This is a genomic window from Mycoplasma sp. 4463, assembly GCF_048381515.1.
GTDB lineage: Bacteria > Bacillota_I > Bacilli_A > Mycoplasmatales > Metamycoplasmataceae > Mycoplasmopsis.
The window spans coordinates 1-57,671 of the sequence record NZ_JBLWID010000001.1 but is presented as its reverse complement, the minus strand read 5'-3'; the positions used below and the strand labels follow the sequence as shown (position 1 = coordinate 57,671).

The following is a 57,671-nucleotide window of genomic DNA, read 5'->3' as shown; positions in this document are numbered from 1 at the left end:
ATGTAGTCTTTTATTTCGTTTTTTGTAGCAGGTATTTTCATATTTTTAAATTATATAGTTTATATAAAGTTTTAAATAAAATAAGCAAATTAGTAAGTTATTTGCTAAATTTTCAGACACATTATTTTTATATTTGTATATAATTAAAATATTAATAGATCGAGGAGAAATTATGAAGTTCGAAATTAGAGAGTTCACAGTTGATAAAAAAGAATGATTAACTGTACAAAATAATGTTTTAAGTTACTTAGAATCAAATAAAAGAGAAGGTCAGAAAATTGATCAAAAACTTATTTTAACATCAGCATCAAATGCTTATATGGATTCAGTTAAACAAAAATTAATGGAAGAAATGAATCTTAAAGATGCAGATAAAATTGCATTTTTACCAGTTCCACAAGATGTTAAATTCACAATTGAAGATTTTTCATTTAAATTAAAAGTTTTCTATGAAGATAACCTTGAAAAATATAATTTAGATATTAAACCTGAACCATTTAAGTTATTATCAAATGACTATAATGCAAAAATTGATGAGTTTTATAACTTATTTATTTCAGGTTACAAATTTAAACTTAATGTTGATAGAGACGTAGTTGAAGCTAATGATAATGTAATCATTGAAACTAAACCTGCAGATATGCAAGAGGCTAAATTTGAAAAATATCAAATTATTGCAAATCCTGAAAGTGAACATCAATTTGAAAAACAATTAATTGGTGCAAAACTAGGAGAAGTTGTTACTGTAAATTATGCAGGAAGAGACTTTTTAGTCAAACCTATTCAAATTGTTGAAATTAAAGAAATGCCAATTACTGCAGAAAATGTTCATTTATTAAATATTGACCAAATTAAAAAAATGGATGATGTTAGAAAATATGTTGAAAAAACAATTTTAGAACAAATTGTTAATGATTCTGTTTTTGCTTATGGTGAAAACATTTTAGGTCAATTATTAAAAGAATTTAATCAATTACTTGAAATAGATAATGAATTAATTGAAAACGATATGAAAGAATTTAGATTTAAAGAAGACTTCGCAGGAGATAAAAGAGAAGTTGTTAAATCTACAATTATGAACTACTTCTGAACTATGCTATTCAACAAGAAGTTAGGAATTAAAATTGAATACAGTGAAATGGAAGAAGAAAGACAAAAATTATTCACTATTTTTGGAGAAAAAGCTAACCAATTCGGTGTTCAAGCAATTTCAAATATTGTTTTACTTAAAAAACTAGGGACATACTACTTATCAAAAAATGAACCTGCAGTTTTTGAGGAAAATAAAGAATACCTACAAAAGTATTTAAGTAAATAAATGTATTAAATCAAAAACACCGGTGTCATTATTGAGGTGTTTTTGATTTTTTTATAAACTGATTGCAAAATATTCTAGCTTGAACTGATTATATGTGTTTTAGTTTCACTTAAAAATTACAGTTTTTATGGCTATTTTGTAATTCTAATTATCATAATAATATTACTTATATGACTAGGAATTTTTTAATTATTTAATTGATAATAATATAAAATATGTTTCATGAAGAATAAAGATAATTTTGCAAATGAAAATTGCAATAAAACTACTACACCAAAATCATCTTGAATTACTAATTATTTCAAATTTAAGTCAAAGAAAATTGACCTTATTAATAAAGCTTCAATGAATCTGGATGCTAATAATTCAGCAGTGATAATCAACCCTGCTGAGATTCAAAAAGAAGAAGAAAAATTAAAATACAAGATGGCGAAGTATTTAAATAATTCAAAACAAAGTAAGCTTACATTTAAGACTTTTTGGGTTAAATATTGATTAAAACTAGTGCTTACTTTTGTATCAGCATTAATTTTTAACTTTGGAATTCACATCTTTTTATCAAAAGCAGACACAATTCCTTCTGGAATTACAGGAATTCCTACTATCTTGCAATATTTGTTTCCTGTTTTAAGAAACTATTTTGCTTTAATTTATTTTGCATGTAATTTACCTTTATTCATTATATTTTGAAGAAAAGTCAAGTTTAGTTTTATAGGATTAACTTTATTCTTTATGCTTTGTTTACAATTAACAAACTTTATTTTCACAGAAGAGCATGTTCATTCATTCTTATTTGAGAAAATCAATTTAGTTCCTATTGACTATGATAATTACAATGTATCAATTAAAGATACTAAAGCAATTGTTGAAGTCGCTTCAACACCTGGGCAAGCTAATTTAAAAGAATTAATTGATTTTAAATTAAATCCAAGTGCATTTAGTGCTGAGAAAGCTGCAGAATTTGAAAAATACGCTCAATATTCAATTGAACAATTAACACAATTAGCTTGATATTCAGATGGAATCAGCTGAGGTGTTTTACTTTATGGATGTCTTGGAGCAGTATTTATTGGTACAGGGATAGCTATTTCGTGAAAAGTTGGTGGTTCAACTGGTGGAACAGATATTATTGCTTACTACTTCTCAACAAAACATAAGAAAAGTGTTAGTTCAATTCTTGTTATTGTTGGTTTTGTAACAGCAGTTACATTTGTACTTATTTATGGATTTGTTCGTCCAAATCAAAATGGTGAGTTATTCGGAATGAGAGAACTTTCAACATTCTTATACTTAATAGTTACTAACTTAGTTGTTGGTATGTTATATCCTAAATATAAGAAAGTAAACTTAACAATTATTTCATCAAATCCTGAAAGAATTATTGCTTACTTCAAACTTATTAATTACTGACACAGTTACAGAATTGAACGTTTCAAATCAGGTTACACAGGTAAAACTGCAATTAAAATTGAAACTACAATTCTTCTTCTAGAAGAGAAAAACTTAATTGCTGATTTAAAAATAATCGATCCTACTGTTTGAGTTTCTTGCTCAAAAGTAGCTAAAGTTTCTGGTAATTTCAATACAAACTATGTAGAACAGTAAAAAAACTGTTCTTTTTTGATCAATTTTTACTATATAAATGAAAGGAGGCTAACTATGAAACTTAATGATCTAAAACCACTAGAAAAAGAAAAGTATTCGCAAATTCAACCTGGTTTTTCGTTTGCCGCTTTAGTTCCGTTAATTCCATCGATAGTTCAAAGCGCAATATCTATTCTTGGTTTATTTAAGTCATTTACATCAAATTCAGGTTCACTTAAAGGTAAAGATCAAGAATTCAAGTGAGATAATACTGTTAAGAAAACTTCTAATGTAATTGAAAATTACTTATTATTTTAAAAAAATCACTATTCATAATTTTTCAATTCAAAGTCAAGATTTCATTGAAAAAATTTGTATAACTTCTATATTTTAGACTAAAAAACTTACTAATTTTACTTTATTACTATATAATAAGCATGTTACATTTGTAACCGTACTAAAGAGGTTCATCAAGTGCATAAGCCACCTCAAAGACGAGCCACATTTTGGAGGTATTGCATGTTTGCAATTATCGAATCAGGTGGAAAACAACTTTTAGTTAAAGAAGGTCAAACAATCTTCGTTGAAAAACTTGAAGGTCAAGAAAACTCAGAAGTTAAATTTGACAAAGTTTTATTAGTTAACGATAAAGTAGGGAGACCTTACTTATCTAATGCTGTAGTTTACGGAACAATCGAAAAACAAGGGAAAGCAAAGAAAATTGTTGTATATCGTCACAATGCAAAGTCTACTCACAAAAGAAAATTAGGACACCGTCAACCTTACACACGTGTTAAAATTACAAAAATCGAAGGGTAATTAGAATATGGCACACACGAAAGCCGGTGGTTCTACCCGTAACGGTCGTGATTCTCATAGTAAGCGTTTAGGTGCTAAATTAGGTGATGGACAATTTGCAACAGCAGGATCAATCATTTACCGTCAAAGAGGAACAAAAATTTTCCCAGGACAAAATGTTGGTCGTGGTGGAGACGATACATTATTCTCAAAAATCGATGGATACGTAAAATACGAAAGCAGAAGAAACAGAAAGTATGTTTCTGTATATCCTGAAAGACAAAACTAATTTTAATTTATATAGTAAAACGTGCCACAGCAAGTATGTGACACGTTTTTTTATTTCTAAATTTCAGTAACAGAAGTAATTAAAGTAGCTCCAGACTTAATAAGCTGATTATTCAAATCACCAAAATCATCACTAGGGAAACATTTTATATCCTTACCAATATCAGCAAAGTAATTTACTAACTGTATTGCTTTTGAGTTTCCTTTCAAAGAAAACGAAATAAATTGTTTGCTTAATAAAGAACTTAATAAATTTGCTTGTTTAAAATATTCTCTTCTAGGATGACAATTTAATGGATACTGAGATATATACAGTTCATTTGGTTTTAAGGTTTGTTTTAAAATCTCATCATTAAAACCTTCTTTTAGAATGTGAATAATAGAACCATTGTGATTTCTATAAAAATCAACAATAGATTTTTCACTTTCTTTATAGTCATTGGTAATTAACACATGAGAATTAACCATATTTTCAAGCTGTTTTTCAGAATTAAAACTATCTAGCAGATTTCTTTCGTCAACTAGATAAACTTTATTTTTGTTTTTAAGTAGCGAAGTGTTTCCATACATATAAAGCACATAAGGTGGATATTTAATAATGTTTAAATTCAAAGGATATTCTTCATCTAAAATGGTGATGAACTTTATTTTCTTTTTCACATACTCTTTTACTCATTGTGTTAATAGATTCATATCGATTTTAGGAATGCTTTTAAGGTTTTTATAAATTATGTAGTTATTTCCCTTGTGTAAGTTAGATAAATAAAATAATATTAAGTTCATTTTTCTCCTCCTATTTACAATAGTAAATTTAGCTGAAAATGAACTATTTTTATACCTAGCACACTATTAGTTTAGTTTAAATAAAAAACCTTTGTTTTAGTATAAATTTAATATAATTACTTTAAAAATTATTAGGTTTATTTTTATTCATTTTTATCTAGGAGAAAATATGAGAATTGCATTTTTCGATTCTAAAGATTACGATATTAAATACTTTGAAAAATATAATGATGGAAGACACGAAATTACTTTTTTTAAAGAAAACTTAAACTTAGATACAGTTAAGTTAGCTAAAGGTTACGATGCTGTATGTGGGTTTGTTAACACTTATGGTGACAAAGTAATTTTAGAAGTCTTAGTAAAAATGGGTGTAAAAGTTTGATTGCAAAGATCAATGGGATACAACAAAATTGATGTTGCTAAAGCTAACGAGTTAGGGATTCACGTCTACAGAATTTTTAACTACTCAGCTGAAAGTATTGGTGAATTTGCTTTTGCAGGATTATTAGCGCTTAACAGAAATCTTTTAATTGCTAATAAAAGAGTTAAAGATTACAACTTCTCATTAAATGAACTTGATGGACTTTGTGTTGGAAACTCAACAATTGGGGTTGTTGGTTCAGGGAAAATTGGACAAACATTTATTAAAATTGCTAAAGCAACAGGTGCTAGAGTTTTAGTATTTGATGCATTTGCTCAAGATAACTTCCCTCAATTAGCTGAACAATTCGGATTTGAATGAGCTTCATTTTCAGAAATCTTACAAAACTCAGACTTTATTTCAATCCACTGTCCGTTATTGGCTTCAACAAGATACTTATTTGATAAGGCTGCTATTGATATGCTTAAACCAGGAGCAATTATTATCAACACAGCCAGAGGAGAAATTGTTGAATTACAAGCAATGATTGATGGACTTAAATCAGGTAAGGTTCGTGGATTTGCAACTGACGTTTTAGAAAGAGAAGAAGGAAGATTTTACGAAGACGTTTCATCAAGAATTAAAGAACTTAAAGAACAAGATCCACAATGAGCAGAATTAATTGAAATGGACAACGTTTTAGTAACATCACACCAAGCATTCTTAACAGATTTAGCTTTAACTCAAATAGCTAAAACAACATTAGAAAATGCAGATGCTGCGCAAGCAGGAGATTACTCAAAAGCATTAGTTTTATTAGAGAATGGAAAAATACAAAATGGTTAATACACAGGAATTATTAATTAAGAAAAATAGCTTTTTCAAAGATTTATTTAGCTTCTTTAAATTAAAAGCATCAGAAAGACAAAATGCTGAGAAACCAGCTGATTTAAAAACTTGAATCATCCACGGTTTATCAGAATTTATTGGAACAATCTTTTTATCACTTGCATTAGCAGGTTTATCAATTTACACATCTTCAGGTAAAGTTGCTGAAGAATATATGTTACATAAAATCATTGTTGGATTTTATGCAGGATTTATTGCTGTTGGGGTAGTGTTATTCATCTTCTTACGTTGAAGTTGTGACCTCAACCCAGCTGTCACTATTTATCGTTATATAAACGGTAGAAATAATGGTTACTATGCTTTATATAAAATTGCAATTCAATTCTTAGGAGCTTTTGCTGCTGCAGGATTCATCTATTTATTCGGATATTTATCAGTACCAGAAGGACACTTACCTAACGCTCCAATTACAGCAATCGGTGCTTACTCAAGTTCATTCGTTGCTGAATTAGAAAAAGGTTCAAACGTATCAGCTAATCAAATTTTAGCAAGTGGTACAGCTTGAATCTTCTTCATTGAGTTAGTTATGACAGCTATTTTATTATTCCCAATTTTCTCACCAAACATTAACAACAAATACCGTGATTTAATGATTATGTTTGTGATTTCATTATCAGTATGAATGGGAATTTTAGGGGCTACAGCAGCTATTAACCCAGCTAGAGGATTGGCTCAACAATTGCCTGCATTTTTCGTATCACAAGGTGAAGTTCACAACCACTTCAGTGATAAAGTTGCAAAATTAGCTACTGACTATGGTTTTGATACTACATTAACAACAGCAGAATTAAAAAATGCATTTGCATTTGATTCATTAGTTTATGCAACATTTGCTATGTTATTAGGTGACTTATTAGCTCCAGTATTCTATGCATTTGTTCAAGGATTTACACAAAGAGTTGTAAACCCATTTGTTGTTAAAGTTATTGCATTTAAAAACTTTAGAACAGACTCAATAACAACACCAGAAAAAGAAGCAAATAAATTAAACAACAATAAACAATAATAATCTTAAGAATCACTTCTTAAAGTGATTCTTTTGTTTCTAATAGGAAAGGATAATATGAAAAATAACGAATTAGCCTTGGAGTTAGCTTCAAAAGAATTAAACATTCCTACAAATCAAGTTCAAACAGTTTTAGAAATGTTATCTAATGGAGATACAGTTCCTTTCATTTCACGTTATAGAAAACAACAAACTGGTGGGCTTAATGAAGAACAAATCTATCAAATTGAATCTATTTACAAATACAAAGAAGAGCTTTTAGATAGACAACAAGCAATTATTAAAATTCTAAGTGAAAAGAATTTACTTACAGACAAACTTAAAGAGCAAATCTTAAATACAACTGTCAAAAGTGAATTAGAATCAATTTATGAACCATTCAAAGTTGGTAAAATCACAAAAGCAACAAAAGCCATTGAACTCGGCTTAGAGCCACTTGCAAAGAGGATTTTTGAGAACAAAAGTCCTCAATTTGATATTGTAAGAGAAGCTAAAAAATACTTAACAGAACAAGTACCTACAGTTGAATTTGCTATTGAGCAAGCTAATTTCATTATTGCACAGTGAATTTCACAGAATGTAGAAATCAAAAATCAAATTAAAGAATCAATCTACAATTTTGGAAGAATTAAAACAACAAAGTCTAAAAAAGTTAATGATGAAAATGATGATTTAGTATTCTTAAATTACTATGATTTTTCGACACCTATCAAATACATTAAAAACCACAATGTATTAGCAATTAATAGAGGTGTTAAATTAGATAAACTTAAACTTGAATTTGAGTACAAACACGAGCCATTAGTTATTATCATTTTAAAAGCTATCGATAAAACGAGAAATAATAAAGACAATGTTATTGATGTGATTAATGATTCACTCAAAAGACTTATTTTACCTAGTGTAGAAAGAGAAATCTTTAGCGACTTATTTGAAATAGCTGAAAAAGCAAGTATTAATATATTTGCAAATTCAGTTGAAAAATTATTAACTGCTCCAGCAATTACAGGGCACAATATTTTAGCCATTGACCCTGCATATGTTAATGGATGTAAAATAGCTGCATTATCTGAAAATGGAGATGTTTTAGGTATTGCTAAAATTTACCCTAATAAACCACAAGAAAAAGTAGCAGAGGCAACTAAAGTAGTTTTAGATTTTATTAACAAATATAAAATTACTATTGTTGTTATTGGAAACGGAACAGCTTCAAGAGAAACTGAATTATTTATTTCTAATATTATTAAACAAAACAATTTAAAGGTTAAATATGCTATTGTTTCTGAAGTTGGAGCTAGCGTGTACTCAGCTTCACAAATAGCAATCGAAGAATTCCCTAACTTAAGTGTTGAAGAAAGAAGTGCGATTAATATTGGTAGAAAATTCTTGGATCCATTAAATGAGTTAGTAAAAATTGATCCTAAATCAATTGGTGTCGGACAATATCAACACGACTTAAATCAAAAAGAATTAGAGCAATATTTAAACTTCAAAGTGCAAAAGGTGGTTAATGAGTTCGGTGTTGACTTAAACACTGCTACAAAGCATATTTTGATGTATATAGCAGGTTTAAGTAAGAAGATAGCTCAAAATATTATTGAATACAGAAATAGTAAAGAAAGTAAAAATTTCGAAAACAGAAATGAACTTCTTAAAGTTCCGGGGTTAGGTCCAAAAAGTTTTGAACAGTCAGTAGGTTTTTTAAGAATATTCACTTCATCAAACTTTTTTGATAAAACAATAATTCACCCTGAATCATATAAATTAGCATCAAAAATTGTTGAAAAATTTAACTTAAAACCAAGTGAACAAGGTATAGATGTTTCTAACTTAAATGCACAATCTATTGCTGACGAGTTAAATTCAGACATTTATACAGTTGAATTGATACTTCAATCATTAGCAAGTCCTACTAAGAAAATTGTTGATAATAAATCAGGATTTATCTTAAAAGACAGTGTGTTAGATGTAAATGACTTAAAAGTTGGAGATACAATTCAAGGAACTGTTGAAAATATTACTGATTTTGGTATATTTGTTTATATCGGAATCAAGAAAAACTTATTTATTCACATAAGTAATTTAAACTTAAATCGAAATGAATCAATCTTCGATAAGTATTATCCAGGTTTAGTGATTAACTCTCAAATCACTGAAATTGACTTACAAAGAAATCGTTTAAGTGGAAAAGTTTTAGAGAACTAAAAAAATGAATAGACCAGTGTATAAGGTCTATTCATTTTATTTAATCTTAAAGTTAAGTTTTAAAACAGAGTTTAATGAGCTTTCACCATAAGTCTGTGTGAACTCGTGGATTTGAGCGACAACATGCTTGCTAGCACCAAGTAAGAAATTGAAATTTCAATTCTTACTTTGTTCTTCCATATATTGCAATAAATGGTATCTTCCAATAATTGAAGCACATGCAACTGATAAGTGAATGTCTTCAGCTTTATTAACTAGCAATGTTGGTAATTGTAACTCATTTAATTTAGCTCAGTTATTTTCAATAAAGAATTTTTGATGATATTTTAATATTGAATTAGTTGTTGAATATTTATCAATAATAATTGCAGTTGCTTGAATTTTGTATTTTTTAGCCAATGTACTCAATGCACTTGCGTGAGTGAAAAATTTGAGTTCATTAGCATTATAAGACTTGCTTAATTTGTTATATCCAGCTTGTGTAAGTGTGTAAACGGAATATTCAAGAAATTCCATTAATCTAGGAGCTAAAGATAAAATTTGTTTATCAGATAGTTTTTTAGAATCCTTTACACCTAATGAAGCAACAAATTGTTTAAGCTTATTTGGTAAATAAACTGCACAAGAAACAAGTGGTGTTCAGTAATCACCGACCCCTGTTTCATCAACCCCAATTACTTGCTCTAAATCAACATTAAGTTGTTTGATATCATCAATATATTTCATTATTCTTCCTCGATAGCTTGAATTTTTCTTTTACGTGCGTTTGATTTTTCTATCTCGGCTTGTGGATTGTCTAAGAATTTGTGAATGTATTCTCCGACTCCACCTTCTTTGTTTGTTTTAGAAATTCTAATTGATGCATATTTTTTAACATCTTTTGAAGCATTAGCCATAGCTACTGAAATGTTTGCGATTTTAAACATAGGAACGTCGTTAAACCCATCTCCTAATGCAATTGTGTTTTCAACTTTAACGTCGTAGTATCTAATTAACATACTTAAAGCTTTACCTTTGTTAGCTGTGATGTTAGTCATATCGAAAACAGGTGTTAAACCTTCTCCTTTTGATCAGTATGAGAATTCAGCTAAGTCACCATATCTTGATTTAAGGTATTTTCTAAGTTCTTCAATGTTTGTTGTCTCTTTAACGTCAAAGATAATTCCTGTAGGCATTAAAGGAATTTTGTATAAGTCTAAACCGATACGTAATTTTGAACTTGTTTTAAATCCAAAAACTTTTTCAAGTTCTTCATCACGGTGATCTAATTGAACTCAGTCTGGTCCTTCAATAGCGATGTTTGAAACTTCTTTTTTAACTTTAGGATCACCTAAAATGTATAATGCTTCGTTTAAGTTTAAGTATTTAATGTAAGGGATGAATTCTTGATCATATGGATGGTGAATATGCGCTCCATTGTAGTTAGCAACGATTGTGTTAAGACCTAATGATTCATAAATGAATTTAGTACTTCTTCAAGGTCTTCCTGTAAGGATACATACAACGTGTCCTTCTTCTGTTGCTCTTTTAATTGCGCTAAGTGTTCTGTCGTGAATAACACCTGTTGCACTAGATTGAAGTGTTGTACCATCTAAGTCAATAGCAAATAAAAATTTTTCTTTTTCTGCTGCCATAATCTACCTCTTTCTTTAAATTATTTTTGGAAAATTTTATTCCTATGGCATAGGAATATTGATTGAAAATACAACATATTTGTAAAATATGTTTATAAATTATAAAGTATTTTAAAAAAAACGGTAATTTGTGAGAAAAATTGTGAAAAATTCTATAAAAAAGTGAAAAATTGCAATTTTTATCCTTAAATTTAGGGATTATGGAAAAAGATAAAAAAAATAGACTGAAAAATCTTTTTTCTATATAATTAGTTTAAACATTATTATTTATATTAAATAATAAAAACTTAACTTGTTAAATAGAGGTAGTGATGATTAAGTATCAAAGAATTCTTTTAAAACTTTCTGGAGAAGGTTTTGCAAACAAAGAAAAACATTTAGCAATTGACTATGATTTAGTTCACAAAATTGCATTACAGCTTAAAGAAATTGTGGCTAAAGGTATACAAGTATCAGTAGTTATAGGTGGAGGAAACTTCTGAAGAGGTGCTTCTGCTGAAAAAAATGGAATTAACAGAAATAAAGCTGACTATATTGGAATGCTTGCTACAATTATGAATGCTATTGCCTTAGGTAGTGGTTTCGAGCGTGTTGGACTTAAAGCTAGAGTTCAAAGTTCGTTAAACATTGATCAAAGAGTAGCTGAATATTACGTTAATGAAAAAACAATCAAATACTTAGAAGATGGTGAAGTTGTTATCTTTGCTGGAGGGACAGGTCGTCCATTCTTTACAACAGATACAGCAGCAACATTATATGCATCAGAAGTTGGTGCTCAAGTTATTTTAATGGGTAAAAATGGAACTGATGGAATTTATGATTCAGATCCTAAGAAAAATCCTGATGCAAAACATTATGATCACATCACTTATGATGAAATCTTAGAAAAGAAATTACAAGTTATGGACTTAACAGCCACAAGTATGGCTAGAGACAATAATATTAATTTAATTGTGTTTAATTTATTAGAAGAAAATTCAATTTTAAATGCACTTGAAGGAAAAATCAAACATACAGAGGTTACTAAATAATGGAATTAGATATTTATTTATTAGATTTTGCTGAAAAAGCAGAAAAAGCACTTTCACATTACCGTTTTGAATTATCGAAAATTTCAACAGGTAGAGCTAACCCTCAATTGATCAAAGGTATTCGTGTCAATTACTATGACACACTTACACCACTTGAAGAATTATCAAACATTTCAGTTCCTGAGCCACAACAATTATTAATCAAACCTTACGATATCACATCAGTTAAGGAAATTAATAAAGCTCTTGAAAAAGCAAACTTAGGTGTTATGCCAATTGATGAAGGGAGTCAAATTAGATTAAACTTCCCTCCTCTTACAACTGAAAAACGTAAGGAAATGGTTAAATCATTATCTAAGTTAACTGAAAATGCTAAAGTAGGTGTTCGTAATGCTCGTCAAGAAGTTAATAAAGCTATCAAAGCTGATGAAGAGTTATCAGAAGACGAACAAAAAAGATACTTAGATGTTATTCAAAAAGAAGTTGATAAAGAAATTAGTAAAATCGACAAAATTACAAGTGAAAAACAAGAAGAATTAATGAATAAATAAATGTCAAACTAGCTTTTTAGCTAGTTTTATTGTATTTATAAGAAAGGAGACAATATGACTAATGATACAATTGCAGCAATCAGCTCAGGTTCTCATATAAATCAACCAATTTCAATTGTTCGTGTATGTGGCCCTGATGCAGTAAATGTTGTTTCTAAAGTTTTTAAAGGAAAAGTTGGTGCAGATCACACAATTTCATATGGTTTCATTCATGATAATGGACAACTTATTGATGAAGTTTTAGTCATGTCATTTGTCGGTAAAAAAGATGCAAATGGTAATGATGTATTCAATAACTATGTTGGCGAACCTTTAATCGAAATTAACTGTCACGGTGGAATTGTTGTGACAAACAAAGTTTTAAGTTTATTACTTGAAAATGGTGCCAGATTAGCCGAACGTGGTGAATTCACTAGAAGAGCTTTTTTAAATGGAAAAATGGACTTAATTAAAGCTGAAGCTATTCACGATTTAATTATGGCTCAAACTTCATCTCAAGCACTTGCGTCGGTTAATAAATTCAAGGGTAAAACTTCAGGTTTAATTGATGAGTTCTTAAATAAGATTGCTGTTTTAATCGGTCTTGCTGAAGTTAATATTGACTACCCTGAATACGATGATGTTGAACGTTTAGATTCGATTAATATGTCAGAAAAAATTTCTGTTTTAATCAGTGAGCTAGAAAAAATAGTGAAAATTTCAGAGGATTCTAGATATGTTTTTGAAGGTGTTAAAGTTGCATTTTTAGGAAAACCTAATGTTGGAAAAAGTAGTATTTTAAATGCACTTTTATCAGAAGATAAAGCAATTGTTACAGATATCGCAGGAACTACAAGAGATTTAGTTGAAGCCACCTACAAAATCAATGATATGTTATTTAAACTTGTTGATACTGCTGGTTTAAGAAACACTCAAGAAATTATTGAAAAAATTGGTATTCAAAAATCATTAGATCAAATTGAAAAAAGTGATCTTGTAGTTCACGTCGTATCTGCGAATGAATCTGAAGATGATTTTGATAAATTAATTGAGCAAAAATCAAAAGAGTTAGGTAAGTTCTATTTAAAAGTTATGAACAAAAAAGACTTGCTAAAGCCAGATAAGTCATTAGATGATAACGTTATTTATATTTCTGCTTTAAATAACGATATTGAAGCATTAGAACAAGGTTTAGTTTCAAACTTCCAGAATATCAACATATTAGATGAACGTATTTTTTCAAATACACGTCAACTTTCACTTATTAAGCAAGCTTTAAATTCGCTTAAGGATGCTAAAAATGCACTTGACAACTATGCAACTTTTGACATGATTATCATCGATTTGTATGCAGCGTGAGATCAATTACAAAATATTAAAGGAAATGTAAACAGAGAAGACTTATTAGATGTTATGTTTAGCACTTTCTGTTTAGGTAAATAATATGAGTTCAAAGAAAAATAAATTTGTTGATGCACATAATCATTTATCAATGACTACTTACAAACACGAAGACATTATTGATATGATTTGTGAGCAAGCTTATGCTAATAGACTTGAATTTATGATTGTTAATGGTGGTCATGCTGAAGAAAATAAAGAAGTTATCAAGTTAGCTAAAAAGTATCCTGATTTAATTAAACCTGTTATAGGAATTCATCCTGAAGATGGAATTGATGAGAATGATTATTTAAGATATAAAGGTTTAATTGATGAGACTATTGTTGGAATTGGAGAAATTGGATTAGATTACTTCTATGAAGAAGGTGTTCCATCAAGAGAAAATCAAATTAAATCATTTAGAAATCAAATCAAATTAGCACAAGAATTAAACCTGCCAATTGTTGTTCACATTAGAGATAAAATCGACCAATACCAAGCCTATCAAGATGTTTATGATATTTTAAAAGAGTTTCCTAACATCAAAGTTATGCTCCATACATTTGCTGGAAATATGGAGTGAGCTAAGAAATTTTTAGAATTTAAAAATCTTTATTTCTCATTCAGCGGCGCTGTTACATATGGAACAACAAACCAAACTAGAGATATTATTGAATTTTTACCACTTGAAAGAATTCTTACGGAAACTGATGCTCCATTCTTAAGAGTTCATCCATATACAGAACAAAAAAATGAACCAAATACAGTTTTATTTGTCGCTTACTACATAGCAGGAATTAAAAAAGTAGGCATGGATAAATTCACAGACAGAATTAATAAAAACTTAAGGACTTTATTTAATTTATAATGCAAAATAAAAAAGAAGTTTATGCAAAAAAGAAGTTTGGACAAAACTTCTTAAAAGATCAAAACATTTTACGCAAGATAATCAATGTATTTGATGTAAAAGAACAAAAAGTGTTGGAAATAGGACCGGGTAGAGGTGCTTTAACTAATTATCTTTTAAATGCAGGCGCTTATGTAACTGCTTTTGAAATTGATACTGATATGGTTGATGTTCTAAATAAAGAAATAAACAATCCTAATTTTAAACTTATTCATCAAGACTTCCTGGAAGCTGATATAACTAATTTTAAGGATACTTACATTATTGCTAATATTCCTTATTACATAACAACTGATATCCTATTTAAAATATTTGAAAACAAGGATAATTTTGAAGGTGTATTAGTAATGGTTCAAAAAGAAGTAGCGCAAAGAGTTTGTGCTAAACCTAATACAAAAGATTATTCAAAATTGTCAGTTTCATCACAATTTTTAGCTGATTGTAAATTAGAATTTATTGTTCCTGCAAATGCTTTTTCACCTGCTCCAAAGGTTGAATCAGCTATTTTATCTTTGAGATTTAAAAATAATGTTTCATTAAATGAATGAAATTCAATTAAGGATTTCTTCAAATTATGCTTTGAAAACAGAAGAAAGAAACTTTCTTATTCATTACAAAATAAATATTCAAAAGATCATATTCTTAATATATTTGAACAATTGGGGTATGATGACAATTTAAGAATTCAACAATTATCAGTAGAGAAAATTGTTGAACTATTTAATATGTTAGAAAAGTAAGTGTAACCACTTGCTTTTTTCTAAATTATAAAAAGTAGAATATTATAAAAAATACTAATAGTATTGAAAATAAGGTATATAAAAATTAGGGGGTGAATGTAAAAAAAAAAAAAAAGTATAATAAAAATATAGGACAAAAAACAAATCAGAAAGGACGTTTGTATGAAAAAGATTGAATTTAGATTTAGCGAACAAAATCCAATGAAATTGGTTTTGGTTGAAAATGCTTGTGCTGGCGATATTATTGATTTGTCAAGTTTAAGTAATACGGAATTATTCATTTTAAGTAACAGCATAAACAATGAAAGAAATGATGATATTAGAAATCAAGTAAAAACAGAAATACTTGAAAATCTTACAAATTTACCTGAATATAAGGTTAATGTTCAAGGTGTGATTGATGAGTATAATAAAAAGATTACTGATCTAAAAACAGAACTTGAAGTCTCAAAAAAAGCAAGACAAGACGAAATTGCAAAATTAGAATCATCATTTAAATTAGCTCAAGAAATAGAAAAACAAAAACAAGCTGATACTTATAATGATTTGAAAAATCAGTTAAGTGAATTAAAGGGTTCCATGAATTCGACAATTGAAGCTGAGAAAAGCAAGCTTGAAGTAAATAATATTAAAGCAATAGAGAAGGTTAAAGAAGAATACAAAATAGAAAAACAAAAACAAGCTGATGCTTATAATGATTTAAAAAATCAATTAAGCGAATTAAAGGCTTCAATGAATTCAACAATTGAAGCTGAGAAAAGCAAGTTTGAAGTAAATAATATTAAGGCAATAGAGAAGGCTAAAGAAGAATACAAAAAAGAATTAGAAAAAGAAAATCAAGTTAAGAATAATCAAATTATCGAAGAATTAAAAAACAATTTTAAAGAGCAAATTGAAGAACTTAAAAAAGAAAGAAATGAAGTTCAAAATAGATTAGAAGCTGCTAATGACACAATTGATGCTCTTAAAACAAGTAAATCATTATTATCTTCAAAGAGAGTTGGAGAAAACTTTGAAGAACAAATTGCTCACTTATTAGATCAGTACACGAACTTGGATGATTTAGTTGATTATGAAAAAACAACAACTAATATTGATGGTACAAAACCAGACTTCTTAGTTACTTTCTACAAGAACGAAAATAATAATAGAGTGAAAATTGGTTCTGTTGTTATTGAAGCGAAATCAGAAACAGAAAATGGTTCACAAAAGAACTCGCAATTCATAAATAAATTAATCAAAGATCAAAAGGCTCGTCACGCAGAAACCGCATTCCTAGTTACTGAATTGGAAAAAGAAGATGACTTTCTTGTAAAAATTGAAAGAGATAAAGATAACAAGAACCAAGTTTGAGTAATAAGATTACCATTTATGATTCAAATGTTGCAACTACAACGTTATATGTTTTTAAAGGCTTCTGAATTCAATTTTGTCGAACTTAGAGATAAAATGAAAATTCTTGAAGAATTTGAACAATTCAAAAAGAAACTTTTAGAAACAAGATTAGATGCACTTAATAAAGTTGCGACTGATATGAAGAAACAAGTTGAAAAAATTCAAGATTCAGCTAATGCACTTGAAAACTTACTTACAAATGATCTTGAAAGAAAATTCAGATACTTAGTTGATGAAGTAGAAAAATTCAAATTAACTAAGAAAATGAACAAAGTTAATTGAGATAGTGCACCACAATCTGTTGAAGCTAAAGCTCCACATTTAATCGAGGGAGCACAAGAAGCTCACATAGTTGAAGTAGAAGAAGAATAGAAAAAGAAAATCAGCAAATAAACTGCTGATTTTTCTAATCCTTTTTATATTTATTCACTTTTTCTCTTTTGATTTTAGGTAAATTCAGAACCATTGTAAACTCACCTCTAATAGAGTCTAAATTTGTAAAATGCTGAAGAATTTCGCTAGCAGACCCATAAAAAAGATTTTCATGTAGTTTTGTAAGTTCTTTAGCTAAACAAATTTTTTCTTGTCCATTAAATACAGAATTAATGTCTTCTAAAGTTGAGATTAATTTATGAGGCGACACATAATAAATGTGTGTACCGATATTCAATTCTTTAAGTTGATTAATTCTTTGTTGACTTTTGTCTTTAATAAAACCGTGAAATGTAAAGTCATTAGTAAAGTTAGAAGCAACAAATGCTGTTATAGCTGCATTTACACCCGGGATAATTTCGATATCTATGTTGTTTTTTCTTGCTTCAGCAATAACTTCAAATCCAGGATCTGATACAACAGGCATACCTGCGTCAGATACTAAAGCGACGTCTTCTCCATTAGATATTAAGTTAATAATCCCTTGAGCACTATGTTTTTCGGTGAAATTATTGTATGTTAATAATTTTTTATTTGGTATTTCATATCTTTGAAGAAGTTTAGAAGTTACTCTTGTATCTTCGCAAGCAATTATGTTTACCTCTTGTAAAGTTCTTAATGCTCTTAAAGTTATATCTTCAAGATTACCGATTGGTGTTCCTACAATATACAATTTAGCCATAGTACTCCATTAATTTGTTTAATAAAAGTTGTTTATGTAATTCGAAATTACCTTGAAAGTTTTTTGAGTTATTAAAGTCATCTAAGTCAACTATAAATGTTAATAAGTTAGGGCGCTTTTCCAATAATTCTTGTCTTAGTTTATTTAGTTCTTTGTGCAATGGTAATGTTTTAAATTCTAAAAACTTACCTAATATGAATGCTTTTAATAGTGATAAAACAAAGTGTGCATCTTTATCGTTATCCTTATTTACTATTGTTCTATCTAAATATTCAAACATATAAATTTTATTTAATAAAGATTGTCTTGTAGCAATTATGAAACCTGCAATAAGATGTTGATATTTATCTAAGTGTTCAGAAGCTTCAGTTAAAAAAGTTAAATCGTTAGAAAGCATTTTGACAACTGAAAAAGTTGGATCATTTTTCAATGAAGCAAATTTTTCTTCTATTATCTCAGGAGAGAGAATATCAACTTTTAAGACTTGTGCACGGGATAATATGGTTGGAAGAACATTATTCACATTATTTGTTGTCATTATAATAACAACTTTATCTGATGGTTCTTCAATTGATTTTAAAAGTGAATTAAGTGCAATTAATGAAGAGTTTTCAATGTTTTTAATGATAACTATTTTGTACTTATCAAAGTTACTTGAATAAGAAACTTCATTAAAAACATTTTCAAATTCTTCTTTTTTAATAGGTTCTTCTGAACCGTCCAAATAGTAAATGTTAGATGGTAGATTTAATTTGTCTAATTCACCTATTGCAGTCGGATTAATGTTGTTGATAAAATCTAACAAATCGTTGTCAAAATTGTAGTTACTATTAGCAGTTAATAAAAATAAATGATTTAGCTTATTTAATTTTGCTGAATCATTTATTGACTTTAATATAGATTGATTAATCATTACTCGAATGATTTAAGGTAAGATAAAAATTTTGGACTTTGTTGTAACTGCTTGATAATATCTTCTAAAACTTCATCTTCTGTTTGAGTAGCGTCAATAATAATGAAACGTTGAGGGTCTGATTTAATCATTTCTAAGTACCCTTTGTAAACATCGTGGTGGAATTGTAATTTTTCTTGTTCCATTCTGTCTTCAACTAATCTTGTTTCTTCACGACGCTTTTTAGCTTGCTCTGGAGTTAAATTTAAGAAAATTGTAATATCTGGCATTGTTCCATTAATAACTATGTTAGTAATAGCTTTTGTAAATTCAATACCTAAATTTCTTGCATATCCTTGATACGCATAAAAGCTGTCTACATATCTATCACAAATAAGAATTTTATTTTCTTTAAGTGCTGGTCAAATTACTTTTTCTAAGTGAATTCTTCTACTTGTTGTGTATAAAAGAGCTTCAGCAACAGGTGAAAGATCTGATTCTTTGCTTAAAATAATTTCTCTAATTTTTTCAGCTTCTTTAATCCCTCTTCCACCAGGTTCTCTTGTTCAAAGAGCAGGAATGTGTGGGTAAAGTTCCTGTAATTTTACATAAAGTTTCTGTGTTAAAGTAGTTTTACCACTACCGTCTAAACCTTCAAATGATATAAACATAGTTTCCTCCAGATGATTGTATTTAATTTATTTTTGTCTATTTATAAGTGAGAATTTTAAAGTGATAGCATCAATGTAGTCAACTGATGAACCTACTGGTAAACCGATGGCTAATCTTGTTACTTTTAAATTCTGTTTAGTAAGTTTCTCCTTAAGAAATTCATTAGTTACCTCACCTTTTATGCTTGGAGAAATCCCTAAAATAATTTCATCAAATTTTTGAGCATAATCTAAAAGTTTTTGAATTTCTTTTTGATACTTTTGCTCCTCATATTCATTGATAATTAGATGTGAAAACACATAATACTTACCATTGTAAATATTAGCATCTTCAATTTTTTGCATAACTTGTCTGTTTTCCACAATTAACAAGGTGCTATCTCTTGAGCTATTGTCACAAATACTGCAATAATTGTTTTCAATAACTTGTGAACAAATAGGACAAAATGTTGTTTTTTCTTTTACATCGATAAAAGCTTGCGCAACTTGTTGCACTTGCTCTTTTTCAGCTTCTAATATTCAATAAACAATTTTTTCAGCTTGTTTTTTAGAAATACCAGGAATTTGCCTGATAACTTCTAAAAATTTGTTAATTTGTTCTGTATTAAACATTCTTATTAAAATGGCATTCCAGGCATTGATGGAGCTAATTTATCTTGCTCTTCTTTGATTAAATCAATACCTTCATTGATTGCTATTGTAATTAAGTCTTGAAGAATGTCTTTATCTTCAGGGTCAATTAATAATTCATCAATTTCAATTGAAACGATTGACATATCTCCTTTAAGAACTACTTCAATACCTTGTTTAGAAACTGTGAATGTTTTTTCATCTAATTCTTTTTGTTTTGTTTCTAATTCTTTTTGCATATTTTTAATTCTTCTTAAAAAATCATTATTCATAATAACCTCTATTCATATTCGATTTCTAATTCTTCATCATCACCTAATAATAATTTACCAATTTGAGTTAAGTCAGTTAAAGTGTTTTGTGCAAACTCATCTTCTCATTTTTTAGGTTTATAATCTGCAATTTGGATGTCTTTATTTTGTCCAATTGTTTCTCTAATTTTAGCAAGAGCTGCTGAATCAACTGGATAAATATATTTGTTTTTGTTATCAAAAACATATTTAACAAATTCTTGCATTTTAGGTGTGTTAGCAAGCTCTTTTAGCTTATTAACTTTAGCAGTATCTTTATTGTAAATGTTAATGAAATATTCTGAAGCAGCCATAATTGATGAATCTTCAAACAATTCAGCAATCTCAGAAAACTCAGGTTTGTTTTGAGTGATTATTGCTAAATCTTGATTAATTGATCTTTGGAATTGAACTGCTTTATCACGTGATGGATCTTGTTTAGATCAAATAGTGTTGTAGATATATTCGAAAACATTAACTTCTTGTGGTTCACTAATTTGTATAGGTTCATCATTTGTTGAAATTTCTTCAGATTCTAGGATTTTTTCTTCTTCTTTTATTTCTTCCTGAATTTCTTTTTGAACTTCCTCTACAAATTCCATTGTTTCTTCAAACTTAGAAACTTCTACTTCACGAGTGTTAATTAATATTTTATTTGTTGATGTATCTGACTGCAATTGGATAATATCATCATTAACATCATCAAAATCACTTGACAATTCGTGTTTTTGGATAATAAATTCATTTGTTTTATTAACTTGATCAGAAATTTCCTTTGTAAGTGCTTTATTAATTTCTAAAGATTCAAGTAAGATGTTTTTTTCTTCTTGAGCTTCAGTAGGTACGTTGTCTTGTTGGTAAGGTGTAAATTCATCAGCTAATCCATTCCCAACAGGTTCAATTTCAGGGATTATTAATGCATCAGCTAAATGATTATCTGATTGTTTTGTTTCTTGTTTAACTTCTTCTTCAGTTTCTTTTTTAATTTCCTCTGTTTGTGTTTGTGAGGACTCCTGATTTACCTGATTTATTTCAATATCAAAGTTACCGGATATAACTGAAAAAATGTTTTCAGTTGTTAAAACAAATTTATCTTCCTCAACTTCTTCTTCTTCTATTTTTTCACTTAAAAATGAGTTATCTATGAAACCATCATCTTCAATTTTTTCAACTTTTATGTCTTGGAGAATAGTGTTTTCATTTTTATCAACTTCCATTGAAATATTAGTTTGAGGTTCATTAGAAGTTAATTCTTCTTCAATAATTTCTTTAGTTTCTCTGAAAACATTATTAGTTGAAGTTTTGTGATTTTCTTTGTTAAACACAGGTTTGATAAATACAGGTGCAACATAAGTTTCATCTGAATCTTCTTGTAAATTAGGATTGATAGCATTTAAAGCTTTTAAAACACCTAATTGAATAATTTCAAATGGATATTCGCTTTTGTTAACTTTAATTAACATATCATAGAATATGTCAGTTAATTCAAAACAAATTTTATTATCTAAGTGAACTGATGATAACTCTTCAGGTTCAAATCAACTTAATAAACTTGCATTATTTGTTTTAGATAATATTATCTTTTCTTTTAAGAAGTTAACTAAACTTAAAACGAATTGCTGAGGTTCAACTCCATTGTTTTGAAAATCATTTAATAATGAAATTAATTTAGTTCCATTGTTAATAGAAATTAATTGGAAGATTTTAACAATTTGCTCTGATGATAAAACACCGAAGTTTTGATAAATTGATTCAGCACTTATGATGCCTGAATGCAACATACTAACTTGGTCAGCAATTGTAAGTGCATCCCTCATACCACCACTAGATAATCTTGCGATGAGTTTAAGAGCTTGAGTATCATATTTTATATGTTCTTGGTTAAAAACTTTTGAAAGTTGTTTGATGATATTCTCATCATTCATTCTATGGAACACAAAGTTTTGAACTCTTGATCTAATTGTTAAAGGAATTTTATGTAAGTCTGTTGTTGCTAAAATGAAAATAGCGTGTTTAGGTGGTTCTTCAAGTGTTTTTAATAATGCATTAAAAGCACTTTTTGTAAGCATATGAACCTCATCTATGATGTAAATTTTGTATTTACCATTCATAGGCGTTTGCTCAATTTTTTCCTTAAGATCTCTAATTTCATCAACACCATTATTTGATGCAGCATCCATTTCGATTATGTCAATATTGTTGTTTAAATTACTTAAGCAAATTTCGCATGGATTAAGAACATCAGCAGGATCTTTATGAACACAATTTAACATCATTGCAAATATTTTTGCAATCGATGTTTTACCAGTTCCTTTTGGACCTGAAAATAAATAAGCATGTGATATTTTGTTAGTCTTTAAAATATTTTTTAAAGATAAAATTATGTGCTCTTGGCCTATAACATCATCAAATGTTTTTGGACGATATTTTCTATACAATGCTTTATATTCCATGTTTAATTACCCTTCTTAAAATTTGAAATTGACATAAAAAATAAAATCTTTATTTTAATTATTATACTAATAAAAAACATATAGTTTTTTAAAAGTTTTAAAAAACTTGTCAGATTACACAAAGAGAGAATAAAAAACTTTTATGCCTATGTGCTAGGAATAAAAGTTGAAAAAGCTTAATTTAGTAAATAAGCATAAAAAAAGACCGAAAGGCCTTGATTATTCAGCGCTTCTAGCAGCTCTTCTAGCGTCTCTTGCACGTTCTTTTGCAAGTTTTTTAGCACGAGCTTCAGCACGTAATTTGTTTTTTAATCTAACTACTTTACGCATTTTTATCCTTTATTTAAACTATTTTTATAATGATAATTTTTATGAATTGTGCATATATATTTTTGCAAAAATACATGCTATTTTTCTTATGTTATTTTACTATAAAAAGTCTTAAATCATTCATATTTTTTAAACTTACAAATTTTTATTTCAATACTTACGAATATACTTTAAAAATTGCAATTAGCATCTATATAATAAATTATAATTTTAATTAACAAGCATTTAAGTAGGAGTAAGTATGAAAAAAAACTTAGAACAGAAAATTGCAGACAAAATTATCAGACAGTCATTAGATAAGATTATGGATGACCGTTTTGGTAGATATTCAAAATACGTTATTCAAAACAGAGCTATTCCAGAAGCACGTGATGGTCTGAAACCAGTTCAACGTAGAATTTTATATTCTATGTTGGGACTTGGTTTAACTCACGATAAACCATATAAAAAGTCAGCTCGTGTTGTAGGAGATGTAATTGGTAAATATCACCCACACGGTGATTCGTCAGTTTATGAAGCTATGGTTAATATGTCTCAATGATGAAAAATTAATCACCCATTACTTGATATGCACGGTAATGTTGGTTCTATTGATAACGACCCTGCTGCCGCTATGCGTTATACAGAGGTTAGAATGTCACCTATTGCTGAATATGTTTTAGGTGAAATTAAGAAAAATCCAGTTAAGTTTGCTCCTAACTTTGATGATTCAGAAATTGAACCAATAGTTTTACCATCATTATTCCCTAACTTACTTGTTAATGGTGCTTCAGGTATTGCTGTAGGTATGGCAACTGAAATGCCCCCACACAACTTAAATGAAATTATTGATGGAGCTATCTACAGAATTACAAATCCATTTTCACATTTTGATGAAATTTCAAAAATTGTTAAGGGTCCTGATTTTCCAACAGGTGGTGTAATCAAAGGAAACAAAGGTATCTTAGAAGCACTTGAATTTGGAAACAATACAAAAAACAAAATCAGATTGTTTTCTAAATACACAACTTCTGAAGATGAAAAACATAAATATATTGAAATCACAGAAATTCCTTATGGTGTAGTGAAGTCGAAATTAGTTTATGAGATTGACAAAATTATTAAAGATAAGTTAATTGATGGAATTACAGAAATTAAGGATCAATCAGATAGAGATGGAATTAGCATTTTAATTACTTTAAATAAAAATGCTAATGAACGTAGTATTTTAAATTACTTACTTCAAAAAACAAATATGCAGGTTATTTACACATACAACAATACTTGCATCCTTAAAAATGAGCCTGTTACACTTGGTGTAATTGGGCTTCTAGATGCTTACGTAGCTCACGTTAAAGATATTAAAGTTAAGACTTTAACATACGATTTAGAAAAACTTAAATTGCGTTTAGAGCTTGTAGAAGGATTTATTAAGGTTTCAGAAATTTCAGATGAAGTTATTGCGGTTATTAGAAGATCAGAAGGTTCTAAAGCTGGTGTTATTCAAAACTTAATTAAAGAGTTTGGATTTATACAAAATCAAGCAACAGCTATTGCTGAAATGAGACTTTACCGTTTATCTAAAACAGATAAGCAGGCCTACTTAAATGAAAAATTACAATTAGAAAAAGACATTAAGAAAATTTCTAAATTGCTTATTGATCCAAAAGCGTTTGATCAGTACATTATTGAACAATTAATGGAAATTAAAGTTAAATTTGGAACTCCAAGAAAAACTCAAATCGAAGATCAAGAATATGACTTTAGCTATGACCAAACTGATTTAGTAAAAGAAGAAATTCTTAACATAGGAGTTTCAAGAGCAGGATACATCAAGAGATTTTCACAAAAAGTTCTTGATAGTAACAAGATTGAAAATTATGGACTTAAAGATGATGACTATTTAGTTTTTTTCGGAAAAGTAAATTCATTACACAACTTAATTTTCATTACAGCTCAAGGTAATTACATCGTGTTCCCTGCTTACAAAATTCCAGAAGATAAATGAAAAGACAATGGGACTCACTTATCTGCTTATGTAGATATCCGTGTGATGGATGAAATTGTGGGAGTGTTTGAGATTTCAGATTGAAATATTTTATCTTACATTGCTCTAGCAACAAAAGATGGATATGTTAAGAAAACAGTGCTTAAAGATTTTGAAGTTTCAAGGGTTAATAAAATTTACAAGGCTATTAACATTGAAAAAACAGATGCAGTTGTTAATGCTGTTATGACAGATGGAACAACTAATGCAATCATAATTACTGAAAAAGGTAATGTAACTAAGTATTCTGAAACTGAATTGCCACAATTTGGAACTAAAGCTAAAGGAAATAAAGGAGTTTACTTATCACTTGATGATAAGATTGCTACATTTACTTGTGTTAAATCAGATCAAATGGTTGGTATCTTATCAACAAATGGTCAAATTATTAAAATTAATTCATCTAAATTACCATCTGTACCTAAAAATATTAAAGGTAAACCTTTATTAAAAGATAATAAGAAGTTTATTCCATACGTTTGTGAACCAATCAATGATGAATCAGTTATCTACATTAAAGATGATTTTGAGCACACAATTATTGAATCTCTTAAATCATATGGTGTTTCAAACGATAGTGCAAGAGTTTACAATATAGATGTTCCAAGTATTTACAAAATGTCATTTAATGTTAAATATTTTGATAAGGATTATGCAATTGCGCAAAACTTATTCAGTCAAGAGCAAGTGAAAAAAGAAAAAGATCTATTAGAAAAAACAGATGCTGTTGTTTCTAATGTTTCGAAAAGTTTAGATGACATTTTAAAACGTATTGATGAATTAACTAAGAGTACAAAGAAATAATATCTCAGCAATGGGATATTTTTTTATTTGCAAAATTTGATTAAAAAAAGAATAGCTATTTTTTAGCTATTCAATTACTAATTCATCTAAACAATTTTATTCTTTAAAGCAATTATTGCACCAATCATTGAGAATAATGGTCCTAAGAAAATAGAAATTATGTAAAGTACCATTACAGCTGTATTTTGTGATGAAACTCTTATAGCTCCTATGATTACAAGAATAAATCCTGTAAGTCCTGTTGCAAAAGATATAAATCCAAGAATACCAAAAACTATAAAGTATAATACCATGAATGCTGCAACATCAGAATAGTCTTTTTCATAAGTTCCATCACCTGAATCTGTTATTGTTGCAGACACACCAGCAACTGCTACAGAGAATAAGAAAATAACAACTGCAAAAACTATGCATAATAAAAGGTTTACAATTGATAAAGCTAAAATAGGTTTAGATAAATTGCTTTGTTGTTTGTTCATAATAACTGATGTTTCCTTTTTATCCTCGTTATATTTTAACAATATATCATATTAATTATATATTATTTGAGTGCGTTTAACTAATTTGATGGAATAACAGTTATTTTGTAGGTTGTTTGTGATTTGTTAATATCGATTCTTGTTGATTCAGCAGTCATTTTGTAACCTTCTGGAACTAATTTAGCCACGTCATAGTAGTAATAGTAATCAGGCAAGTTAGTTGTATTTGTGAAAATAACTTCATCATTATCATTCACAAATTCAAATGTGTATGGGATCATAGTAACAGGAGCACGTTTTTTGGTGATAGTTATATTTATAGTTTCTGTATCATCTAGAGCATAAGTGCTTTTGTTATATTCATATTCACCTGTCTTATATTCTTCAGGTAAATTCTCATCATCTACTTCAAAAAATTGAATATATTCATCAGCATCTATTGAATGCATATAGGAGTAAACAATTTCATTTTTGTATAAAAAATTAATTTTGACTTCTCTTTTAGGTATTTCGTAGTGTCTATTTGAATTTTGCACAGTAATAACGATTCTTGCTATAGTCACACCTAACCCACAGATCATTAAAAATGATGCTCAAATTATTCATATTAAGGTTTTCTTATTAATTTTCTTTTTCACATCTCTCCTGTTAGTTAATAAATTTAATTATAAAGATTTATCAGATTTTAAGTCTAAAAAATAGACTTTTTAGTCATTTTTAAAAGAATATTATGCTAAAAATTAACATATATAATATATTAATCATGAGTATATTCGATTTAAAAGCAGACTATAAACCACAAGGCGACCAACCTAAAGCAATTAAAGAATTAGCAGAGGGTGTTAAAAAAGGAATTAATGACCAAGTTCTTTTAGGAGTAACAGGCTCAGGAAAAACTTTTACAATTGCAAATGTTATTAAAGAGGTTAATAGACCTACTATTATTTTGTCTCATAATAAGACTTTAGCCAGTCAGTTATATAGTGAGCTAAAGTCGTTTTTTCCTAATAATGCAGTTGAATATTACATTAGTTACTTTGACTATTTCAGACCTGAAGCTTATGAACCAAGTACTGATGTTTATATCGAAAAGGATTCTAAAACTAATGAGCAAATTGAAATCTTAAGAATGAGTGCAATTAATTCATTAATTACACGAAAAGATGTAATTGTTGTGGCCAGTGTTTCAGCTATTTATGGAGCACTTTCTCCTGAAGTTTATAAAGATTCATTCTTTAGATTTTACAAAGGTCAAGAAATTGGGTTGAATAACTTTATCACACAACTTATCAAAATTAAATATGACAGAAATGATATAGACCAGTCTCCTGGAGATTTCACAGTTAAAGGTGACACGGTGATTGTTAGACCTGCTGATTCTGAAAATCATGCAATTAGGATTTCATTCTTTGGAGATGGAATTGAAGATATTGCAACAATAGATCCACTTACAAAAGAAGTCTCTAAAAAACATAATATCTATGTACTTTCACCTGGTGATGAATATGCTACAGATAAAACTGTTTTTGATAGGATAATTCCAAAAATTGAAGAAGAATTAGCGCAATCAATTGCGAAGTTTGTTAAAGAACAGAAAATACTTGAGTCTGCAAGATTATCTCAAAGAGTCAAAAATGATATTGATGATATGAAAGAATTTGGCACTTGCAAAGGTATAGAAAATTACTCAATGTACCTTGATGGTAGAACTTTTGGTCAAAGACCATACACAATTTTAGATTACTTCCCTGAAGATTCATTAATGCTAATTGATGAGTCACATATGTTTATTCCACAATTAGGAGCAATGTATAAAGGGGATAGATCAAGAAAAGAAAAACTTGTTGATTATGGTTTTAGATTACCATCTGCTTTTGATAACAGACCTTTAATGTTTAATGAATGAGAAACTGAATTTAAGTTTCCTAGAATTTACATTTCAGCAACACCAGGTGATTACGAACTTGAAAAAACTGAACCAAGTAATATTTCAAAACTTTATGTTCGTCCAACTGGATTAGTTGATCCTGAAATTATTATCAAACCAAAGCAAAATCAAATTGAAGACATCTATGACACCATAATAAAACAAAGAGAAACTGGTGAAAAAACAATCATTTTAACAGTGACAAAAAGAAGTGCTGAAGAATTGTCAACTTACTTAATTGAGCACGGAATTAAAGCTGCTTACATTCACTCAGAACATAACACTTTTGTAAGAAATGAAATTATTAGAAAGCTTAGAAAAGGTATTTACGAAGTTATTGTCGGAATTAATCTTTTACGTGAAGGTATCGATATACCTGAAGTTTCTAGAGTGCTAGTTTTAGATGCTGATGTAGCTGGTTTTATGCGTAATTCAAGAAGTTTAATTCAGATCACAGGCCGTGCAGCTCGTAATGCAAATGGTAAAGCAGTTTTCTATGCTGATAGAATCACCGAAGCTATGAAAATTTGTATGGATGATAACGAAGAAAAAAGACGTATTCAGCTTGCTTACAATGAAAAACATGGAATTGTACCTAGAACAATTATAAAACCTATAAGTGAACCAATTCACGGTCACGATATTACAAATGCTGTTGAAGCTATTTTAGCTAAACAAAACAAAACTAAATCGGGCGACAAAATCGATAAGAAAGCTAAGCAAGAAATTATTGATGATATTAGAAATCAAATGAATCAAGCTGCAAAAGAGCTTGATTATGAAAGAGCTATTGAGCTTAGAAATATATTATTAGAATTACAAGAAACAAAATAGAAAGGAGTATTGAATGAGTAAAGAAAATTTATTAATTATTCAAGGAGCTAGAGAAAATAACCTTAAGAATATTGATTTAACTTTACCTAAAAATAAGTTAATTGTATTTACAGGTCTTAGTGGTAGTGGTAAAAGTTCACTTGCATTCAACACAATTTATGAAGAAGGAAGAAGAAGATATGTCGATTCTCTTTCATCTTATGCAAGAATGTTTTTAGGAGGAACTAAAAAACCAGATGTTGACAAAATTGAAGGGCTAAGTCCATCAATTTCGATTGAACAAAAAACTGTTCATAATAACCCTAGATCTACTGTTGGGACAGTTACTGAAATTTATGATTATTTTAGATTACTTTTCGCAAGAATTGGTAAACCATATTGTCCTACACATAACATTGAAATTTCAACTCAGACAACTAAAGACATTTTAAATTCAATTTATGAACAAGAACCTAATTCAAGGCTTGTTATTTTAGCCCCATTAGTTGATGGAGAAAAAGGAACACACCAAAATCTCTTTGAAAAGCTTAAAAAAGAAGGTTTCTTAAGAGTTAAAGTTAACGGTATGTATATGATGCTTGATGAACCTATTGATTTGAACAAAAACAACAAGCACACTATAGAATTAGTAATTGATCGTGTTAGATTAACTGAAGAAAATTACAATAGAATTTCACAAGCTTTAGAAATAGCAACTGAATATGCAGATGGATTAATTAAGGTTGAAAATGTTGACTTAGATAAAACATTTATCTTCTCAAAAACATATTCTTGCATCTACAAAGATTTCAATATGCCTAAAATTGAAACAAGATTATTCTCGTTCAATGCTCCATATGGAATGTGTGATAACTGTAAAGGTTTAGGTCTTGAGTTTAAAGCTGACTTTGATTCAATTGTTCCTGAACCTTGAAGATCAATTAACGAAGGTGGTATTGAATATTTCCAAAATACAGTCAACACTCAAAACCTTGAATGACAAGAGTTTGATCAACTTTTAAATTACTACAATATAAATAAAAACACACCTATTGAAGATTTATGAGAAAAGGAGCTTGAAATAATTAAATATGGTTCACACGAACCTATTGCTTACACATTAGTTTCTTCATCAAATAACATCATCAGAAGAGAAAAAGAAATTGATGGTATCTTAACTAAGATTGAAAAAATGTATTATGAAACTACTTCAGATAGACGAAGAGATTACCTTAAAAAATATATGGGTTCATTCACTTGTTCAGTATGTAAGGGTTCAAGATTAAATGAATATGCATTAGCAGTTAAATTAGATAATAAAAATATTTATGATTTTATTGTTTTATCAATCGAAGATTCACTTGTAGCGGTTAATAGATTAATTGATACATTAAATGATAATGACAAGCAAATTTCATCATTAATTACAAAGGAATTAATCGACAGATTAAGCTTCCTTAAAAATGTGGGTCTTGACTATTTAACCCTTAACCGTAGCGCTGAAAGTTTAAGCGGTGGAGAAGCTCAACGTATTAGATTAGCTACTCAAATTGGTTCAAATTTAACAGGTGTTTTATATGTTTTAGATGAACCATCAATTGGATTACATCAAAAGGATAACTTAAAACTTATTGATGCACTTAGAAAAATGGTTGATATTGGGAACACATTAATTGTTGTTGAACACGATGAAGACACAATGTTTGCATCTGACTATATTGTTGATATAGGACCAGAAGCTGGATTAAATGGTGGAACAGTAGTTGCTCAAGGTACTTTAGATGAAATAGTAAAATCAAAAAATTCAATTACAGCTAAATATTTATCTGGTGAATGAAAAATCGAAGTTCCAGCAACACGTAGAGGTGGTAATGGTAAACAAGTTACTATTTATGGAGCTAGAGAAAATAACCTTAAAAATATTGATGTAACTATTCCTCTAGGTAAATTAGTTGCAGTGACTGGAGTTTCAGGATCGGGAAAAAGTACATTAGTTAATGAAATTTTAGTTAGAGGAATTCAACATTCACTTGGACTTAGTGAAGGTTTAAATCACAAGAAAGCTAAATTTAAAACTATTTCAGGCTTAAATAACATTGATAAAGTTATTGCAGTTTCTCAGTCGCCAATTGGAAAAACTCCAAGATCAAACCCTGCTACTTACACAGGTGTATTTGATGATATTAGAGAAATTTACGAAAACATTGAAGAATCAAGAATCAGAGGATATACAAAAAGCAGATTCAGTTTCAATGTGCCTGGCGGTAGATGTGAAAAATGTTCAGGAGATGGTTTCATAAAAATTGAAATGCACTTTTTACCTGATGTTTTTGTGCCTTGTGATCAATGTGATGGTCAAAGATACAATAAAGAAACACTTGAAATAAAGTACCATAACAAAAATATTTCTCAAGTTTTAGATATGAGTGTTGATGAAGCGATTGTATTTTTTGAGCACAGAAATAAGATTATTGAAAAACTTCAAATCCTACAGGACGTAGGTTTAGGTTATATTAAGCTTGGACAAATGTCGACAACTTTAAGTGGTGGAGAAGCTCAACGTGTTAAGTTGGCAACTTACTTGCAAAAGAAACCAACGGGTAAAACAGTTTATGTCCTTGATGAACCAACAACAGGATTACATACTCACGATGTTAAGAAATTAATTCATATTCTTAATAGAATTGTTGAAAATGGCGACTCAGTTATTGTCATCGAACACAACTTAGACGTAATCAAATCTTGCGATCACATTATCGATTTAGGACCTGATGGAGGAGTTCACGGAGGACAAATTGTTTCTCAAGGGACACCTGAACAAGTTGCTGTAAATCCAAGAAGTTACACAGGTCAATTTCTTAAGAAAATTTTGTAATCAAAAACTTAATTAATTTAATAAAATTAAATTACAAAATTTAAATTTCAAGGAAAATACTCAATGAATAAAGAACGTAAAAAAATTAATGTCAAGAAAATCATTGATTTCTATGATTTAAAAATCATAAATGGTGAAAATCAGGAATTGGTTTATAACGACATTTATCAACCTGCAATCAAACGTGTAGGGTTAGAATTAGCAGCTAATTATTTAAATGACAGAATTAACAAAAACGTTATTGCTTGAGGAACTGCTGAATCATCTTGATTTTTTGAAATAGGTAAAACTAAAGCTTACCAAGCTATAGAGTGTGTTATTTCACAGCAACCTCCACTTGTTATTTTGTCTAAAGGGTTTAATAAACCTGCGATTAACTGAGTTGTAGATATAGCGAACAAATATAAAGTTCCAGTTGCACTTGTTAATATGAGTACATCTTACATATCAACAAACATCGGTTCATATTTAAATAACTACTTTGGAGAAGTTACACAAGTTCACGGAACATTAGTTCTTATTGGAGGAACAGGTGTGCTTATTACTGGAGCTAGTGGAGTTGGTAAATCTGAAGCTGCTTTACAATTAATTCAGCAAGGTGCAGTTTTAATTAGCGATGATGCTGTGTTGATTAAAGATAACGGAAACATTTTTATCGGATCATCACCAGAAATTACACGTAATTTTCTTGAAATCAGAGGTATTGGTTTAGTTGATATTAAAAAACTTTATGGAGTATCAACTGTGGCCAAATCATCAATCATCGATCTTGTTATCGAACTTGTTAAACAAGATGGTAACAGTGAATTCGATAGATTAGGTGTTGATTATTTAGAATATCCAATTTTTGGACGTTCAATTAAGAAAATGCAAATACCAATCAAAGAAGGGGGTTCAGCTGCTTCATTAATTAGAGCTGCTGTTAATACTTACTTAGCTAGAAATGATGGTATGAATGTATTAGATGAAATTTATGAAAGGACACTATTAGAAAATGAATAATTCAGCATATCCTGCTTGAGTACCTGATTCTCCAATAGCAGAGGGTACTTCAACAATCTTATTTAGTATTGGTTCCTTTCAAATGCACCTTTACTCATTTATGATTATGTTAGGTTTTATCCTATCAATTCTTACTGTTTTCTTCTTCTGATATAAAGAAGGCTGAAATATAGATATCTTATTTGTGATAATTTTAATCACAGTTCCTGCTGGTATTATCGGAGCTCGTTTAGGGTTCGTTATTGAAAGACTTATTTATCAACCTGATAATCCATTCCCTAACTCGCATTGATATGCAATTTGACAAGGGGGATTAAGTATTCAAGGGGGAGTTGTTCTAGCCGCTTTCCTTGATATAGTTTACTTATACACAAAGAGAAAAGATGTTGATCTGAAAAAAGCATTTGGATACATTCTTCCAGCAGTTTTAGTAGGGCAATTTGTTGGACGTTTTGGAAACTATGCTAACCACGAGGTTTATGGAAAAATAGACTGAACAGGTGCATCAGTATTAGTATTCGGAAAATCTTTTGCTTCAAATATGTACATTTCTGACTCATTAACTGCAAGTATGGGTCTTGAAGGTGCTTACAGATATCCATTATTCTTATACGAAGGATTAGCAAACTTAATTGGGTACATTTTAATTTGTTGAGTTGTTAACTACTTTGGATTATTAAGACCAGGGTCAGGTGGAGCTTTATACTTAATTTGATACGGTATAACTCGTGCTGCAATGGAACCTTTACGTGAAGAATCATATAACCTTTATTCAGTAGTTGCGATCTTATTCATCATCGGTGGTGGATTAGCACTTATCTACTTTGAATTCTTAAGAGGAAATTTATATGTAAGAAAATTACAAAAATACAAATTTGTATTTGAACACAAAAATAAAGAAGCTTACTTAAATCACGTAAACATCACAAGTTTTAGCTACTTATTTAGTAAATTATGAACTAAAAGACCTGTAGCTTAATTTAGATATATCCAAGCAATTGGATATATTTTTATTTCCCAAATTTTGATGCTTAATCAAACTAAAATTTATTTAGCACAATTAGCAAAAACTTACTTTTTCACTTATATAACTAGCAAATTTGTATTTTTTGATAAAATCTACTCACATTTAACAATGATTTAAAAAGTTATAAAATTTAAAACTAAATAATTAGTTTTTAAGGAGAGAAGCTATGAACGAAATTTATGATCTTGTGATTATTGGTGGAGGACCTGCTGGATTAAATGCAGCTTTATATGCATCAAGAGCAAACTTGAATGTTGCATTTATCGAAAAGGGTGCTCCTGGTGGTAAATTATCATCAACTGCAAAAGTTGAAAACTGATTAGGTACATCTGAAATTGAAGGCTGAAAATTAGCTCAAGAATTCTTTGACCATGCTAAAGAATATGGAGCTAAATATCTTTATGGTACAGTTACAAAAATTAATAACTTAGATAAATATGATAAAGAAATTGTTTTATCAGATGGTTCAGTTGTTAAAGCTAAATCAGTTTTAATTGCAACTGGAATGATAAATAGAAGACCAACTTTCATACCTGAATATGATAGATTTGAACACTTTGGAATTAGTTACTGTGTCGTTTGTGATGCTCCATTATTTGGTAAAAATCCATCGGTAGTCTTAGGTGATGGAAACTCAGCTGTTGAAGAATCAATTTACTTATCTAGAATTGCTAGTGAAGTTAATTTAGTTATCAGAGATGAAACCTTTAAAGCTGATAAAGTTTTAGTTGAAGAATTATTGAAGCAACCAAATATTAAAGTGTTTAAAAATTCACAAATAGTTAAGTTACTGGGTGATAGACAACTTGAAGGAGTTGTTATTGAAAATAAAGATGGTGAGCAAACAGAACTTAAAGTTTCATCATTTTTCCCTTACATAGGATTTGAATCGTCTGCGTGATTTGCTCAGGATTTAGGAATACTAGATGAAAAAGGTTTTATTGTTACTAACGATAAAATGGAAACAAATGTTCCAGGAATTTATGCAGCAGGTGATATTAGACAAACAAAAGTTCGTCAAATAGTTACAGCAGCATCAGATGGTGCAGTAGCTGCTAGAAGCATAATTGATTATTTAAGTTAATTTGCAATTTAAAAGAAAGGAGTGATAATGCAGAGGGCACAAACTAAAAATTATGTTCCTACACATTTTAGTTTCTTTGAACTAACGAAAAACTATAGAACTGCTTCATTGCTTTCTATATTATTTGCTATTTTAGAAGTTGTAGCACAAGTGCTTATTCCATTAGCTGTTAAGAAATTAATGGATAATGGGATTCAAAAGTTAGCATTTGCAGCATTACAAAACGAAGCGTGAAATGGTATTTTAAAATATTCACTTGTTATTATTGCGCTTGCTTTGGCATCACTTGCTTTTGGTGCACTTAGTGGAATTTTCGCATCCAAAGCAGCTGCAGGACTAGGTTATAATGCTAGAGCATATGCTTATAAAAATTTAATGAGATTATCATTTAAGAACTTAGATAACTACTCAAATGGTACACTTATAACAAGACTAACAACCGATATTATTTCCATTCAGAATGCTTATTTAAACATCATTAGAATGATGCTTAGGGCACCAATTATGATTTTGGTTGCTATTTCTATTGCATTTACAATAGCACCTATATTAGCATCAATTTTGCTTGCTATTATGGTTGTGTTAGCTATATTTATCGGTTTTGTAATGTTTATGGTTTATAGAAGATATCATTTAATGCTTAAAGCTTATGATGGCTTAAACACAAAAATTGGTGAAAACTTAAATGCAATTAGAACAATTAAATCATTCGTTAAAGAACACGATGAATTGATTGATATTAAGAACTCATCAGCATTAGTTAGAAAAATTTCTATAATGACTGAAAAATGAATTAACTCAAACAGAGCTTTATTTGGGTTACTTATTTATGTTTGTTTAGTTTCATTTATTGCAGTTGCTACAAAAGATATTGTTGTGAATAAGCAAAATGCAACAATGGATTTTGGTACATTAACCTCTTTCATTGGTTATATGTTTCAAGTCTTAGTTAACTTCATTTTATTCTCTGTAGGTGTTATTAATGTAACTTCTGCTAAGGCGTCTGCTAAAAGAATTAGGGAACTTATTGAAGAAAAACCAATTTTAGTTCAAAAAGAAGATGGGTTAACAGAAGTTGCTAGTGGAAAAATTGAATTTAGAAATGTGTCTTTAAAATATAAAGAACACGCTGAATTAAATAACTTAAATAATATTAATTTAACAATTGAACCAGGTGAAACTGTTGGTATTTTAGGAAAAACAGGAGCTGGTAAATCTTCACTTATTTCACTTATACCAAGGTTATATGATGTAACTAATGGAGAAGTTTTAGTTGGTGGAGTTAATGTTAAAGATTACAATATTGAAGCGCTCAGAAATCAAGTTTCTATAGTGCTTCAAAAGAATGTTTTATTCACAGGAACAGTTGGCGAAAATATGCGTTGAGGAAATGAAGAAGCAACTGATGAAGAAATAATTGAAGCACTTAAAAAAGCATCGGCTTATGACTTTGTTTTTGATAAAGATGGCTTGAGCACTTGAGTAGAAGAATCAGGAAACAACTTTTCAGGTGGGCAAAAACAACGTCTTTCAATAGCGAGATCTATACTTAAAAAGTCAAAAATTCTTATCTTAGATGACTCAACTAGTGCAGTCGATAATAATACCGATAAGAAAATCCAGCAATCACTTAAATATGAATTAGGAGATGTAACTAAAATCATTATTGCGCAAAGAATTTCATCAATTCAGCACGCAAATAAGATTGTAATTATTAATGATGGTGAAATTTCAGGAATTGGTAAGCACGAAGAACTTTTAAAATCAAACGAATACTACAGACATTTATATGAAACACAAAATAGAGGTAGTGATGAATAAAAGAAAAACTATAAAAAGCTCAGAAGCTAAAGGTGCTCTTAAAAGAGTTATTGCACTTATCTGAGCTACAAATAAATGATATTTTATGCTCATTATTTTCGGTTTCGTTATTTCATCAGTAGTAAATGTTTTGGGTCAATCTTATTTAGGGTTAGTGCTATTCAACAAATTCTTAGTTCCATTTTTTCAATCAGGTTTCACTGAATTTGATTGAAATGGATTCAACCTTTCAATCATTATCTTAGTTAGTTTATTTTTATCAGGTGTGCTTTTTGAATTTATAGCAACAAGATTAGCAGTATTTTTAACACATACAACTATTAAAAACTTACGTGATAGCTTATATGCAAAAATGCAAACATTACCAATAAGCTACTTTGACAAGAAACTTAAAGGTGACTTAATGTCATTGTTTGTTAATGATGTTGATGTGCTTAAGCAATTCATAATGCAAACTGTACCAACAATATTTTCAAGTTTAGCAACACTTATTGTGACAACAGTGTTTATGCTTTACTACAGCTGATTTTTATCATTAATAGTATTCGCACTTGTAGGAACAACTATGTTCTTATCATCTGTTTATGCAAGGAAATCAAGTAAATTCTTTACATTAAGACAAAAACGTCTAGGTATTATTAATGGATTTATAAATGAGATGATTAATGGTGTTAAGGTTATTAAGGTCTTTAATCATCAAGAAGCTTCATTTGAAGATATGCAAAAGAGAAATAAAGAGTTCTATGAAGCTGACTACAAATCAAAAGCTTATGTAACTGTTTTATTCCCTGTATTTATGAATATTGGAAATATTAATTATGCAATTATTGCTATTATTTCTGGATTTATTTACCTTAACGGTGGTAAAGTTGGTTCATTAGATGTCGCAATCAGTGCAGGAGTTATTGTTGCTTTCTTACAATATGCAAGAAACTTTTCATTACCAATTTCTCAAATTGTTCAAGAGTTCAATACACTTGCAATGGCTGCAGCAGGTGCAAGACGTGTGTTTAATGCAATGGACAATTTATCGGAAGTTGATAAAGGTTCAATCGAAATTATCAATCATTCAGATTTACCTAAATCAAACATTATTTGATTTAATTCTTATGATAAAGAAAAATTCTTAAGCGAACCATCAAGATACTATTTCAAAATACCAATGGGTTCAATGGGATGCTTAATTAAAAGAATTAATGGTAAGTTTGATTTCAATCACGTTTATGCAGGTTATGTTGAAGGACAACCTATTATCAAAGATTTCGATTTACATATTAAACCAGGTGAAAGAGTAGCGTTTGTGGGTGCGACTGGTGCTGGAAAAACTACAATTACAAACTTAATTAATAGATTTTATGATGTATTTGGAGGTTCAATTAAACTTGATGGAATTGATATTAGACTAATTAAAAAATCTTCATTACGTAAATCACTTGGATATGTTCTTCAAGAAATTTCATTATTTACTAAATCAATAGCTGACAACATTGCTTATGGTGTTCCTGATGCAACACTTAAAGATATTAAAGAAGCTGCAAAAATTGCTAATGCAACTAGATTCATTAAACAAACTGAAGATGGGTTTAATACTATCTTAGAAAATGCAGGAGAATCACTTTCACAAGGGCAAAAACAACTTCTTTCAATTGCTAGAACAAGTATGTTAGATCCAATGATATTAGTTCTTGATGAAGCTACTTCAACAATTGATACAGAAACTGAAAGAGAAATCCAAGAGGCTATGTATGAACTTATGAAAAATAAAACTTCATTTGTTATAGCACACCGCTTAAGCACAATTAGAGATGTAGATAAAATCGTTGTTATGGATCAAGGACAAATTAAAGAAGTTGGTTCTCACGATGAGCTTATCAAATTACACGGTATCTATCACCAACTTTACACAGGTAAAATTGAACTTGATTAACACAAATCAGAATAGCTTAAATAGCTATTCTTTTTTATATAAAAAAACACCTTAGTAATTACTAAAGTGTCTATGTGCAAGTGAAATAAGTATTATTTAGCTTCTTTGATTTTGGTTCATTTAGCTACAAAATCAGGTATTGATTTGAATTCTGATAATTCAAAGAATGTTTTAGATGGAATGAAGTATTTGTAAACTTGATCAAGTTCTTTAATATTTGTATCATAGAAACCATTTTTTGGTTTAACTTGATCTCTTTTAATAATGTGGAATGTAGTAGGAATTGCAAAATCTTCAGGATCAACAAATGCTTTAGCTTGTTCTAATGATAAGTTGTAAGCTGATCTAACAAATGCAAGTGTTGATAATAGAACGGTTGATGAAGCTTGAATTCCGAAGATATGTGTTTTAGAATCGTTGTTAAATGTCTGGTTGAAGAATACTGACTTACCATAATCAGCTTTAGAGTGATCAACTGCGATAATGTTTTCTCAAGAAACTGAAGAGTCAAGAATAATTGCTTTATTGTTATCTCCAAATAATGTTCTAATGTACTCGATTGATTCATCTTTTGAATAAACTGGGTGCATTTTATACATATAGTTGTATTCAGATTCAGGATATTTAATTTTTATAGCATTAATGAAACTTATAATTTCTTCTCTATTTTCAGTAAGTTCTTTAATTCTTCATTTTCCATATAATGGATCAGTTTCAACTTTTGTTTCGTATTTTCTAAATAATGATGAACCCATAAATACTAAGTTCTTCTTAGATGAATCATAATGTTCTTTTCCATGAATTACAAAGTCGAGAGCATTACGAACCTCTAATCTATTTAGTTTTTCATATTCAGTAATTGCTTTTTCCATTTCTAATTTATCATTTTTGAAAACTTGTGAATAATCAGTTGGATAATCTTTGATTGATAATGATAAATTAGCCTTGTCTAAAGTTCTAAGTTCCTTGTTGAAATATTCAATGTATGAACCATCAAAGTTGTAAAGTTTAACTTTGTCTGTTAATTGGAAGTAGTATCTATAGTCAATTGTTTGTTTTTGAGTTCTTTGCATTTCTTCAAATGAAGCTGCGATTTCATCTTTTGAAAGATTGCTTGAAGTTCTGTTAGCTCAACTTTGATATGAAGTCTCAACAAATTTATAAGGTTGTGCATTTCCATCTGATAAAAGTACTATTTTATTAGCGTGTTCTAGAACATAATTTCTAACTTCTGCTGGTAATGATGGGAATGAAATGTCCGGAATGTAGAAGTCGAATTTATTTACACCTGCATCTTTATATGGTTTTAGGTAAGTTAATAATTCTTTTAATGTTCTCGGAAATACATTGTATTTTTCGTTAGCATCATCATTTAATGATGGATTCATATCTTTTAATTGTGATGCAACCATTAATTTACCATTACCAATGTTGTATTGACCTGGTGTTTGTAAAACGTCTCCATATTTTTGCAATAAATAGTCAAAATTAAATCTTTGAGTCCCTGTGTTTGCCTTATCATAAACTGAATTGTCTATTAAAAATAGTACATCATTAAGTGAATCTTGATTTCTATTTTTGTAGTTTAATTCACCTAACATTAACATAAATGCAGAGTTGAAATATTGAGCTGCATTTCTAGACATAAACACAGTTGGAACTGAGTTTTCAGCTGAATCAATAATCTCGTTAAAGAATTGTTGATATCTTGGATTAAGTGGCTGAGCTTTAATATTTTTAAGAAAACCTTTAATTAAAATTTCTTTTGAATATGTAAGTTTACTATCTTCTTTTGATTCAAGTAAAACAGTGATTTTTAATGTTCCTTTATCATCGTCAGTTTGTGAAACTGAAATAGTTTTATAAATTACAAGCTCATCTGTTGATGGATTAATAGTTACATATTGACTAAGATTTTCTGTGTTTATAACAGATGGTTTTACATAACTATTAACAACATTATATGTAACATTAGTCTTTGCTAATGGATTTTTTGTATAGCTTGGTGCTGCTGCACAACCTGCGCTGGTTGCAACAAGAGCAGTTAAAGGTGCGCTTGATAATATAAATAAATTTTTTAAATTTTTTATTAATCTTTTTTGTTTCATAATTAAATAATACAACTTTTAAAGTAATATGTCAAATTTCGCGTTTCGCTGAAACCATAGTCAGCAAGTCCTAAAAAAAAAAAAAAAAAATAAGGTTCATAAAAGTGCAAAATTTCGTTATTTTGCTTATTTTTTACAAATTTAGATAAACAAAAAACTACCACAATTTCTTGTGATAGTCAACTATCAAATTGAATTAGTTAGCTTCTTCAGTAATGTATTTTTCAACATCTTTTAAGTGAATACTGAAGAAACTTGTAATTCCACGTGTTTGCATTGTTGCAGCAAATAATGAGTCAACTCTTTGCATTGTTCCTGTTCTGTGTGTGATAACAATGAATTGAGTTTGTTTCTTAAGTTCTTGTAAGTATTCTGCATATCTAACAACGTTAGCTTCATCAAGCGCAGCTTCAACCTCATCAAGAATACATAATGGAAGAGGTCTAGCTCTTAAGATGGCAAATAATAATGAGATAGCAATAAGTGCTTTTTCTCCCCCTGAGAATAATTTAAGGTTTTTAACACTTTTTCCAGGAGGTTGAGCAAAGATGCTAATTCCTGATTCTAAAATATTATTAGGTTCAACGAATCTAACTTCAGCAGCTCCTCCACCGAACATAGATTTGAATACGTTGTTGAATTCTTGGTTAACATCGTGAACAACATTTGTAAGTCTTGTAACAATGATTTTGTCAAGTTCAGCAATAGCTTGGTATAAAGTGTCTCTTGTTTGAACTAATTCATCTCTGTTAGCTACTAATGTGTCATATCTGTTTTCAACTTCTTCAAGTTGTTCGATAGATTCTAAGTTAACATTACCAAGTTCAGCAATTTGTTGTCTTAATTCTTCAACAAATTCTTTTGCTTTTTCATAAGAAATTTCTAAAACAAAGTTTTGATCAGCGTATTCAACTGTCATATGGTAAACGTTAGCTAATCTGTTTGTATATTCAGTGAAAATCTTGAATGATTCAGATTTGTTAATCATTTTGCTGCTGTAACCTTTATTTAAGGCATTTTGAGAATCTTGAGCATCTGATAATTTAGTGTTGTAAAGTGATAATGCTTCATCTCAAGATTGATATAAGTTTTTAGCAACTGCAAGCTCATTTTTAACAACGATAAGTTTTGCTTGTAATTTGTTTCTTTCAATAACTGTTTCAGAGTTTTCAAAATCATCAAGTGATAATGAAGAAGCATCAACTTTTCCTTTTAAGTTTGTAACTTCTTCACGTTTTTGTTTGATTGAATTTTCTAAGTTGTGAATTTCTAATTCAGTACTTCTGCTCTTTTGGATTAATTGGTTACGTCTAAATGATAATTGTTCAATTTGTTGTTCATTTTTCTTAATCATTGGTTCAATACCAGCGATTTTGTTTTCAAGGTTAGCAATTTTTTCATCAATACCTAAGACGTTATCACTTTCTTGAGCAGTTCCCCCAACGATAACCCCTCCAACACGGATGATGTCACCATCAAGAGTTACAATCATATATTTTTTCTCAAGAAGGTTTGAAATTGCGTTAGCTGATTTAATATCATCAACTACTACAACGTTCCCTAATAAGAATTTAACTAAAACTGAATATTGTGGATCTGCATCAACTAAATCTGAAGCAAGAGCAACAAATCCAGGGTGTCCTGTAACTGCTAATAAATAGTCGTCACGAACAAATTTTTCTTGGATAGATGTAAGAGGAATAAATGTTGCTCTACCACCATTGTTTTGTTTAAGGAATTCAACTGCTTTAACAGCTGTGTTTGGAATGTCAACAACAATGTGTTGTGCAGCGTGAGTTAAAACAGTTTCAATAGCTGTGATGTATTCTGGTTTAACTTTAATTAAATCTCTAACAAGTCCTTTAACACCTTTGAAAGACATTTTGTTTTCCATAATTGTTTTAGGACCTTTGAAAAGGTTTAATTTAGATTCTTTAGTTCTGTATAAAGATTGTAAAGTCGTTTTTGCAGAAATTAAGTTGTCTCTATGGTTTTGGTTAGCAATTCTTAAATTGTTTACTAAGTTTGTATCTTCTTCAATTTGTTTTCTAGTTTCTTCAAATTGAGCTTTAAGTTCACCATAAGTATGTGTGTTGTAAAGTAATTCAGCTTCAAGCCTTTTAATTGCACTTGCATACGATTTGATAGCTTCATCATTATCAACTGTTACTTGTCCACTTGTGATTAAGTTAATTTTTGCAAATTGTTGATCAATTGTTGAGTTTAATGAGTTTAATCTTGAAGCCATACCATTGTATGTTCCTTCAAGTTCATCAACTTGTTGTCTTGCTTTTTCTTTTTCAACTTTTGCGTTTTTAATTTCGATTTGTAAACTAGCAATTTCTTCTTTGTATTTTTGCATTGTTTCGTCTACACCACGAAGTTCTTCGTCTAATTCTTCGTAAATTCTTTTATTTTCTTTTATTCCCTTAGCTAAGAATGGAATTTCAACTTTTTTAAGAGCTTCTGCTTTATCTCTGTAGATTAAAGCTTTTTCAGCTTGTTTTCTTAATGGTCCAAGTTGTTTTTCAAGCTCTGAAATTCTAGGCTCAAGTTGATTCATTGAATCTTCAGCGCTTTTAAGCATTCTTTCTGATTCAGTTTTCTTGAATTTAAATTTAGAAACTCCAGCAGCTTCTTCGAAAATTCCACGTCTATCTTCGTCAGATGCTTCAGCAATGTCTGAAACAGTTCCTTGAGAAATAATAGCTAATGAGCTTTTCCCAATACCTGTTTCCATTGCAATACTTTTAATATCTTTGTATCTGCAAGGTTGCCCGTTCATATAGTAGTTGTTTACACCTTTACCACGTTGTAATTCACGTGTGATTGTTACAACTTCATCATGAATTGAGTTATTTGAGTTTTTGTTATCAAAAGTTAATGTAACTCTTGCAAAGTCCATTGGTTTAGCTGTTTTAGAACCAGCAAAGATAACGTCTTGCATTGAGTCTCCACGAAGTTCTTTAGAACTTTGTTCTCCTAAAACTCATTTAATAGCATCGTTGATGTTACTTTTACCAGAACCGTTTGGTCCGATAATACCGGCAACACCTCCATCAAAACGTAAGATTACAGGTTCAGCAAATGATTTAAAACCATGTGCTTCGATTTTTACTAATTTCATTATTGCACCTCAATTTTATCTTTAAGCTTTTGTAGTGCATCAATAGCAGCATTAGTTTCAGCCTCTTTTTTGCTTAAACCAACACCTTCACCATAAATAACACCATCGTGTTTAGCTTTTGCTAAAAAGCGTTTATCACTGAGTTGATCAGTTTGATATGTGATACTTTCCTTTGTCATACTTTGAAAATATTCTTGTAGTTGTCCTTTAGGATCTTTATTTTCATCATTGTGTACCGAGTCAATGATAGGAGATATATGTTTGATTATGAATTGTGAAGCTTTTTCAAATCCTTGATCTAAAAATATAGCTGCTATCATTGCTTCGAATACGTCTGCTTGAACTTTTGGTGAATTAATCACTGATTCACGCATTTTTCCAGGTCCAGTTCTTAAGATTTTTAAAAGACCTAATTCGTTAGATATTTTAGCAAGTGCTTCTGTTCTAACTGCAGTTGATCTTAATCTGGTTGCGTGACCTTGTGATAATTCAGGATACTTTCTGAATATGTAGTTTGAACTAACAAATTGTAGAAGTGAGTCTCCTAAAAATTCAAGTCTTTCATAGTTGTCATCTTTATCTCTATTAAAAGATGAATGTGTAATTGCTAATAGATAATAGTCTGTTCTAATTGGTTGAATATTATTTATTTCAAAAAAGCTTTTAAGTGAATTAACCATATTATTCTTCACTTTCTAAATTATCAACTTGAATTGAATCTGATAATGTTTGCAATTTTTCTAATAAGTTATTTTCAAGAGCTTCTTGAATTGATAATAATGCACTGTAGTAAGCTTTTGCATCAGATGAACCGTGAGCTTTAATTGCTAGTCCATTAACACCAAGTACTCAAGCAGAACCAACTGAACGGTAGTCAAGTGATTTACCAACATTTTTAAATGCGCCTTTTAAAAGTAAATAACCAATTTTGTATTTTAATTTAGTTAATATTTGACCTTTAAGTGCTTTTGAAAATGCGCCAATTGCTCCTTCATAACTTTTAAGCATTGTGTTACCTGCATAACCATCTATAACAGCTACATCAATGTTTCCATTAAATAATTCTCTTGATTCAACAAATCCAACATAGTTAATATCATTTAATGTTTTCAAATATTCGTGAGCTTGTTTAGTTGATGTAGGACCTTTGTAATCTTCAGTTCCAATGTTAATAAGAGAAACTTTAGGTTCTGCTACTTTAAACATTGTTTTATAGAACAATGAAGCAAGCATAGCTCATTCAACTAAATATTGAGCTTTTGTTTCTAAGTTAGCACCTACATCTAAAAATAGCAATTTGCTACCTAAAATAGATGTAGCAACTGGCATAAATGCTGGCCTAGAAATGTTTTGTAATCTTTTTAATTTAAGTGTTAATGTTGAGATATAAACTCCACTATCTCCACTTGATAAAACTGCATTAGCTTCATTGTTTATAACTTTACTAATCGCAAGATTCATTGATGTATCTTCGTTCATTGATTTTCTAATGTTCTTAGGTTCACTAGGAACATTTTTGTTTTCAATAAGTAAGATATTTTCAGGAAGTTTTGTTTTATCAATATTTGAAATATCACCAATTAATTGAATTTGTGTACCAGGGAATTTAAGAGCAAATTTGCTAGCAGCTTCAACTGCTGCACTTGGACCATTATCATTTCCGTTTATGTCAAAAGCAATTTTGAATTTATAGTCTTTCATTATTCAACTCCAATGATGAATTGATATGTAGGTTGATTACCTTCAATAATTTCAACTTCAATATCGTAGTTTGATTCAATGAAATTAAGAATTTCTTCAGCTTCATCAAGTGAGCTTTCATCACCGTAGTAAATTGTGACCAATTCTTTATCTTCTGTAATTGCTTTTTTAACTATTTTTTTAGCAGCATCTAAAAGTTTTGATGAACTTGCAGTGATTTTTCCATTGATGATAGATAAATAATCACCATCTTTAATTTGAACACCATTTAATTTTGTGTTTCTAATTGCTTTTGTAATTTCACCAGTAGTTACATTAGCAATTGCGTCATTCATCATTTCAACATTCTCTTCAACTGAAGATTCATGGTTGAAATTAAGCATAGCTGTTATTCCTTGGATTTGTGTTTTTGTAGGAATAATAATAACGTTTTTGTCTTGGATAACTTGCGCTACTTGTTGTGCAACAAGTATGATGTTTGAATTGTTTGTAAGAATAAATACTGAATCTGAATTTACATTATTAACTGCATTTATCAAGTCTTGAGCTGATGGGTTTTGTGTTTGTCCACTTTCAACAACAAAGTCACAACCTAAATCTTTCATTCTTGCGACTATACCTGAACCTAAGTTGCATGAGATAATTCCACAAGGTGTTCTACTTTCTTCACTATGTTGTAATTGTGACTCTTTAAGTTTTTCAGCATTAGCTTTTGAATAATTAGCTTGAAGTGTCATATTTTCTGATTTGATTTTGATAAATTCACCATATTGTTGAGCAAAGTTTAACATATCACCAGGTTTAACTGTGTGTCCGTGAACTTTAAGGATATTGTCGTCAGAAACAACAACAAGTGAGTTAGCTAATTTTTCAAGTTTTGCAACAAAGTTTGCTTTCTTGAATTTAGCTGGTTCAGTTAAATCGATAAGAACTTCTGTACAGTAACCAAATTCTCCTTCATAAACTTCGCTATCACCAATAAAGTTTGTGACTTCATCTGAATTATCTTTAAGTTCAACTGGTCTATCGTGAAGAGCTTCATTCATTCCTCAGAAAATTGTGTAAAGACCTTCACCACCACTATCGGTAACTCCAACTTCTCTTAAGTTCTTAAGTTTGTTAGGTGTTTCGTCACAACTTTTCCGTGCAAACGCAACAACTTCTTCAAAGAATACTGAATAGTGAATGTCTTTGCCATCGAATTCTTTTTTAAGATTTTCGGTTGTTTCTCTAATAACTGTAAGAATTGTTCCCTCAACAGGTTTAAAAACTGATTTGTAAGCAATTTCAGTCGCTTTCTCAAAAGCTTGGATTAAATCTTGAGTATTTAATTCAACTTTGCCATCTGTACCTAAAGCAAATCCTTTGAAAATTTGTGAAAGGATAACACCAGAGTTTCCTCTAGCTTCATAAATCATATTTGTTGAAACTTTTTTAGTAATAGCATATACTGGTTCATTTTGAGCTTTTTCTAAATCAGGTATAGCAGCTGCTATTGTTGAAGACATATTTGTTCCAGTATCTCCATCAGGAACAGGGAACACATTTAACGCATCGATTTTGTTTTTTGCATTAACTAATGCTTTAGCTCCTGATAAAAATGCTTTAGCTAACTCGGAACCATTCAGGATATTTCTTTTATCTACTTTCTTACTTTTACTCATTGGTTACTCCCTTGACAATGATAATTAGTTTATTGAATTTAAATTTCTTAGTTTTTAATTTCATTTCCATAATTTTGTAAATTTGTGAAATGATGAATTTAATTGGTGTCCCATCAAAAACAGTAATTGCTGCTTTAATTTCAACACGTGAATTTTCAGTTAATAAAACCTCAATGTTTTCAAAATATTCTTCAGGATTTAATCTGACAATTGTGTCAGGTTCACAATTGATATCTAAAGTTGGTTCATGTAAGAATCTTACACCTGGAACTTTAGAAATTGAATCAATGAACATTTGTTTAATTTGCAATGTATCCATCCAAAACCTCCGTGTTTGATAAAGTATATATATTTTACCCTAATTTATTTTTATAAATATATAATATTTATACACTCTAATAAGCGGTGAAATTATGGCTGAAACAATCAAAAACGCAATAGTTTTAAACTTACACGAAATATCAGACGATGAGCATATTGTCAGTTTTTTCACTGCTTTTGGGAGATTAGATTTAGTTGCTAGAGGTCTAAATAATGCACATTCAAAAAATAGAAGTAACTTAATAGTTGGTTCAATTGTTGAAATTGAATATTTTGCTTCAAGAACACAAAATAAGTATGGAAGATTAAAAAAATCAAGCACAATAAAATTACTTGATATTACTAATTTAAATAATATTAAGCTACTTAATAGTTTGAACTTTTTATTCCAAAATATAAGAACTAGAAATCATTTATTTGCTGAATACAATAGACATTTTGATAGTTTTAATAATGTACCTTGAACTAAAGTTTCGACATACTTTTATGCACACTCATTACTATACTTTGGTATTGATTTATCATTTAATTCTTGCAAAAGATGTGGAAGAATTAAGGACTTTATTTCTTTTGATTTTAATTTAGGTTTTATTTGTCAAAATCACGATATTACCCAAAGACTTGATGTTTCAGTTTTACAAGCTATATGATATTCATTTCACGACTTTTGCGCCTATGTCAATGATGTAAACAGTGAAATTAACAAGCTTATTTTTATTGAATATAAGAAGCAAATAATTAATCATTTAAATATTAGCAAATAACTGAGTTTTATGCTAAAATAATAAAACTATGGGTAAAAGAGATTATTATGAAATTTTAGGTGTTTCAAAAACAGCTACTGAACAAGAAATTAAAACAGCTTACAGAAGTTTAGCTAAAAAATATCACCCAGATAAATTGAAAGATGGAACTTCTGATGAAAAAATGAAAGAATTAAATGAAGCTTATTCAATTCTTTCAGACCCTGAGAAAAGAAAAGTTTATGACCAATACGGACACGATGCCGCTAATGGAAGAGCAGGAGCAAACCCAGGAGGTGGAAACTACTATGGTGGTGGATTCGGTGGTGCACAAGGCTTTTCTGAAGATTTTCAAGATATTTTTGAAAACATTTTCGGTGGATTTGGAGGAAGAAGACAAAGAAGTTCACAAGGTTCATACCAACAAAGAGGGGATGATTATAGAACTAATATAAACATTTCATTTATGGATGCTCTTAAAGGAAAAACAATTAAAGAGAAATTAGATAAATGAGAAATGTGTATGTTCTGTACAGGGACTGGAGCAGAAAATCCAAATGATTTACAAACATGTAGTTCATGTAATGGAGTAGGACACAAAAGAAGAGTTGTTAATAGTTTCTTTGGTCAACAAGTTCAACAGGTTGTTTGTGAAACATGTCATGGAAAAGGTAAAGTTACTGTTTCAAAATGTAAAAAGTGTCGTGGTGAAGGTTACTCAGCTATCCAAAAAACTGTTTCTATTAAAATAGAGGAAGGGACAGTTTCAGGAACAAGATTAAAAGTTGCTGGATATGGTGGTTTAGGTAAAAATGGTGGAACACCGGGAGACTTATACATTACAGTTAATGTGCTACCTCATAAATATTATGAAAGAGATGGAATGGATATTGAAATGGACTTTCCAGTTTCATTCATTGATATTATGTTAGAAAACACAGTTGACGTCCCAACTCCTTGAGGGAATGTAAAAATTAAAATGAAGAAAACCTACACAAACTCAAAAGTGATTAAGGTTCCTAAAAAAGGAGTTCACTTCAGAGGTATGGAAGGTGATTTAAGATTACATTTAGAAGTTATTATTCCTGATTTAGATAGAAAAAATAAAAAAGAAGTTTTAGCTGCATTACAAAATGTAAGTGATTCATCAAATCAAGATTTTGTTCAAGCAGTTGAAAAAGCTAACAAATAATTTTTTTACCTAACTCTAGTAGTTAGGTTTTAATTTAACAATTAATTTTAGTTAGTTTATTAAATTAAATTATAATTAATTTAATTTATGTATAAGAACGAGTTAATTATCAAGAAATCGGAATTTATTGGTTATTTATATCCAGTTTCTTCAAAAGAAGAAGTTAACCAAATTCTAAAGGATCTTAAAGAACAATATAAAGATGCAAGACATATTTGTTATGCATATTTATCAAATTCAAATGGTGCTGAAACAGGTGGATTTTCAGATGATAAAGAACCTAGTGGAACAGCTGGTAAGCCTATGTTTGAATTAATTAGACTAACAAAAGCGCAAAATGTTTTAGTTGCAGTTGTTAGATATTTTGGTGGAACAAAATTAGGAGCTGGACCACTTAAAAAAGCTTACAGGCAATCAGCTTCAACAGTAATTAACTTATATTTAAAAGATAATCAAGGTAAGGAGAAATAAAAAATGATTAAAGTAATTAAAGAACTTAAAAAAGATTTTTTAGTTTTAAAAGCGGCTTATGAAAATAAAGATTTTCCTTCTTATGTAGCTACTAAAAATGGAAAAATTACAGACAAGTTAAGTGAAAATGTTTCATACATTTACATTGATAAAAAACATCAATCATTTGATAAATTAGCAGCTTTATTTGAGAATTTAGCAACTTCAGTTAATAGGGATTATCAAGTTGATGTTGAATCATTTGTTTTAAATAATGATGTTTTAAAAACATTCAGAATTATTTACTCAAAATTATTATTTGGACAAGTGAAATTATTCAAAAAATCAATTGAAGAAGATAAAGAAAAATTCAAAAACATCTATGTGTATGTGAGAAACGAAAATGTTTCAACAAAATTAGTTAAGAAAATTGAAGTAGTTGCAAAAGCAATTAATGATGTTAGAAATCTTCAAATTAAACCAGAAAACTTCTTAAACTCAGAAATGTTAGCTAGTGAGATTACAAATGATTTTTCAGGAATTGAAGGTCTTGAATTAACAGTTTTAACTAAAAAAGAAATTGAACAATTAAATATGGGTCTTTTATTATCTGTTAATAAAGGAAGCGTTCATGAACCAAGAGTTGTGATTGTATCTTATAAAGGAAACAAAAAATCAAAAGAACATATTTCTATTGTCGGAAAAGGTATCACATTTGACACTGGTGGAGTTAATACAAAAGGATATCATATGGAAGGTATGAAATATGATATGTCTGGTTCAGTAATTGCAGCTTATGCAGTTAAAGCTTTAGCTCAATTAAAAGCCAATGTTAATGTTTCTGCTGTTATGTGTATTACAGATAACAGAATTAACAATGATGCTTCATTACCAGAAAACGTTTACCAATCTATGTCAGGTAAATGAGTTGAAGTAGTTGACACAGATGCTGAAGGAAGATTAGTTTTAGCTGATGGAATTTTCTATGCAGCTGACAAATTAAAACCAACAACAATCATTGATGTTGCAACATTAACAGGTTCAATGTTAACTGCATTAGGAAATACTTTCACAGGAATCTGATCAACAAATGATTCAAAATGAGATGACTTTTTAGCAGCTTCTAAAGAAGCGAACGAAAAAGTTTGAAGAATGCCTTTACACGAAGATTATAATAAAGGTAACAAGGGTTCAAAAGTTGCTGACTTAGCTAACTGAAGTTCAAAAGTTAGACCAGATTCATCACAAGCAGCAATGTTCTTAAAAGAATTCACTAAAGATATTGATTTCATTCACTGTGATGTTGCTGGTACTGCAGATGTTCAAGGCGAACCACAAGGTGCATTAGTTGCGACATTAGTTGAATATGCATTATTAAATGAAAATAAGTAATATAATTTACTTACTTATTTAGAAACTTTAATATTTATAAAATATTAAATAGCTCACTTATATTTGTATGAAAGGAAATTATGATTAAAACAGTTGATAAAGTTAGAAATAACTCAATGCTTTTAAAAGGAGTTTATAAAAATGATGAAAACTTACCATCAACATTAATTCAAAAAAATAATGTTGTAACAGAATACTTTGATAAAAATGAAGCTCTTGTATTTATGGGAGAAAAAGATAAATTATCTTTTGATTCAGTAGCTAAATTTGCAAAAGGATTCTTTACAAATCAAGGTAGAGATGTTCAAGTTGATTTAGATTCATTTGTAACAGAAAGAGTTACATTAGCACAAGTTGTTAAAGCTTTTGTTGAAGCTTACAACTATGTAAATGCTGATTTATATTCAGCTAAAACAACTAAAAAACATGAAAAATTTGCAATTTCTTTATTATCAGTTAAAGATGAAAATGAATATGCAGATGCATTAAAACAAGCAGTTGTATTATCAGAAGCTGTTAACTTCGCAAGAAACTTACAAGTGACACCACCAAACATTTGTAACTCAGAATGATTAGCAGAAGTTGTTAGAAAAGACTTAGAACAATACTCAAACTTAAAAGTTACAGTTCTTAACAAAAAACAAATTGAAGAGCAAAAAATGGGACTTTTACTTTCAGTTAACCGTGGAAGTATGTTTGAACCAAGAGTTGTTGTTATTGAATACAACGGGAACCCTGAATCAAACGAAAAAACAGTTTATGTAGGTAAAGGAATTACATTTGACTCAGGTGGATACAACATTAAAACAGGTAGAAACATGTTAGGTATGAAATTTGACATGTCAGGTTCTGTGTTTGTTGCTTCAGCTCTTAAAGCTATTGCTCAATTAAAACCAAAAACAAATGTTGCTGCAATTATGTGTATTACAGACAACAGAGTTAATGGGGATGCTTCATTACCTGATTCAGTTTGAACATCAATGAATGGTAAAACAGTTGAAATTAACAACACAGATGCTGAAGGTAGATTAGTTATGGCTGATGGATTAACATACGCTGTAAGAAACTTAAAAGCTACAAGATTAGTTGATGTTGCTACATTAACAGGTGCTATTTTAGTAGCATTAGGACAAACATACACAGGTGCATGAGCTACTACAGATGCTGCTTGAGAAGAATTATTAAAGGCTGCTAAAGAGCAAAATGAATTAGTATGAAGAATGCCTCTTGATGAAGCTTTTGCTAAAGAAATTAGAAACTCAGTAGTTGCCGACCTTAAGAACACTGACTTAAGCGGTATTGGTGGAGGTTCATCATCAGCTGCTATGTTCTTAAAAGAATTCACAGAAGATGTTGAATACATTCACTTAGATGTTGCAGGAACAGCTGATATTGCTTCAAGACCTACAGGTGTAATGGTAAAAACATTAACACAATTAGCTCTTGATTCATCTAAATAAAAAGCCTCAAAAAAGTTATATAAAAATACAAATATCACTTGCTAAATAGGATATTTGTATTTTTTGTACTAATTTTTAAGATTGAAAAATATATTATTTTACTTAATTCAATAAGTAAAAGATTTATTAGCACTTTTATTTTGTTTACTTGCTAAATATAACTTTTTACCATCTTGAAAGACTAAAATGCAAATGAAGAAGAAAATTACTAGTGATAATATTGTGCAAGCAGTAAAACCAATTAGAGGTATAGAAATATAAATTCTCTTTGGATATCCGACAGAAATGAATATAAATTGAAAAACTATACCTGTTATAAAAATTGGAACAAGAATGATATATGTGCATATAAATGGAATAAATTTCATTTTATATGCAAATGAATATTCAATCTTTATATTTTCACACAAGAATGGAAATAAACTCGTAAATCAACTATTTTTATTAACTCTTCTTAAGTATGTAACATTATGTATTATTAAAAATATACAAATAAAATATGTGGTGATGTAGTGTGCTGCAAAAATTAGGTAAGCACCGTCTCCAATGCATTTAGGAATATAATCAGGTACTTCTATTGCAAGACCTGGTATATTTGACAATCTTACAGAAGATAAATCTACAGCATAAATCGGTAAGGCAACCACAAGAGAAAATAAGAAAATTAAATATGCACTTAAAGTTGAAAATTTTAACCAGTTTTTTCTTAACTTTATTTTAAAGTTCCTTTCTTTAGGATTAAATTATTAATTGATTATACGTGTTTTTTAAACAGCTTTATTTAGTAAAAGCCTTTTTACTTGTTAAATATAATTTTTTACCATCTTGAAAGACTAAAATGCAAATGAAGAATAAAATTACTAGCGATAATATTGTGGAAGTAGTTCAAGAAATAATAGGTGTGTAAATACGGCGAAGTAAAAGATATCCAAGAGAATTTGATATAAATTGAAAAACTATACCTGTTATAAAAATAGGAACAACAATTATATATGTGCATATAAATGTAATAAATTTCATTTTATATGCAAATGAATATTGAATCTTTATATTTTCACACAAGAAAGGAAAGAAACTTGTAAATCAATTATTTTTGTTAACTTTTCTTAAGTAAATAACATTATGTATTATTATAAATATACAGATAAAATATGTGATTAAATAGTCTTCGAGAAACATTAGATAAGCTCTATATCCAATGGATTTAGGGATATAAGGAGGTACATCTATCGCCAGACCTGGTACATCTGATCATTTTATTCGATATATGTCTACAGCATAAATAGGTAAAGCAACCACAAGAGAAAATAATAAAATTAAATATACACTTAAAGTTGAAAATTTTAATCAGTTTTTTCTTAACATTATTTTAAGGGTTCTTTCTTTAAGATTAAATTATTAATTTCTTCACCTGTATATAATTTATCTTTATATTTAAATAGTCTTGGTTGTTTTCTAGCATTTTTCGGTTTTAAATTTTGTATAGTGAAATAGTAAGAACCTAAAGCACCATTATAGTATGAGTATAAAATTGTATTCTTTATTTCTTGTCCTCAACACATAGAACCTAAAAACATATCTGAATTATCATCATAACCATACATTAAATATGCATGGTCCGGTCAACCGTTGGAATGAGTATAAGGCGCTATTCCTAAAATGACAGAAATACCCTTTTTAACATTCTCTCAAGCTTTATAGTATCCACCAAACTTTCCATAATTGTCTCATGAGCTTTTTTCGTTTTTATTAAATCTGTCAAACGCAAGTCGATAGTAATTAGGTGTCATTAAATTTATTTGTTTATCAGCAAGTTGATACAAATGGTAGGTTAAAGATTTTTTATAGTCTTTATATTGAACATTATCTTCGTGATAATAAGAGTATTTATATTTAAACACTGGAGAAGTGTGCTCTCAATGTCTGATATTATTTTGAGGAGCTTCTTTGATAAATTTGTCATACTGATCCTGTGTAAAAACAGTTCCATCTACAAATAAATGATTGTAAAGTAGTAATTGACTAAGCGCAACATATTCACATAAACCTGCTTTATCATCATTAGTCACTCCATCAGGGAATAAATCTACGTATCCAGCAGATTCATAATTATTCCTTGTTGCAAATCATCATGCATATGGTACTGTTGAACTTACATTAAAATGTCCATCGTAATTATAGTTAGTTCTATTTAAGTAATAATCTACTCAAGGTTTTGTTTTTGTCTTGGATTTTGAGTATCTGATTTCCTTTTCACGTTTTGATATTTGATTTTGTTTAAATTCTTCTACTTTATGTAGTTCATCTAGCTTGTATACACTCAATAAATCACTTTTTGAGATTTTCTTATCACTATATATACTCTCGTATGTGTCTCCATCCTTTTGTATAAGTAACCCAAATCAACGATCATATATTATTTCTGAATTTAATCATTCATCTTTTATTGTTTCATAATGAATTTCGTTTGATGTATAAATATTTGCATTTACAACTGAAAACATTTCATCTGTAGCGATAAGTAAAAAGCTATTATTTTGAATGTCTTTTATTTCCTTAACAATTTTAAATTTTTGAGTTTTACCGCTTAATCTAGATAAACGTGCAATTTCAGAATCTACTAAAAATTGCTTCATTTCATTTTCGTCTTTTTGTTTTGGATCAACATTATTATTTATAGATGCCGAAACAGTTGGTAGCGCTATAACTCCTGTAGTGAAGATGCTTAAAATTAATTTTGCATTTTTCATAATATATCTCCTTACTTTTATTATATTCTTTTTAAGTAAAATAAAATAAATTATTGAAAATATTTAACTTATTTTTGATACTTACTATAGAAATGCAACTAAAATGGTTTTAGTTTTTATTTAGCTTTTTTGAGCTTAAATTTCTTTGAATATCAGATATAAGATTCCTTTTTTCATCTCGAATGAATAAATGAATGTATAATTAAATACCATACATTAATGAGGGGTATTATGTTAATATTTAGAAGCTTAAATGCTAACTTATGAAAATATATAAGTAGTATTTCATTATCATCAATCGGGTCAGAAGCATTTAAATTAGCTTCTAGTTTATATATTTACAAAATAACTGGTGATTTCTGATTAGTTACATTGTTGTACTTATTAGTACAATTACCATCGTTAATCATTTATGCAATCTCATCAAAACTTGTTAAGTTACTACCTGATAGAGTTGCTCTTCTTATTTGTGATATTGCTAGTTCAATATTGTTGATAATACCTTTAGGAACCTACTTTGCATTTATCAATAATTTATCTACACATACGTTTTCAATTATTTTAATTGTGACAAGTACACTTTTAGGAACTGTCCATTCCTATAGATTTATACACCTTAAGAATATTCTTTACTTTTTAGCAAAAGATAAAAATGAGTTAAATAAATTCAACATCGGTAACTCATTTGCCATATCAATTGGATTAGTTTTATCTCCAATATTGTCACTTCTGCTTTATAAGTATTTACCTTTTTATTCTTTAGTTATTTTCAATATGTTAACTTACATATTATCTGGTTTACTTTATTGAAGTTTAAAAACTAAATCAGAAATGACTGTTTTTATGGATAAAACAAAAGCAAATGATGGATCATATAAGATTTTAAGTTCTAAATTTAAGTTATTTTCATGAATATTCATATTATCTTCATCCTTAGTAGTTGGAATATTCTTATTTCCTAAACAATCAGGAGTTATTCAATTTTTCAAATGAGTTGGTGATTATAAATATGAGGATTGAAGTTTCTATTTCACAATCGTTTTAGCTCTATTAAGTTTAGCTGGTGTAATTGTTGTTTTCTTATTAAATAAATACAAAGTAAAAATTGATCTTAGATGAATAATTTTCGGGATGTTTGCATTGAGCATTGTTTGAATGTTATTATCATTCATTTCAAATAAACAGTTTATTTTAATTAGTTACTTTTCGATTAATGCACTACAACAATTGGTATTTAGTATGTTCTTACCAGGATTTTATAGCAAGTCATATCAATTATTCGAAAAAGATAAGTTCCATTTACAAAATGGCTTATCAATAGTGTTTAGGATTATTATGTCTTCATTATTAATAATTGCACTTACAGCAATTAACAATTTAGTTGGATACTCATGAACTTACATTACATATTCAGTAATAGTTATAGTTTGTGGAGTGATTGCAATAGTTTCATATACCAGAATCAATAAGTTGTATAAGCTCCCTACTATTAAAAAACTTGATAATTTATGAGTTTTCTAATTTAGGAAGATTAATTTTCATATGAAATTCAAAGTAAAATGATGCAATTAATCTTTAAGCATTTTAAAAATTGAAAAGAGATTATCGCATTTAATAAAATAGGATATGAAAAGTAGATAGAAAATAAAAAATAAACTGGGACACTAAAAATGGACAGAAGGTTTAATTAGACATAATAACACCTCAATGATGTTGGGGTGTTTTTCAA

General features: G+C 29.1%; 47 protein-coding genes (1 of these 47 running past the window's edge). 28 read left to right on the top strand and 19 right to left on the bottom strand.

Annotated elements, in window-relative coordinates; all coding sequences use genetic code 4:
- Positions 1-41: the beginning of an NAD-dependent DNA ligase LigA gene (gene ligA / locus ACNF36_RS00235; RefSeq protein WP_418303314.1), read on the bottom strand. 2,104 nt of this gene lie to the left of the window's left edge; only the first 41 of its 2,145 coding nucleotides appear in the window; its start codon is at positions 39-41; its stop codon lies beyond the left edge, outside the window.
- Between the two features lie 131 nt (positions 42-172).
- Between ligA and ACNF36_RS00230 the strand changes: the two genes are divergently transcribed.
- The 5 genes from ACNF36_RS00230 to rpmA all read left to right on the top strand — a co-directional run bounded on the left by ACNF36_RS00230 (position 173) and on the right by rpmA (position 3,989).
- Positions 173-1,318 carry a trigger factor-related chaperone gene (locus tag ACNF36_RS00230; protein WP_418303313.1) on the top strand — a complete coding sequence of 382 codons (1,146 nt, stop codon included), beginning with the start codon at positions 173-175 and terminating at the stop codon, positions 1,316-1,318.
- Between the two features lie 222 nt (positions 1,319-1,540).
- Positions 1,541-2,923: a YitT family protein gene (locus ACNF36_RS00225; protein WP_323188722.1), complete on the top strand. Its 1,383-nt coding sequence runs from the start codon at positions 1,541-1,543 to the stop codon at positions 2,921-2,923.
- Between the two features lie 54 nt (positions 2,924-2,977).
- Entirely contained in the window at positions 2,978-3,220 is a 243-nt protein-coding gene (locus ACNF36_RS00220) for a hypothetical protein (RefSeq protein WP_418303312.1), read from the top strand.
- A gap of 201 nt (positions 3,221-3,421) precedes the next feature.
- Positions 3,422-3,721, top strand: a complete 300-nt coding sequence (gene rplU, locus ACNF36_RS00215; protein WP_257089080.1) for a 50S ribosomal protein L21 — start codon at positions 3,422-3,424, stop codon at positions 3,719-3,721.
- Between the two features lie 7 nt (positions 3,722-3,728).
- The gene (rpmA, locus tag ACNF36_RS00210) at positions 3,729-3,989 is read left to right on the top strand and encodes a 50S ribosomal protein L27 (RefSeq protein WP_257089078.1); all 261 of its coding nucleotides are present in this window, start codon (positions 3,729-3,731) and stop codon (positions 3,987-3,989) included.
- 56 nt (positions 3,990-4,045) lie between these two features.
- On the opposite strand, the gene ACNF36_RS00205 is transcribed toward rpmA, so the two are convergent.
- Positions 4,046-4,771, bottom strand: a complete 726-nt coding sequence (locus ACNF36_RS00205; protein WP_418303311.1) for a DNA-processing protein DprA — start codon at positions 4,769-4,771, stop codon at positions 4,046-4,048.
- Positions 4,772-4,940: 169 nt separating this feature from the next.
- Here ACNF36_RS00205 and ACNF36_RS00200 point away from each other — a divergent pair, with 169 nt between their 5' ends.
- Genes ACNF36_RS00200 through ACNF36_RS00190 form a run of 3 tightly spaced genes read left to right on the top strand, consistent with a single transcriptional unit; the run spans position 4,941 to position 9,252 of the window.
- On the top strand, positions 4,941-5,978 hold the full coding sequence (locus ACNF36_RS00200) for an NAD(P)-dependent oxidoreductase (RefSeq protein ID WP_418303310.1): 1,038 nt from the start codon (positions 4,941-4,943) through the stop codon (positions 5,976-5,978).
- A complete protein-coding gene (locus ACNF36_RS00195) occupies positions 5,956-7,047 on the top strand; it encodes an aquaporin (RefSeq protein ID WP_418303309.1) in 1,092 nt (363 codons plus the stop codon). Before ACNF36_RS00200 ends, ACNF36_RS00195 begins: the two co-directional genes overlap by 23 nt.
- 57 nt (positions 7,048-7,104) lie before the next feature.
- A complete protein-coding gene (locus tag ACNF36_RS00190; RefSeq protein ID WP_418303308.1) occupies positions 7,105-9,252 on the top strand; it encodes a Tex-like N-terminal domain-containing protein in 2,148 nt (715 codons plus the stop codon).
- Between the two features lie 36 nt (positions 9,253-9,288).
- Here the strand turns inward: ACNF36_RS00190 and ACNF36_RS00185 are convergent, their stop codons facing one another.
- Together ACNF36_RS00185 and ACNF36_RS00180 are read right to left on the bottom strand one after the other, a co-directional pair.
- Positions 9,289-9,978 carry a ribonuclease HIII gene (locus tag ACNF36_RS00185; protein WP_418303307.1) on the bottom strand — a complete coding sequence of 230 codons (690 nt, stop codon included), beginning with the start codon at positions 9,976-9,978 and terminating at the stop codon, positions 9,289-9,291.
- Positions 9,978-10,886 (bottom strand): Cof-type HAD-IIB family hydrolase, encoded by a 909-nt coding sequence (locus ACNF36_RS00180; protein ID WP_257089066.1) that lies wholly within the window; start codon positions 10,884-10,886, stop codon positions 9,978-9,980. Before ACNF36_RS00180 ends, ACNF36_RS00185 begins: the two co-directional genes overlap by 1 nt.
- 311 nt (positions 10,887-11,197) lie before the next feature.
- Here ACNF36_RS00180 and pyrH point away from each other — a divergent pair, with 311 nt between their 5' ends.
- The 6 genes from pyrH (at position 11,198) to ACNF36_RS00150 (ending at position 17,241) form a co-directional block, all read left to right on the top strand.
- Positions 11,198-11,917, top strand: coding sequence for a UMP kinase (pyrH, locus tag ACNF36_RS00175; RefSeq protein WP_257089064.1), 720 nt, complete (start codon positions 11,198-11,200; stop codon positions 11,915-11,917).
- The gene (gene frr, locus ACNF36_RS00170) at positions 11,917-12,468 is read left to right on the top strand and encodes a ribosome recycling factor (RefSeq protein WP_323176728.1); all 552 of its coding nucleotides are present in this window, start codon (positions 11,917-11,919) and stop codon (positions 12,466-12,468) included. The genes pyrH and frr overlap by 1 nt, the downstream gene beginning before the upstream one ends.
- A gap of 54 nt (positions 12,469-12,522) precedes the next feature.
- Positions 12,523-13,890: a tRNA uridine-5-carboxymethylaminomethyl(34) synthesis GTPase MnmE gene (mnmE, locus tag ACNF36_RS00165; RefSeq protein WP_418303306.1), complete on the top strand. Its 1,368-nt coding sequence runs from the start codon at positions 12,523-12,525 to the stop codon at positions 13,888-13,890.
- 1 nt (position 13,891) lies between these two features.
- The gene (locus ACNF36_RS00160) at positions 13,892-14,695 is read left to right on the top strand and encodes a TatD family hydrolase (RefSeq protein ID WP_418303305.1); all 804 of its coding nucleotides are present in this window, start codon (positions 13,892-13,894) and stop codon (positions 14,693-14,695) included.
- A complete protein-coding gene (gene rsmA, locus ACNF36_RS00155) occupies positions 14,695-15,474 on the top strand; it encodes a 16S rRNA (adenine(1518)-N(6)/adenine(1519)-N(6))-dimethyltransferase RsmA (RefSeq protein WP_418303304.1) in 780 nt (259 codons plus the stop codon). Before ACNF36_RS00160 ends, rsmA begins: the two co-directional genes overlap by 1 nt.
- Positions 15,475-15,636: 162 nt before the next feature.
- Entirely contained in the window at positions 15,637-17,241 is a 1,605-nt protein-coding gene (locus tag ACNF36_RS00150; RefSeq protein ID WP_418303303.1) for a DUF2130 domain-containing protein, read from the top strand.
- A gap of 34 nt (positions 17,242-17,275) precedes the next feature.
- Here the strand turns inward: ACNF36_RS00150 and rsmI are convergent, their stop codons facing one another.
- Genes rsmI through dnaX form a run of 6 tightly spaced genes read right to left on the bottom strand, consistent with a single transcriptional unit; the run spans position 17,276 to position 22,919 of the window.
- Entirely contained in the window at positions 17,276-17,983 is a 708-nt protein-coding gene (gene rsmI / locus ACNF36_RS00145; protein ID WP_418303302.1) for a 16S rRNA (cytidine(1402)-2'-O)-methyltransferase, read from the bottom strand.
- Positions 17,976-18,896: a hypothetical protein gene (locus tag ACNF36_RS00140; protein WP_418303301.1), complete on the bottom strand. Its 921-nt coding sequence runs from the start codon at positions 18,894-18,896 to the stop codon at positions 17,976-17,978. The genes rsmI and ACNF36_RS00140 overlap by 8 nt, the downstream gene beginning before the upstream one ends.
- A complete protein-coding gene (gene tmk / locus ACNF36_RS00135; protein ID WP_323188320.1) occupies positions 18,896-19,546 on the bottom strand; it encodes a dTMP kinase in 651 nt (216 codons plus the stop codon). Before tmk ends, ACNF36_RS00140 begins: the two co-directional genes overlap by 1 nt.
- Positions 19,547-19,573: 27 nt before the next feature.
- The gene (locus ACNF36_RS00130; protein WP_418303300.1) at positions 19,574-20,158 is read right to left on the bottom strand and encodes a toprim domain-containing protein; all 585 of its coding nucleotides are present in this window, start codon (positions 20,156-20,158) and stop codon (positions 19,574-19,576) included.
- A 5-nt stretch (positions 20,159-20,163) separates the two neighbouring features.
- On the bottom strand, positions 20,164-20,448 hold the full coding sequence (locus ACNF36_RS00125; protein WP_257089044.1) for a YbaB/EbfC family nucleoid-associated protein: 285 nt from the start codon (positions 20,446-20,448) through the stop codon (positions 20,164-20,166).
- Positions 20,449-20,456: 8 nt separating this feature from the next.
- Positions 20,457-22,919, bottom strand: coding sequence for a DNA polymerase III subunit gamma/tau (gene dnaX, locus ACNF36_RS00120; RefSeq protein ID WP_418303299.1), 2,463 nt, complete (start codon positions 22,917-22,919; stop codon positions 20,457-20,459).
- Between the two features lie 571 nt (positions 22,920-23,490).
- Here dnaX and ACNF36_RS00115 point away from each other — a divergent pair.
- Positions 23,491-26,079: a DNA topoisomerase (ATP-hydrolyzing) gene (locus ACNF36_RS00115; RefSeq protein WP_418303298.1), complete on the top strand. Its 2,589-nt coding sequence runs from the start codon at positions 23,491-23,493 to the stop codon at positions 26,077-26,079.
- A gap of 86 nt (positions 26,080-26,165) precedes the next feature.
- Here the strand turns inward: ACNF36_RS00115 and ACNF36_RS00110 are convergent, their stop codons facing one another.
- Both ACNF36_RS00110 and ACNF36_RS00105 read right to left on the bottom strand, forming a co-directional pair.
- Positions 26,166-26,558, bottom strand: a complete 393-nt coding sequence (locus ACNF36_RS00110) for a hypothetical protein (protein WP_257089038.1) — start codon at positions 26,556-26,558, stop codon at positions 26,166-26,168.
- 80 nt (positions 26,559-26,638) lie between these two features.
- Complete coding sequence (locus tag ACNF36_RS00105) at positions 26,639-27,196, bottom strand: hypothetical protein (protein WP_418303297.1); 558 nt, start codon at positions 27,194-27,196, stop codon at positions 26,639-26,641.
- A gap of 125 nt (positions 27,197-27,321) precedes the next feature.
- Here ACNF36_RS00105 and uvrB point away from each other — a divergent pair, with 125 nt between their 5' ends.
- The 7 genes from uvrB to ACNF36_RS00070 all read left to right on the top strand — a co-directional run bounded on the left by uvrB (position 27,322) and on the right by ACNF36_RS00070 (position 39,034).
- Positions 27,322-29,319 (top strand): excinuclease ABC subunit UvrB, encoded by a 1,998-nt coding sequence (gene uvrB / locus ACNF36_RS00100; protein ID WP_418303296.1) that lies wholly within the window; start codon positions 27,322-27,324, stop codon positions 29,317-29,319.
- Positions 29,320-29,332: 13 nt separating this feature from the next.
- A complete protein-coding gene (gene uvrA, locus ACNF36_RS00095; protein WP_418303295.1) occupies positions 29,333-32,173 on the top strand; it encodes an excinuclease ABC subunit UvrA in 2,841 nt (946 codons plus the stop codon).
- A gap of 63 nt (positions 32,174-32,236) precedes the next feature.
- Complete coding sequence (gene hprK / locus ACNF36_RS00090; RefSeq protein ID WP_323176713.1) at positions 32,237-33,175, top strand: HPr(Ser) kinase/phosphatase; 939 nt, start codon at positions 32,237-32,239, stop codon at positions 33,173-33,175.
- A complete protein-coding gene (lgt, locus tag ACNF36_RS00085) occupies positions 33,168-34,154 on the top strand; it encodes a prolipoprotein diacylglyceryl transferase (RefSeq protein WP_418303294.1) in 987 nt (328 codons plus the stop codon). The genes hprK and lgt overlap by 8 nt, the downstream gene beginning before the upstream one ends.
- Before the next feature lie 214 nt (positions 34,155-34,368).
- Positions 34,369-35,286, top strand: a complete 918-nt coding sequence (locus ACNF36_RS00080) for an NAD(P)/FAD-dependent oxidoreductase (protein WP_418303293.1) — start codon at positions 34,369-34,371, stop codon at positions 35,284-35,286.
- A 27-nt stretch (positions 35,287-35,313) separates the two neighbouring features.
- Entirely contained in the window at positions 35,314-37,107 is a 1,794-nt protein-coding gene (locus ACNF36_RS00075; RefSeq protein WP_418303292.1) for an ABC transporter ATP-binding protein, read from the top strand.
- The gene (locus ACNF36_RS00070; RefSeq protein WP_418303291.1) at positions 37,100-39,034 is read left to right on the top strand and encodes an ABC transporter ATP-binding protein; all 1,935 of its coding nucleotides are present in this window, start codon (positions 37,100-37,102) and stop codon (positions 39,032-39,034) included. The genes ACNF36_RS00075 and ACNF36_RS00070 overlap by 8 nt, the downstream gene beginning before the upstream one ends.
- 92 nt (positions 39,035-39,126) lie before the next feature.
- Here ACNF36_RS00070 and ACNF36_RS00065 read toward each other — a convergent pair whose 3' ends face one another.
- The 6 genes from ACNF36_RS00065 to ACNF36_RS00040 all read right to left on the bottom strand — a co-directional run bounded on the left by ACNF36_RS00065 (position 39,127) and on the right by ACNF36_RS00040 (position 47,953).
- Positions 39,127-41,142: a lipoprotein 17-related variable surface protein gene (locus tag ACNF36_RS00065; RefSeq protein WP_418303290.1), complete on the bottom strand. Its 2,016-nt coding sequence runs from the start codon at positions 41,140-41,142 to the stop codon at positions 39,127-39,129.
- A 196-nt stretch (positions 41,143-41,338) separates the two neighbouring features.
- On the bottom strand, positions 41,339-44,269 hold the full coding sequence (locus ACNF36_RS00060) for an AAA family ATPase (RefSeq protein WP_418303289.1): 2,931 nt from the start codon (positions 44,267-44,269) through the stop codon (positions 41,339-41,341).
- Complete coding sequence (rnc, locus tag ACNF36_RS00055; protein WP_257089008.1) at positions 44,269-44,961, bottom strand: ribonuclease III; 693 nt, start codon at positions 44,959-44,961, stop codon at positions 44,269-44,271. Before rnc ends, ACNF36_RS00060 begins: the two co-directional genes overlap by 1 nt.
- A complete protein-coding gene (gene plsX / locus ACNF36_RS00050) occupies positions 44,951-45,970 on the bottom strand; it encodes a phosphate acyltransferase PlsX (RefSeq protein ID WP_418303288.1) in 1,020 nt (339 codons plus the stop codon). The genes rnc and plsX overlap by 11 nt, the downstream gene beginning before the upstream one ends.
- Entirely contained in the window at positions 45,970-47,634 is a 1,665-nt protein-coding gene (locus tag ACNF36_RS00045) for a DAK2 domain-containing protein (RefSeq protein ID WP_418303287.1), read from the bottom strand. Before ACNF36_RS00045 ends, plsX begins: the two co-directional genes overlap by 1 nt.
- Positions 47,627-47,953 carry a hypothetical protein gene (locus ACNF36_RS00040; RefSeq protein WP_418303286.1) on the bottom strand — a complete coding sequence of 109 codons (327 nt, stop codon included), beginning with the start codon at positions 47,951-47,953 and terminating at the stop codon, positions 47,627-47,629. Before ACNF36_RS00040 ends, ACNF36_RS00045 begins: the two co-directional genes overlap by 8 nt.
- Positions 47,954-48,047: 94 nt before the next feature.
- Here ACNF36_RS00040 and ACNF36_RS00035 point away from each other — a divergent pair, with 94 nt between their 5' ends.
- The 5 genes from ACNF36_RS00035 (at position 48,048) to ACNF36_RS00015 (ending at position 53,192) form a co-directional block, all read left to right on the top strand.
- A complete protein-coding gene (locus ACNF36_RS00035) occupies positions 48,048-48,719 on the top strand; it encodes a recombination protein O N-terminal domain-containing protein (RefSeq protein ID WP_418303285.1) in 672 nt (223 codons plus the stop codon).
- Positions 48,720-48,747: 28 nt separating this feature from the next.
- Complete coding sequence (locus ACNF36_RS00030; RefSeq protein WP_416099201.1) at positions 48,748-49,890, top strand: DnaJ C-terminal domain-containing protein; 1,143 nt, start codon at positions 48,748-48,750, stop codon at positions 49,888-49,890.
- Positions 49,891-49,977: 87 nt separating this feature from the next.
- Positions 49,978-50,361 (top strand): IMPACT family protein, encoded by a 384-nt coding sequence (locus ACNF36_RS00025; RefSeq protein WP_416099200.1) that lies wholly within the window; start codon positions 49,978-49,980, stop codon positions 50,359-50,361.
- A 3-nt stretch (positions 50,362-50,364) separates the two neighbouring features.
- Positions 50,365-51,732 carry a M17 family metallopeptidase gene (locus tag ACNF36_RS00020; protein WP_418303284.1) on the top strand — a complete coding sequence of 456 codons (1,368 nt, stop codon included), beginning with the start codon at positions 50,365-50,367 and terminating at the stop codon, positions 51,730-51,732.
- An 80-nt stretch (positions 51,733-51,812) separates the two neighbouring features.
- A complete protein-coding gene (locus ACNF36_RS00015) occupies positions 51,813-53,192 on the top strand; it encodes a M17 family metallopeptidase (protein ID WP_418303283.1) in 1,380 nt (459 codons plus the stop codon).
- Positions 53,193-54,556: 1,364 nt separating this feature from the next.
- Here the strand turns inward: ACNF36_RS00015 and ACNF36_RS00010 are convergent.
- A complete protein-coding gene (locus tag ACNF36_RS00010) occupies positions 54,557-55,942 on the bottom strand; it encodes a putative cysteine peptidase (RefSeq protein ID WP_418303282.1) in 1,386 nt (461 codons plus the stop codon).
- Positions 55,943-56,173: 231 nt separating this feature from the next.
- On the opposite strand from ACNF36_RS00010, the gene ACNF36_RS00005 reads away from it, so the two are divergent.
- Entirely contained in the window at positions 56,174-57,463 is a 1,290-nt protein-coding gene (locus ACNF36_RS00005; RefSeq protein ID WP_418303281.1) for an MFS transporter, read from the top strand.
- Positions 57,464-57,671 lie beyond the last annotated feature (208 nt).